This window comes from Flavobacterium sp. (assembly GCF_041392005.1).
GTDB lineage: Bacteria > Bacteroidota > Bacteroidia > Flavobacteriales > Flavobacteriaceae > Flavobacterium.
Window position 1 is genome coordinate 1 of record NZ_JAWKMX010000012.1, and the last position, 57,671, is coordinate 57,671.

41 protein-coding genes, 1 tRNA gene and 1 pseudogene (1 of these 43 running past the window's edge) are annotated in these 57,671 nt (G+C 33.6%); 34 read left to right on the forward strand and 9 right to left on the reverse strand.

Features of this window, described 5'->3' with window-relative positions; translation table 11 throughout:
• The 4 genes from R2808_RS07155 to polA all read right to left on the reverse strand — a co-directional run.
• Positions 1 to 414: class I SAM-dependent methyltransferase (locus tag R2808_RS07155; protein WP_371270283.1), on the reverse strand; the 414-nt coding region annotated here is incomplete at its 3' end.
• Complete coding sequence (locus R2808_RS07160; protein ID WP_371270284.1) at positions 404 to 1,849, reverse strand: radical SAM protein; 1,446 nt, start codon at positions 1,847 to 1,849, stop codon at positions 404 to 406. The genes R2808_RS07160 and R2808_RS07155, both read right to left, overlap by 11 nt.
• Positions 1,842 to 2,744, reverse strand: a complete 903-nt coding sequence (locus R2808_RS07165) for a nucleotidyltransferase domain-containing protein (protein WP_371270285.1) — start codon at positions 2,742 to 2,744, stop codon at positions 1,842 to 1,844. Before R2808_RS07165 ends, R2808_RS07160 begins: the two co-directional genes overlap by 8 nt.
• A 68-nt stretch (positions 2,745 to 2,812) precedes the next feature.
• Positions 2,813 to 5,656 (reverse strand): DNA polymerase I, encoded by a 2,844-nt coding sequence (gene polA, locus R2808_RS07170; RefSeq protein ID WP_371270286.1) that lies wholly within the window; start codon positions 5,654 to 5,656, stop codon positions 2,813 to 2,815.
• Between the two features lie 116 nt (positions 5,657 to 5,772).
• Between polA and R2808_RS07175 the strand changes: the two genes are divergently transcribed.
• Positions 5,773 to 6,702, forward strand: a complete 930-nt coding sequence (locus R2808_RS07175) for an isoaspartyl peptidase/L-asparaginase family protein (RefSeq protein ID WP_371270287.1) — start codon at positions 5,773 to 5,775, stop codon at positions 6,700 to 6,702.
• A gap of 28 nt (positions 6,703 to 6,730) precedes the next feature.
• Positions 6,731 to 7,249 carry a hypothetical protein gene (locus R2808_RS07180; RefSeq protein WP_371270288.1) on the forward strand — a complete coding sequence of 173 codons (519 nt, stop codon included), beginning with the start codon at positions 6,731 to 6,733 and terminating at the stop codon, positions 7,247 to 7,249.
• 44 nt (positions 7,250 to 7,293) lie between these two features.
• Here the strand turns inward: R2808_RS07180 and R2808_RS07185 are convergent, their stop codons facing one another.
• Entirely contained in the window at positions 7,294 to 8,163 is an 870-nt protein-coding gene (locus tag R2808_RS07185; RefSeq protein WP_371270289.1) for a cyanophycinase, read from the reverse strand.
• Positions 8,164 to 8,268: 105 nt separating this feature from the next.
• Here R2808_RS07185 and cphA point away from each other — a divergent pair, with 105 nt between their 5' ends.
• The 3 genes from cphA to R2808_RS07200 all read left to right on the forward strand — a co-directional run bounded on the left by cphA (position 8,269) and on the right by R2808_RS07200 (position 12,641).
• On the forward strand, positions 8,269 to 10,932 hold the full coding sequence (cphA, locus tag R2808_RS07190) for a cyanophycin synthetase (protein ID WP_371270290.1): 2,664 nt from the start codon (positions 8,269 to 8,271) through the stop codon (positions 10,930 to 10,932).
• Positions 10,933 to 11,063: 131 nt separating this feature from the next.
• Positions 11,064 to 12,296 (forward strand): metallophosphoesterase, encoded by a 1,233-nt coding sequence (locus R2808_RS07195; RefSeq protein ID WP_371270291.1) that lies wholly within the window; start codon positions 11,064 to 11,066, stop codon positions 12,294 to 12,296.
• A 48-nt stretch (positions 12,297 to 12,344) separates the two neighbouring features.
• A complete protein-coding gene (locus tag R2808_RS07200; protein ID WP_371270292.1) occupies positions 12,345 to 12,641 on the forward strand; it encodes a thioredoxin family protein in 297 nt (98 codons plus the stop codon).
• Here R2808_RS07200 and R2808_RS07205 read toward each other — a convergent pair.
• Positions 12,638 to 13,270 (reverse strand): polysaccharide deacetylase family protein, encoded by a 633-nt coding sequence (locus R2808_RS07205; protein WP_371270293.1) that lies wholly within the window; start codon positions 13,268 to 13,270, stop codon positions 12,638 to 12,640. The genes R2808_RS07200 and R2808_RS07205 overlap by 4 nt on opposite strands.
• 41 nt (positions 13,271 to 13,311) lie before the next feature.
• Complete coding sequence (locus R2808_RS07210; protein WP_371270294.1) at positions 13,312 to 16,512, reverse strand: DUF2723 domain-containing protein; 3,201 nt, start codon at positions 16,510 to 16,512, stop codon at positions 13,312 to 13,314.
• A 162-nt stretch (positions 16,513 to 16,674) separates the two neighbouring features.
• Between R2808_RS07210 and R2808_RS07215 the strand changes: the two genes are divergently transcribed.
• Positions 16,675 to 16,745: transfer RNA gene (locus R2808_RS07215), tRNA-Gln, on the forward strand.
• A 56-nt stretch (positions 16,746 to 16,801) separates the two neighbouring features.
• On the opposite strand, the gene R2808_RS07220 is transcribed toward R2808_RS07215, so the two are convergent.
• Entirely contained in the window at positions 16,802 to 17,626 is an 825-nt protein-coding gene (locus R2808_RS07220; RefSeq protein ID WP_371270295.1) for a universal stress protein, read from the reverse strand.
• Between the two features lie 165 nt (positions 17,627 to 17,791).
• Here R2808_RS07220 and rimP point away from each other — a divergent pair, with 165 nt between their 5' ends.
• The 3 genes from rimP to infB are packed head-to-tail and all read left to right on the forward strand — an operon-like array spanning position 17,792 to position 22,288.
• A complete protein-coding gene (rimP, locus tag R2808_RS07225; protein WP_371270296.1) occupies positions 17,792 to 18,259 on the forward strand; it encodes a ribosome assembly cofactor RimP in 468 nt (155 codons plus the stop codon).
• Positions 18,260 to 18,272: 13 nt separating this feature from the next.
• Positions 18,273 to 19,511, forward strand: a complete 1,239-nt coding sequence (gene nusA / locus R2808_RS07230) for a transcription termination factor NusA (protein WP_371270297.1) — start codon at positions 18,273 to 18,275, stop codon at positions 19,509 to 19,511.
• A gap of 53 nt (positions 19,512 to 19,564) precedes the next feature.
• Positions 19,565 to 22,288 (forward strand): translation initiation factor IF-2, encoded by a 2,724-nt coding sequence (infB, locus tag R2808_RS07235; RefSeq protein WP_371270298.1) that lies wholly within the window; start codon positions 19,565 to 19,567, stop codon positions 22,286 to 22,288.
• Positions 22,289 to 22,358: 70 nt separating this feature from the next.
• Here infB and R2808_RS07240 read toward each other — a convergent pair whose 3' ends face one another.
• Positions 22,359 to 22,742 (reverse strand): SPOR domain-containing protein, encoded by a 384-nt coding sequence (locus tag R2808_RS07240; RefSeq protein ID WP_371270299.1) that lies wholly within the window; start codon positions 22,740 to 22,742, stop codon positions 22,359 to 22,361.
• 300 nt (positions 22,743 to 23,042) lie between these two features.
• Between R2808_RS07240 and R2808_RS07245 the strand changes: the two genes are divergently transcribed.
• From R2808_RS07245 to R2808_RS07365, 25 genes and pseudogenes are all read left to right on the forward strand, one after another.
• On the forward strand, positions 23,043 to 24,308 hold the full coding sequence (locus R2808_RS07245) for a c-type cytochrome (RefSeq protein ID WP_371270300.1): 1,266 nt from the start codon (positions 23,043 to 23,045) through the stop codon (positions 24,306 to 24,308).
• Positions 24,309 to 24,341: 33 nt separating this feature from the next.
• Positions 24,342 to 27,385 (forward strand): annotated as a pseudogene (locus R2808_RS07250) (TAT-variant-translocated molybdopterin oxidoreductase).
• A gap of 31 nt (positions 27,386 to 27,416) precedes the next feature.
• Positions 27,417 to 28,826, forward strand: coding sequence for an NrfD/PsrC family molybdoenzyme membrane anchor subunit (nrfD, locus tag R2808_RS07255; protein WP_371270301.1), 1,410 nt, complete (start codon positions 27,417 to 27,419; stop codon positions 28,824 to 28,826).
• 4 nt (positions 28,827 to 28,830) lie between these two features.
• Positions 28,831 to 29,358: a DUF3341 domain-containing protein gene (locus R2808_RS07260; RefSeq protein WP_371270302.1), complete on the forward strand. Its 528-nt coding sequence runs from the start codon at positions 28,831 to 28,833 to the stop codon at positions 29,356 to 29,358.
• An 8-nt stretch (positions 29,359 to 29,366) separates the two neighbouring features.
• Positions 29,367 to 29,912 (forward strand): cytochrome c, encoded by a 546-nt coding sequence (locus R2808_RS07265; protein ID WP_371270303.1) that lies wholly within the window; start codon positions 29,367 to 29,369, stop codon positions 29,910 to 29,912.
• Between the two features lie 30 nt (positions 29,913 to 29,942).
• Entirely contained in the window at positions 29,943 to 31,256 is a 1,314-nt protein-coding gene (locus R2808_RS07270) for a quinol:cytochrome C oxidoreductase (RefSeq protein WP_371270304.1), read from the forward strand.
• 18 nt (positions 31,257 to 31,274) lie between these two features.
• The gene (locus tag R2808_RS07275) at positions 31,275 to 32,420 is read left to right on the forward strand and encodes a cytochrome c oxidase subunit II (RefSeq protein ID WP_371270305.1); all 1,146 of its coding nucleotides are present in this window, start codon (positions 31,275 to 31,277) and stop codon (positions 32,418 to 32,420) included.
• A gap of 30 nt (positions 32,421 to 32,450) precedes the next feature.
• Positions 32,451 to 34,211: a cbb3-type cytochrome c oxidase subunit I gene (locus R2808_RS07280; protein WP_371270306.1), complete on the forward strand. Its 1,761-nt coding sequence runs from the start codon at positions 32,451 to 32,453 to the stop codon at positions 34,209 to 34,211.
• A gap of 67 nt (positions 34,212 to 34,278) precedes the next feature.
• Positions 34,279 to 35,301 carry a Holliday junction branch migration DNA helicase RuvB gene (gene ruvB / locus R2808_RS07285; protein WP_371270307.1) on the forward strand — a complete coding sequence of 341 codons (1,023 nt, stop codon included), beginning with the start codon at positions 34,279 to 34,281 and terminating at the stop codon, positions 35,299 to 35,301.
• Between the two features lie 7 nt (positions 35,302 to 35,308).
• The gene (gene queG / locus R2808_RS07290; RefSeq protein ID WP_371270308.1) at positions 35,309 to 36,244 is read left to right on the forward strand and encodes a tRNA epoxyqueuosine(34) reductase QueG; all 936 of its coding nucleotides are present in this window, start codon (positions 35,309 to 35,311) and stop codon (positions 36,242 to 36,244) included.
• A 45-nt stretch (positions 36,245 to 36,289) separates the two neighbouring features.
• Positions 36,290 to 38,716 carry a T9SS type B sorting domain-containing protein gene (locus R2808_RS07295; protein WP_371270309.1) on the forward strand — a complete coding sequence of 809 codons (2,427 nt, stop codon included), beginning with the start codon at positions 36,290 to 36,292 and terminating at the stop codon, positions 38,714 to 38,716.
• Between the two features lie 79 nt (positions 38,717 to 38,795).
• Positions 38,796 to 41,078, forward strand: a complete 2,283-nt coding sequence (locus R2808_RS07300; protein WP_371270311.1) for an NADP-dependent malic enzyme — start codon at positions 38,796 to 38,798, stop codon at positions 41,076 to 41,078.
• A 43-nt stretch (positions 41,079 to 41,121) separates the two neighbouring features.
• Positions 41,122 to 41,706, forward strand: coding sequence for a Holliday junction branch migration protein RuvA (gene ruvA, locus R2808_RS07305; RefSeq protein WP_371270312.1), 585 nt, complete (start codon positions 41,122 to 41,124; stop codon positions 41,704 to 41,706).
• 1 nt (position 41,707) lies between these two features.
• Entirely contained in the window at positions 41,708 to 48,958 is a 7,251-nt protein-coding gene (gene sprA, locus R2808_RS07310; protein WP_371270313.1) for a cell surface protein SprA, read from the forward strand.
• Positions 48,959 to 49,021: 63 nt separating this feature from the next.
• The gene (gene gcvH / locus R2808_RS07315) at positions 49,022 to 49,402 is read left to right on the forward strand and encodes a glycine cleavage system protein GcvH (RefSeq protein WP_371270314.1); all 381 of its coding nucleotides are present in this window, start codon (positions 49,022 to 49,024) and stop codon (positions 49,400 to 49,402) included.
• On the forward strand, positions 49,392 to 49,736 hold the full coding sequence (locus R2808_RS07320) for a VanZ family protein (RefSeq protein WP_371270315.1): 345 nt from the start codon (positions 49,392 to 49,394) through the stop codon (positions 49,734 to 49,736). The genes gcvH and R2808_RS07320 overlap by 11 nt, the downstream gene beginning before the upstream one ends.
• Positions 49,737 to 49,788: 52 nt before the next feature.
• The gene (locus R2808_RS07325; RefSeq protein WP_371270316.1) at positions 49,789 to 50,532 is read left to right on the forward strand and encodes an energy transducer TonB; all 744 of its coding nucleotides are present in this window, start codon (positions 49,789 to 49,791) and stop codon (positions 50,530 to 50,532) included.
• Between the two features lie 121 nt (positions 50,533 to 50,653).
• The gene (deoC, locus tag R2808_RS07330; RefSeq protein ID WP_371270317.1) at positions 50,654 to 51,397 is read left to right on the forward strand and encodes a deoxyribose-phosphate aldolase; all 744 of its coding nucleotides are present in this window, start codon (positions 50,654 to 50,656) and stop codon (positions 51,395 to 51,397) included.
• Position 51,398: 1 nt separating this feature from the next.
• Positions 51,399 to 53,504 (forward strand): gliding motility protein RemB, encoded by a 2,106-nt coding sequence (locus tag R2808_RS07335; RefSeq protein WP_371270318.1) that lies wholly within the window; start codon positions 51,399 to 51,401, stop codon positions 53,502 to 53,504.
• Positions 53,505 to 53,595: 91 nt separating this feature from the next.
• Positions 53,596 to 54,498, forward strand: coding sequence for a heme o synthase (gene cyoE, locus R2808_RS07340; protein WP_371270319.1), 903 nt, complete (start codon positions 53,596 to 53,598; stop codon positions 54,496 to 54,498).
• Complete coding sequence (locus tag R2808_RS07345; RefSeq protein WP_371270320.1) at positions 54,498 to 55,085, forward strand: heme-copper oxidase subunit III; 588 nt, start codon at positions 54,498 to 54,500, stop codon at positions 55,083 to 55,085. The genes cyoE and R2808_RS07345 overlap by 1 nt, the downstream gene beginning before the upstream one ends.
• Before the next feature lie 44 nt (positions 55,086 to 55,129).
• Positions 55,130 to 56,104 carry a cytochrome c oxidase subunit 3 gene (locus R2808_RS07350; RefSeq protein WP_371270321.1) on the forward strand — a complete coding sequence of 325 codons (975 nt, stop codon included), beginning with the start codon at positions 55,130 to 55,132 and terminating at the stop codon, positions 56,102 to 56,104.
• A 22-nt stretch (positions 56,105 to 56,126) separates the two neighbouring features.
• On the forward strand, positions 56,127 to 56,480 hold the full coding sequence (locus R2808_RS07355; protein ID WP_371270322.1) for a cytochrome C oxidase subunit IV family protein: 354 nt from the start codon (positions 56,127 to 56,129) through the stop codon (positions 56,478 to 56,480).
• Positions 56,481 to 56,554: 74 nt separating this feature from the next.
• Entirely contained in the window at positions 56,555 to 57,265 is a 711-nt protein-coding gene (locus tag R2808_RS07360) for a hypothetical protein (protein ID WP_371270323.1), read from the forward strand.
• A protein-coding gene (locus tag R2808_RS07365; RefSeq protein ID WP_371270324.1) for an SCO family protein crosses the window boundary here: on the forward strand, positions 57,255 to 57,671 show its 5' portion. The gene runs 213 nt beyond the window's last position; only the first 417 of its 630 coding nucleotides appear in the window; it begins with the start codon at positions 57,255 to 57,257; its stop codon lies beyond the right edge, outside the window. Before R2808_RS07360 ends, R2808_RS07365 begins: the two co-directional genes overlap by 11 nt.

Genomic DNA, 57,671 nt, shown 5'->3' on the forward strand with positions numbered 1-57,671 from the left:
TGAATTTTGTTCCAAAATACTTCCAATGTTTTCAAAAAAAGATAGCAATTCTTCTTTACTCAAACAATTTAGCCCACCAAAGTTTGAAAACAAAAAATTAAATTCATTTTGCCCAAACGTTTGATGAATTTCCAAGCAGTCGAATTGCAAAAAGGCAAGGTTTTTATATTCCCTTTTATTTTTTGCTTGTACAATCATATTTTCTGAAATATCGGTAGCTATTACGTGATGATTTTGCTTAGCAAACCAAATAGCATCTTCGCCCGTTCCGCAATTGATTTCGAGAATTCGTAAAGGTTTTTCAAGATGTTTTTTGATGTGAAAATACACTAAATTTCGTTGCGCCTTACCAATAGTTGTGTGCGTAAAGTTGGTATCGTAATGTATAGCTTCCGCATCAAAACTAGCTTTCATTTTTTAATCTGTTTAAAATAATTTTATCAATAAAAGTACTTGGAATATAGTATGCTAATTTTGCAATTGCCTTTAGTTTTTTAGTTGAAAAAGAAAAATTCTTTAGATATTTTAAACCTTTTGTTTTTCTAAACTCTTTGTGTACGTAGCGTTGCAGTTTTCGATAATAATTGGAATTGTAACTTCCGTGAAACATAATGTCAAAATCATCAGAATCGGTCCAATTTGCTTTTAATTTTAAATCGTCTTTTACTTTGTCATAAAATTTTGTACCAGGTAACGGATAAGAAACCGAAATTCCAATATTATCAGGATTTAATTCTTTAACCATTGCAATGGTTTTTTGAATGTCTTCTTGTGTTTCGCCTAAATAACCAAACTGAAGAAAGAATGCGATTTTTATACCTTTTTGTTTAAGTAGTTTTGTAGCTTCATAAATTTGACTTACGGTTGTACCTTTATCCATGGCATCTAGAATTTTTTGCGAAGCACTTTCGGCGCCAACCCAAACTTCTTTTAAGCCAGATTCGGCTAAACAATCTATAGTGTCTTCTTTTAATAACAAATCGACTCTACTTTGAATGAAATAGGTAATGTTGAGTTTTTCTTTTTTTAGTAAACTATTAAATTCTTGAACCCAATTTGGTTTTAAACCAAAAATATCATCGCACATCCAAAAACGAGTAACACCAAATTTTTCTTTCAAAAATTTTATTTCGTTTACAATATATTTTGGAGAATGCGCATTGTAGCGGTTGCCATAAATAGGTTTTGCACACCAGTTGCATTTATAAGGACAGCCACGAGTTGTAGCAATATTTAAAGTAAATTCTTGACCGCTTTGCTTCCAGATTTTTTCATACGATTCAATATCAACTAAATCCCAAGCAGGAAGTGGTAATTTATCTAAATTTTGTAAAACTGGTCGTGGTTTGTTTTTATGAATTTTGTCTTCTTTTTTGAAAACAATTCCTTCAAGTTCATTTGTTGATTGATTGTTTTCTAACGAATTAATGAGCTCTAATAAAGTAATTTCGCCTTCGCCTTGAATGACAAAATCAGCACCAATATTCAAATATTTTTCATAATGATCTGTAGCGTCTGAACTATTTATTATAACGGTACAATTATGTTTTTTGCCCATTTTAATCATTTCAAAACAAGCTTCACGCATATTGGTTAAGCACATTTTGGTTAAGTAATTAAATCCGTCATCATAAATAACCAAATAATTCGGTTTTTCTTGTTTTAAAACAGCTTCAATAGAATTTGGACCGTCTAATAAATTAGTGTCAAATAAATTAACATTGTAATTATTTTCACGTAGTAATGAAGCGGCATACAAAGTTCCCAAAGGCGGAAAAGGTGTTTTGTTTTTCCATTGTTTTGGGTCAAGTTTATAATAATACGAATGCGAAAAAAGAATGTTAGACATATTCTTTTACAATTTCAATATTGAATTTCTTTTGAACTTCTTCTAGCTTTTCATTTAGAGCTAAGATAACTTTTTTCTGAAAATTTAACGGGTGATGTTTTGAAATTTCGTTAGTCGATTTCATAGCAACTTTAAAGTCTTCTTTCTTTAAATACTTAAATTTAGAATTCCATTTTTTTATGGTAATCGATTTGAAAAACAAATCAATTGAATTACCCAATTGATTGTTGAAAATAAATTCTAAAGTTTTGGAAAAAAAAGGCTTTTTAGTGTTTTCTATTTTAGAAATATCGGGGTTGAATTTTGAAAAATAAGTATAAATCCATTTGTTTTTGCTGTAAAATTCTTCAAATATTTCTTTTCCTTGTAACGGAATTAAGGTTTTTAATTCGGTTGCTGTAAATCTATTTTGCTCTTCAATTTCTAATTTTGAAGTTGAAATAAAATAATTGATGCAAAAATATTTTCTAGAATTTAACAGAAAAGTCTTTTTATACAGCATCAATAAAGTTCTGCAAATCCAGAGTTTTTCCGGTTTTGTAATTACAAAAAAATCAATATCGCTTTCGTTGTCGAAATAACCTTTAGACAACGAGCCAGAAACGCCAACCGCTTTTACAAATGGAAATTTTGCAATAAATTTTGCTCTTTCTTTAGCTTTTTCTAAAGCTTGTTTAGATTGAAGATTGCCTTTTAATCGTTTGGGAACACTTTCTAAATCGTTATTATAAACGTAAAAATTATCAATTTTGGTTACAATTTTTTCAGAAATTAAATAAGCCAATTCTTTTTCAGTTTCTAATTGCTTTTCGTAGTTGGTATAATTATGAATTTCTTCAAGTTTTAATGGATATCTAAAAATAGAAAAATACAATATGGCTTTTAACGATTCCAAATAGTTATTTTTGATTTGTAAAGTTAGCTCTTTTATTTTAGAATAGACTTTTTAATAATTCACTAAAATTAATGCGCTTCCAGCCAATTTTTTCCTTCGCCCATATCAACTACCAACGGAACTGCAAGTTGAAACGCATTTTCCATTTCATGTTGAATCATCGGTTTTATTTTTTCTAATTCGGTGTTATGCACATCAAACACCAACTCATCATGTACTTGCAACAACATTTTCGATTGCCAATTTTCTGTTTTCAATCGTTTATGAATGTTAATCATCGCAATTTTAATAATATCAGCTGCGCTTCCTTGAATAGGTGCATTTACAGCATTTCGTTCGGCAGCACCGCGTACCACAGCATTGGCAGAATTAATATCTTTTAAGTAACGACGTCTTCCAGAAACGGTTTCTACAAAACCATTTTCTCTTGCAAATTCAATTTGTTCTTGAATGTAGGCTTTCAATCTTGGATAAGTTTTGTAATAGGCATCAATCAATGCCGCACTTTCACTACGGGTTAAATCGGTTTGATTGCTTAAACCAAAAGCCGAAACCCCATAAATGATGCCGAAATTGACTGTTTTGGCGTTGCTTCGTTGTTCTTTGGTAACGTCTTCTAAGGCAACATTAAACACTTTTGCAGCCGTACTTCTGTGGATGTCTTCATGGTTTTGAAACGCTTTTATCATATTTTCTTCACCAGAAAGTGCTGCAATAATACGCAATTCAATTTGTGAATAATCGGCTGCTAAAAGGGTATAGTTTTCGTTGCGAGCAATGAATGCTTTTCTTATTTGACGACCACGTTCGGTACGGATAGGAATATTTTGTAAGTTCGGATTATTGGAACTCAATCGGCCTGTTGCGGCAACGGTTTGCATATAATCGGTATGCACACGATTGGTTTTAGCATCAACTTGATTTGGTAACGCATCAACATAGGTATTTTGTAATTTCACTAGTTGACGCCATTCTAAAATATGCTGAACTATTTCGTTGTCTTTTGCTAAATAACTCAGCACTTCTTCGCCAGTTGCATATTGACCCGTTTTGGTTTTTTTAGGTTTTGGTCCACCAATTTTTAACTTATCAAATAAAATATCACCCAATTGTTTTGGCGATGCTAAATTGAAAGTTTCGCCTGCTTCTTCATATATTTTTTGTTCGAAAGTTGCAATTTCCTTTGCCATATCGGTTGACATGGTTTTTAAAAAATCAACATCCAATCGAATACCTTCGCGTTCCATATCGGCTAAAACATCAACCAACGGAATTTCAATTTCGTCGAATAATTTTTTCGTGCCAACTCGTTCAAGAATGGGTTGAAAATGTTGTTTCAGTTGAAAAGTAATATCAGCATCTTCTACCGCATATTCTTTTACAGCTTCAACTTCAACTTGTCGCATTGATAGTTGGTTTTTACCTTTTTTTCCAATCAAAGCTTCAATTGGTTTGGGCGAATATTTCAAATACGTTTCACTCAACACATCCATATTATGACGCATATCAGGATTGATTAAATAATGCGCAATCATAGTATCAAAAAAATTCCCTTTAATATCGATGCCATAATTAGCCAAAATTTTAATGTCGTATTTCATGTTTTGACCAATTTTCTCTATATTTTCATTAGAGAAAAAAGGCATAAACTTTTCTGCTAAAGTTTTGGCTTCATCTTGATTTTCGGGAAATGGCACATAAAAACCTTTTCCTTTTTCCCAAGAAAAAGCAATGCCAACCAATTCGGCATTCAACGCATCAATACCTGTAGTTTCAGTGTCAAAGCAAACAGATGATTGTTTTTCTAAATTTTGAAGAAATAATTTTAATCCTAAATCGCCTTGCACGATTTGGTAAAAATGTTCGGTTGATTCTAAAGTGGCATAAAAAGAGTTGGTTTGTGTATCTTCTTCGTTACTAAAACCAAATAAATCCATTTGATTTTCTGAACTTTTAACTTTTAACTTTTGACTTTTAACTGATTGATTATTTGGCAAAGCCGAATTATCAATCTCATCGTATTCTTTTCCAGCGCCAAAAAGTTTATCAAATTGTGCTTTTAATTGTCGGAACTCTAATTCTTGAAAAATAGCGTCCGTTTTTTCAACATCGGGTTTTGACAGTTCAAAGTCTTTTTCATCAAATTCAACAGGACAATCTAATAGAATAGTGGCTAATTTTTTTGATAAAATTCCTTTTTCTTTATTCGCTTCAATATTTTCTTTCATTTTGCCTTTTAGTTCGTGTGTACTTTCTAAAAGTTTTTCAATTGAACCGTACTGCGCTAAGAATTTCTTGGCTGTTTTTTCACCAACGCCAGGTAAACCAGGAATATTATCTACAGCATCGCCCATCATTGCCAAAAAATCGATAACTTGTAATGGATTTTCAATTTCAAATTTTTGTTTAACTTCTTCTACACCCCAAATTTCAATATCATTACCCATACGTGCCGGGCGATACATAAAAATATTTTCAGAAACTAATTGTGCAAAATCTTTATCGGGTGTTACCATAAAAACTTGATAGCCTTGTTTTTCAGCTTGTTTAGCCAAAGTTCCAATCAAATCATCGGCTTCATAACCTGCTTTTTCCATAATAGGAATTTGCATTGCACGAAGTAATTCTTGAATATAGGGAACTGCAATCTTAATCGCTTCGGGTGTTTCATCACGATTGGCTTTGTAGTCTTCAAACATTTCTAATCGATAAGTACTCCCTCCTTTATCAAATGCAACGGCTAAATGGTCGGGTTTTTCTCTTTTGATTACATCAAGAAGTGAGTTCATAAACCCCATAATTGCAGAGGTGTCCATTCCTTTAGAGTTGATACGTGGGTTTTTAATAAAGGCATAATATCCTCTAAAAATTAAAGCATAGGCATCGAGTAGAAATAATCGTTTTTGTGACATGAAATAAATTTTTGGGTAAACCACAAAGCTACAAAACAAATTTTGTTTTAATAATTTAAACAATGCTTTTTGTACATAAAAAGGAAACAGTATATTTGAAAATAAATAAAAAACGTATGAGTACATTTTCGATAGCCATACACGGCGGAGCAGGAACTTTAGTAAAAGGAATGATGACTCCAGAGAAGGAAATTGCATATAAAACAGCTTTACAAACAGCCATTAACGCAGGATATAAAGTTTTGGAAGAAGGAGGCACTGCCCTTGATGCTGTAGAGCAAGCAGTTATTTGTTTAGAAAATTCGCCATTATTTAATGCAGGAAAAGGAAGTGTGTTTACAGCTGAAGGAATGCATGAAATGGATGCGAGTATAATGGATGGAAAAACTAAAAGTGCAGGTGCGGTAAGTTTAATATCTGGTATTAAAAACCCGATAAGCTTGGCGCGTGATGTGATGGAAAAAACGGAGCATGTTTTTTTAGCAGGTGAAGGAGCCATGCGTTTTGCAAAGCAATTGAACTACAAATTAGAAGATGCTTCTTATTTTTACGATGAATTTCGTTATCAACAATGGTTAGATATTAAAGATTCAAATCATTTTCAATTGGATCATTCGGTAAAGAAAGATTCTAAATTTGGCACTGTTGGTGCAGTAGCATGTGATCAATTTGGTAATATAGCTGCAGCAACTTCAACAGGAGGAATGACCAACAAAAAATTTGGTAGAGTAGGTGATTCGCCTATGGTTGGCGCCGGAACGTATGCTAATAATGTAACTTGTGCCGTAAGTTGTACGGGTAGTGGCGAGTTTTTTATACGTGGTGTTGTGGCGTATGATGTTTCTTGTTTGATGGAATATAAAAGTTTATCGCTACAAGAAGCCTGTGAAGAAGTTATTTTAAACCGAGTAAAAGAAATAGGAGGCGATGGCGGTTTGGTAGCTGTTGATGCCAACCGAAATATTGCATTAGTTTTTAATACCGAAGGCATGTATCGTGCTTGTAAAAATTCGGAAGGGAAAGAAGAAATTGCTATTTATAGGTAATTGTTTTACTAATTTTAAAAACGGAAAAATGAGATTTCTTTTAATTTTAATATTATTTTTTTGTCAAAGAACTTTTTGTCAATCTGATAGTTTAAGTTGTAAAAGTGCCTTTTATTTTGAGGTTTTAGGGCATACCAGAAGCCTTGTTTCGTTAAATTATGAAAAAACAATATTTTCAATTAATGATAAAATATCTTTAAATACTAGGATAGGCGTCGGATACAATAGTAGTGGACGTAATGATAAGGATGAGAAATTGAACAATACAGTATTTTTTCCTAGTGTTTTCTTGATTCAATTTGGAAAAAAAACTCATTTTATTAATATGGGATTGGGTTATTCACTTGCTTTTTCAAGAAATTTAACAGATAATTCCATTAATCCACCTTATCATTACCCAAGGTTTGAGTCTGCATATTCTTTAAGTATAGGATACAAATTTCAAAAAGATCATCTTTTCGTTCAGTTTTACCCTGTATTAATTAATACCATTAACACAAAAAATAAAGAAATAAGTGCTGGACTTTCATTTGGATTTGCGTGGTAGTAGTAACTAAAAATTTAAATTGTTTAAAATTACTTAAAAAAACATTAAATAAACGGCGACTCAACTGGTAAAACACCAATTTGTTTTGTGTTGATATTGAATGTATCACCATTTGCCAACACATGCACTTTAAAATTTGTCATGGTCATAGGTGTACCTTTTTCAAGAATTTTTTCATTATTGTGTTGCAATTGGCTACCATCAAAAATAATCACCATACCCGAACCAATAACTGTACAATCGCATCCGTTTTTAATAATCATTCCAGTATCTTCTGCCAATCCAACACCTAATAAATTTGGGAATTTTGCCACTGCTTCAGAAATACGCCCAAAACGACCACGTTGAATAAAATGGGTATCTATGATTAATTGCGGAATCAATCCCAAACCTTTTCGCATAATAACAGCGCCTTTTACAAAAGCTTTGGTGCTACTTCCACCTGCTACCATTTCTTCGGCCATTGCCATTGCACCTGCACTGGTGCCAGCTATTACAAAACCTTCGTCGTTGTGATAGCGGTCAATTAATATCTTATGTATAGAAGTGTTTCCTATGTATTTTGAAATTTTCGATTGGTCGCCACCCGAAAACATAATACAATTGGCTGTTTTAATATGTTCAATAGCTTCCAACTGTTCCGAATCTTTAGTCGATTTTATATTTAAAACGGTAACATTGGTACAGCCTAAAGTACCAAAAGCGGTTAAATAATTTTCGCCAACTTCTTCAGGAATACTCGACGCTGTTGGAATTACAATAATTTTTGCACTTGTTCCACCAGCTTCTCTTACTACATGCGACAAAATTCCTTCATCGGTATAATCTAGTCTGTGAATTTCATCATCTTCAAATCCTTTGTCTTCATTTCCACCAATAGGAATTAGTGTGCCTTTTATTGTTCTTGTATTCATTAAAACGATATCTAAAAATTATTAGGACAAAAATAAAATTTATTTGTTGAAAAAAGTTATATATTTATGTTTTAATAAAAATAATAAACAAACCACCAAAATTTTATGAAAATTAGAGAAATTAATGCAATGAGAGGACCAAATTATTGGTCTGTACGTCGCCATAAACTTATAGTTATGGTTCTCGATTTGGAAGAAATGGAAGAACGACCGTCTAATACTATTGAAGGATTTTCAGAACGATTAGAAGCTATGTTTCCTAGTATGTTTAGTCATAGATGTTCGATTGGTGCGCCAGGTGGTTTCTTTCAACGTGTTAAAGATGGAACTTGGATGGGACACGTTATTGAGCATATTGCACTCGAAATACAAACCTTAGCAGGAATGAATGTTGGTTTCGGTCGCACTCGTGGTTATGGCGAAAAGGGCGTTTATAATGTCGTTTTTGCTTACATGGAAGAATCTGTTGGTCGCTATGCTGCTAAAGCCGCTGTGCGAATTTGCGAAGCATTAATTTCAGGCGAGCCCTATGATTTAGCGGAAGATATTCAAGAAATGCGCGAATTGCGTGAAGCCGAACGCTTAGGGCCAAGTACAGGTTCCATTGTTGAAGAAGCAGAATCGAGAGGTATTCCATGGATTCGACTAAACAAATATTCATTGTGCCAATTAGGATATGGTGCCAATCAAAAACGCATTCAAGCAACGGTAACTAGCGAAACCAGTAGTATTGGTGTAGAACTCGCTTGCGATAAAGAAGATACGAAATATTTATTAGAACAAGCCGAAGTGCCAACACCAAAAGGCGAAATTATACGTAGAGAAAGTAGTTTAGAAGAAACCTGTAGATATGTAGGTTATCCATTAGTTGTAAAACCTGTAGATGGTAATCATGGAAGAGGCATAACGGTTGATATTCGCAATTATGATGATGCTTTGGTAGCTTTTAGAAGTGCAAAAGAAAGTTCGCGTAGTGGTGCTATTATTATCGAAAAATATATTACAGGTCAAGATTATCGCTTGTTAGTTATTAACAATAAATTGGTAGCTGCAGCCTTGCGTTCGCCAGCTTGTGTTATAGGCAATGGAAAATCGACTATTCAAGAACTAATAGATGAGGTTAATAGTGATCCGCGTCGTGGTTTTGGGCATGAAAACGTATTAACGCAAATTACGGTAAACGATTTAACCAAAAATATAATTAAAGCTAGTGGTTACACACTTGATTCTGTTTTAGAGAAAGATAAAAAACTCATCTTAAAAGATACGGCTAATTTAAGTACAGGTGGAACAGCCGAAGATGTAACCGATATTGTGCATCCCGCTAATGTGTTTATGGCCGAACGCATTTCTAAAATTATAGATTTAGATATTTGTGGTATCGATGTAATGACTACAGATATCAGTAAACCGCTAGAAGAAACAGGCGGAGCTGTTTTAGAAGTAAATGCTGGACCAGGTTTTAGAATGCACTTAGCACCAACCACTGGTTTGCCTCGAAATGTGGCTGCACCAGTAATTGATAAGTTGTTTCCGCACGGTGCATCAAGTAGAATTCCTATTGTAGCAGTAACAGGAACAAACGGGAAAACCACCACTACACGATTAATTGCTCACATGGCAAAAATGAAAGGGTTTAAAGTAGGCTATACTACTAGTGATGGCGTTTATATTCAAAACAGAATGCTAATGAAAGGCGATTGCACCGGTCCTGCCAGTGCGGAATTTGTTTTAAAAGATCCAACAGTTGATTTTGCCGTATTAGAATGTGCTCGTGGCGGATTGCTTCGTGCAGGATTAGGCTTTCATAAATGCGATGTGGGAATTGTAACCAATGTAGCTTCAGATCATCTAGGATTAAAAGGAATTCATACAATAGAGCAATTAGCAAAAGTAAAAGGAGTAATTCCTGAAACGGTTGATAAAGATGGCTATGCCATTTTAAATGCCGATGACGAATTGGTGTACGAAATGCGTAAAAGTGTAAATTGCAATGTGGCTATTTTTTCTATGGATGAAAACAATCCGCATATAAAAGCCATGCAGCGTGTAGGTGGAATTTCAGCAGTTTACGAAAATGGTTATATTACAATTTGTCGTGGCGAATGGAAACTTCGTGTAATTAAAGCCGTAAATGTTCCACTAACTTTTGGCGGACGTGCAGCGTTTATGATTCAAAATGTACTACCTGCGGTTATTACGGCTTACACACGCGGATTTACAATTGATGAAATTAAAATTGCTTTGGAAACTTTTATTCCTTCGGCGGCACAAACACCTGGTCGATTGAATTTATTCGAATTTAAAGATTTTCAAGTATTATTAGATTATGCTCATAATCCAGCGGGAATGCGGGCGTTACAAAAATTTATCGAAAACATCGATGCAACTGAAAAAGTAGGCATTATAGCAGGTGTTGGCGATAGACGCGAAGAAGATACTAACGAAGTAGGTAGCGTAGCAGCCGAAATGTTCGACGAAATTATTATTCGACAAGATAAACATTTGCGCGGTAGAACCGACTCGGAAATTATTGCTATGCTAGAGAATGGTATCAAAATGAAAGAGCCCAATAAAAAAATTACCATTATTCCTAACGAAAAAGAAGCAGCAACATTTGCTATAAAAAATGCCAAAAAAGGTTCACTTATTGTTATTTGTAGCGATGTAATTCCAGATGCTTTAGAATTGGTACAAAAATTAAAAGAAGAAGAAGCTAATAAATTATACGAGTTTTCTACGGAAGATATTCCTAATAAACACGATTAATTAGATTACTATTAAATTTACTTGCCTCCGAAAGTATTTTAAAAATACTTTTGGAGTTTTTTTTATGTTAAAATATTCTTTAATATTCAGTTAATTAGTTCGTAGAAGTTTAATTTTGCATAAAAAATAAAATGTTTAAAGGAATTATTCCACTTATTATAATTGTTCTAATTGAAGTTTATTCGTTTCAAGCCATACGAACTTTAACAAAATCGAAAGCGATATTAGGTGTTTATATTATCATTTCATTAGCGGTTTTGGCTTATTTAACCTACACAATGATTACTTTCGACAAAGGACATGGACAAAACCAACGTTCGCTTTGGACTATAGGTTTGTTCTTACTTATTTATGTACCAAAATTACTCATTACATTATTATTAGTAACCGAAGATATATTTCGATTACTTCAAGGAATAATTACTTATTTTTTAGGCGATAATGATAAAGGTAGCTTTTTGCCAGCGCGAAGAAAATTTGTAAGCCAAGTTGCTTTAGGCTTAGCGGCCATTCCGTTCGCTTCTTTTTTATACGGAATGACTATTGGTAAATACAATTTTAAAGTTCGAAAAAAAACGATTTATTTTCCAGATTTACCCGATAGTTTTGATGGAACTACTATAACTCAAATATCCGATATTCATAGTGGCAGTTTTGATGACGCCGAAAAAATTGAATACGCCATTAGTTTGATAAATGAACAACAATCGGATTTGGTTTTGTTTACAGGCGATATCGTTAACTCGTTAGCCGAAGAAATGTACCCGTGGATTGATGTTTTTAAGAAAATTCATAATCCCAAATTAGGAAAATATTCCATTTTAGGAAACCACGATTATGGTGAATACTATCATTGGAATTCGCAAGCTGAAAAAGATGAAAATTTTTCAAAAATAAAAGATTTGCACCAGCAAATTAATTTTAAATTACTGCTTAACGAAAATGTAAAAATTACCAAAGGAAACCATTCTATTCGATTAATAGGTGTAGAAAATTGGGGTTTAAAATTTAAACAAGCAGGCGATTTAAAAAAGGCATCGCAAGGTGTAAACAAAGATGAATTTAAAATTTTAATGAGCCACGACCCAAGCCACTGGGACGCCGAAGTACAACACGATGATAATAATTATCATTTAACACTTTCGGGGCATACACACGGTTTTCAGTTTGGCATAGAAGTTCCTGGTTGGATAAAATGGAGTCCAGTTCAATACGTATATAAATATTGGGCAGGATTATACGAAAATGCAGGGCGTTATATTTACGTAAATCGTGGTTTTGGTTTTCACGCGTATCCGGGTAGGGTAGGCATTATGCCCGAAATTACAGTAATTGAACTAAAAAAAGGTGAAAAAGTAGCATAAGTTGGTAAAAATGCTATATTTGTATAAGTAGTTTAAATTTTTTATGCTATGTCAAAATTTGGCGAATTACTAAATACTAAAATTCCTGTTGTAATTGATTTTTTTAGCGAAAGCGATAAACCATCTATTATGATGAATGCTGTTGTTCGTGATGTAGCAATTGCTTTAGGGCAACAAGCTAGGGTAATAAAAATTGATATCGACAAAAATGAAGAATTAGTAAATGCTTTACGCATAAAAGCATTGCCTACCGTAATGATTTATAAAGAAGGCGAAATGGTATGGCGACATAACGGCACTATTGCCGCAGAAGAATTAATTACTTTAGTAAAAGAGTATTTTTAACAAAGTGCATCAAAAGTAAACCCTTTTTCTTTTAAAGTCGTAATTGCTTTTGGTAAAGCATATTTTAAGTTTTTTTCTGCTTTTTTGCTATCATGAAAAACAATAATACTTCCGTTTCCTACATTTTTTAGTACGTTTTGTAAGCACTTTTCAGGCGATGTTTTGCTGTCAAAATCATAACTAATAACATCCCACATTATTATTTTATACCCTTTTCTACGAATTGCTTTTCCTTGTGAGGGTTTAATTTTTCCATATGGCGGACGGAATAATTTTTGAATTTTGAATTTTGAATTTTGAATTGTATCTTCAAATAAATTGCTATTGGCTAAATAATTTTTAGTCGAAGTTTTCCAGCCATTTAAATGATTAAAAGTGTGATTTCCTACAATATGATTTTCGGTTACAATTCGGCTAAAAATTTCAGGGTGTTTTTCAATGTTTTCACCAATACAAAAAAACGTAGCTTTTATATTTTCTTTTTGTAATATATCTAAAACCCATTCGGTAATTATAGGAACGGGGCCATCGTCAAAAGTAAGGTAAACTTTGTTTTGATTATTAGGTAATTTCCAAACATAATTTGGAAACAATGCTCGCATCCACCATTTGGTTTTCGTAAAATTCATAAAGTAAAAATGCCACAAAATGTGGCATTTGTTTATTATTGTTATTGCAAATCGTCTCTACCGAACTCTTCAAACATTTTGTTGTAAGAGTTAAAAATATTCTTCTCTTTCTCGTAAAATTCAATATCCTTGGCATCTTTGGCAATTTCAACTACAGCTTTATAACGAATAATCGTAGAAACAATTTCGTAACGATAATCAAAAGTGTTGTTTTCTGAAAAACCGTGAAAATATTTTAAATCATCTTGATATTTAGCAATTAAAAAAGCTATTGTTTTGCGTGCTTTTTCTTTTTTGCCTAGCTGGTAATAACCTTCTACAAAAGGATTAATTAGCGTGTAATAGCCATAGTATTCTATTGGCATTTTTTGCATTGCCAAATTAATTATTTCTTCAGCTTTATTGTTTTTACCTTCTTTTATAAGTGCTTCCATTAAACGAGCTAAATTCATTCGGAAAGAGATACTGTTTTTACGCGTTTCTGGATCATGATAAATAGTTGGGCTTTCGCCATTGCCCCATTTCCATTTTTTAACAATGTTGTAGGTTTTATCAGTATTTATAAAGCCCATTTTTTGCGGATCGGGTTCTTTAACAGTTGTTTTAATAGGAACAAGCTTAAAGCACATGCCGTCTAATTCTAAATAATCTTTCATCCAAATATAATCGTCTTCGCCAAAACTTCCACCTGTAAAATAAATAGGACGCTTCCAATTGTTTTGGTTTACAATATCGAGCATCATTAATCTGTTTTTATAAATAGCATCGTCAATGGTTAATTGAATTGCAGGTACTATGGAGTCGTAATATTTTGGAGCTACCACTTTATTTTTAATAATGGTTTCTTTATCTATTGGAATAAAAATTTTGTTAGTAGGATAAAAGTTTAACCATTGCTCGTTTCGCAATTGAATTTTAGTTCTCTCGTCTTCTGAAGATAAAAAAGTAATTAATTCATTTAATGAAATAGAATCGTTTCTACGTTCGTATAAAACACAAGCATCGCGATTACTTCCTCTGTATTGTTCGTGTTTAAATGAAATGGGCACCGGGTCCGATTTCCATGCTTTTCGCTTCATTTGGTCAATATACCAATCAGTAGCAATTAATTGGGTATTTACGATGCGTACATCGGTTCTGTAGCGTTCAATTTCTTGTAAATACCATAAAGGAAAAGTATCGTTATCGCCTATTGTAAATAGTATAGCATTTTCTTCGCACGAGTCTAAATACGCTTTTGCGGTTGTAAGAGCTGTATATTTATTAGAACGGTCGTGGTCATTCCAGTTTTCTTTTGCCATTAAAACAGGAGCCGCTAGCATTGATACTCCTAAAACAACGGGAACAGCTACTTTAGGTTGAATGTATTTTTTTATTCCTTCATAAATAGAATATACGCCAAAAGCTATCCACATAGCAAATACATAGAATGAAGCAACTAAGGCATAATCGCGTTCTCTAGGTTCAAAAGGGCGTTCGTTTAGATAAACCTTTAATGCTAGTCCTGTAAATAGAAATAACACCATAAGAATATAAAAACTTTTAAGGTCTCTTTTAGCATGAAAAGCAATTCCAATTAAGGCTAAAATAAAAGGCAAAAAGTAATAAGTATTGCGTGCTTTGTTGTTTAGCATATCTGGAGTTAAATTGTCTTGTGATATGCCTAAAAAGAATTTATCTACGGGTTTTATGCCACTAATCCAATTTCCGTTTAAAGCATTGCCTTGCCATTGTATATCGTTTTGTCGTCCTACAAAATTCCACATTAAATAACGCCAATACATACTGCCAAACTGGTATTCGAGCATAAATTTTATGTTGCTAAAAAAAGATGGTTTTTCTACAATTAAATATTCGCCATAGGTTTTCAAAAACGTATCGTAATCTTCTAAATCGAATTTCCCTTGATTAAAAGCGGTTCTAAATTGCGCAACTAAATCCACTAGTTCGTGTTCTTCTGCAAATTCAGGGCTAATTCTAAAATCTAGCGGTCCTGTGTAAGTCATGTAGTTTACATTGTGATCGTTGCTCCACATTCTGGGTAAAAGACCTTTGTGGTTGTTGTCGGTATTTTGGCGGGCATTTTTATAGTTGTTTGTAATAATATATTTGCCCGAAGCATCATCGCGTTCGTAAATAGGCTTACCGTCTTTATAAGGATTGTTTTTATCTAAACCCGAATAAGAATCTGAAAATAATGGCCCATATAGTAAACTTTGATCGCCATATTGTTCTCTGTTATAATACGCCAGTATAGCAGCAGCATCAGAAGGTTTGTTCTCATTTATAGGAGGATTTGCATTAGCCCTAATAGGAAGCATTAACCAGTTTGAAAAACCCAACAAAACAAATAGCATTGCCAATACTATGGTATTCGCTTTAACAAAACCTTTCTTTTTAGTATATGTTAATCCGAAATAAAAGGCCACACTTACTAAAGCCAAAGCTAAAATTTCTCCAGAATTAAATGGTAAACCTAATGAGTTAACAGCAAAAATTTCGGTTCTACCAAAAAATTCTAACACAAATGGAACTAAAATTCCGAAAATAAATAGTAATATTAAAACACTAATTATAGAAAAAATAAAGCCTTTTTTAAGAGTTACATTTTCTGAAGTTTTAAATAAGTATAATAATATAATAGACGGTATGGTAAGTAACGCCATTAAGTGCACACCAAAAGATAAGCCAGCAACAAAAGCAATAGCTAAAAACCATTTATTTCCTCTAGGCGTGTTTATATCTTGTTCCCAACGTAAACCCAACCAAAAAAGAAGCGATACAAATAACATTGCCATAGCATAAACTTCGGCTTCTACAGCGCTGTACCAAAAAGTGTCTGAAAAAGTAAAAGCAAGCGAAGCAATAAAAGCACTTCCTAATACCATAATATAGTTTTGTTTTGAAGCTTCTTCATTTAAAAAAACACGCTTCATAAGCATGGTTAACGACCAAAACATAAAAAGTACTGTAAAAGCACTAGAAAATGCCGACATCATATTAACCATTAAAGCAATTTGCGTAGGGTTTGTGGTAAAAACAGAGAAAAAAGCGCCAATCATTTGGAAAAGAGGTGCGCCAGGCGGATGACCTAATTCTAAGTTAGAAGAAGTAGCAATATACTCGCTACAATCCCAAAAACTAATAGTAGGCTCTACGGTTAAACTATATGTAACAATAGCTATACCAAACACAACCCAACCTAAAATGGTATTCCATTTTTTAAAACTTACTAAATCCATATACAACTATAAAATACTTTTGATATTATATTATACAAAGAAACTATTTTTTTTAGATAACTAACGTTTAAAAATAATTTTTAATATTTTTTTATAAAAATTTGCAGAATATAAAATATGTTTTAAATTTGCACTCGCAATTGAGAACATTGCAGTAGGTAATGGCCCATGGTGTAATGGTAACACTCCGGTTTTTGGTACCGTCATTCAAGGTTCGAGTCCTTGTGGGCCAACAAAAAAACCCATCTTATTTCAAAAATAAGATGGGTTTTTTGCTTTTAATTATTTGTTATATTTTAAAAGTAATAACTGGTCGTTTAGCGTGGTTAACTAAATCTTCGCTAATACTTCCGTTAAAAAAGTGAGCAATTCCTTTTCTTCCGTGTGTACTCATGCCAATTAAATCGGCGTCTATCGATTTAGAAAAATGCAAAATTCCTTTTTCAACATTAATATCGTTATAAATATGCGTGCTGTAATTTTTAAAATCAAAATTTGCTATAAAGTTGTCCATAATTTGTTGTGCAACTTTAGTTGATTTAAAATTATTTGGTGTATTAATGTTAACCAAATGAACGTGTGCATCAAATTTTGTTGCAAATTTAATTACTTTTTCAAACGGCTCTTTTATTTCGTCGGCAAAATCAGAAGCAAACACAAATTTGTCAACACTAAAATTCTCGTGCTCATTTTTAATTACCAAAACAGGAACTTCAGAATTTCGAACTACTTTTTCGGTATTAGAACCTATAAACATTTCTTGAAAACCACTAGCTCCGTGCGATCCCATAACAATTAAATCTACATCGTGCTCTTTGCCATTTTTAATAATGCCGTCAAAAGCCAATTCAAACTGAATAATTTTAGAAATTTTAACGCCTTGTAAGTATGGTTTGTTTGCCAAATCGTCTAGTTTTGAAATAGCGGCATTTTTAAAAAGCATTAATTCTGGAATTTCGTGTGCTGTGCTAATAGCATCATTACCCGCTGTAGGAAGCTCTAACATGTGTAACAAGAAAATTTCGCCATTATTTTTTTTAGCAATTTGAGAAGCTACTTGCAGTGCGTATTCAGCGTGTTTTGAAAAATCGGTCGGAACTAAAATTTTTTTCATATTATATAATTAATAAATTTTTGGATTGTGTTTTATTTTTTATAAAGGTAGTAATTTCTTGTTAAAGCTACAATTTTTTTATTCGAAAAAAAGTATTATATTTGCAACGTAATTATTTGTTAATGAAATAATGAGGCACGCACTGCGTGCCTCTTTTTATAGAATATGTCTTTTAAAGAAAGAGTTCAAGAGCTGTTAAAACAAGCATTAAACGAAAACCCATCATTATTTTTAATTGATTTTACAATTAATACAGAAAACAAAATAAAAGTAATTTTAGATGGCGATTCGGGTGTTAGTTTGCAAGACTGTGTTAATGTAAGTCGTGTTGTTGAACACAATTTAGATAGAGAAACGCAAGACTTTGCTTTAGAAGTAATGTCTGCGGGTGCATCTAGCCCATTGGTAAACATACGTCAGTATAAAAAAAATATAGGCAGAAAATTAAAGGTTAAAACCATCGAAGGTAGTGTTCTTGAAGGGCAGTTAACTCAGGCAAATGAAGATGGTTTTACTTTAGAATGGAAGGCGAGAGAGCCTAAACAAATAGGAAAAGGTAAAGAAACAGTAGAGAAAAAAGAAGCTTTATTGTACAATCAAGTAAAAGAAGCAACAGTAATAATATCATTTTAATTAATTAAAAAAGATGGAAAATATAGCGTTAATTGAATCGTTTTCAGAGTTTAAAGATGATAAACTTATTGATAGACTAACGTTAATGGCAATTTTGGAAGATGTGTTTAGAAATGCCTTAAAAAAGAAATATGGTTCCGATGACAATTTCGATATCATTATTAATCCAGATAAGGGCGATATGGAAATTTGGCGTAACAGAACCGTAGTAGAAAATGGCGAAGTAGAAGATCCAAATTCTGAAATATCATTAGCAGACGCTAGAAAAATAGAACCCGATTTTGAAGTGGGCGAAGAAGTTTCTGAAGAAGTAAAATTAATCGATTTAGGAAGACGTTCTATTTTAGCACTACGCCAAAATTTAATATCTAAAATACACGAACACGACAATACTAATCTTTACAAGCATTTTAAAGAACTAGTTGGCGATATTTACACGGCAGAAGTACACCATGTACGCCCTAAAATGATAGTGTTAATGGATGACGACGGAAATGAAATAATTTTACCAAAAGACCGTCAAATACCTAACGATTACTTTAAAAAAGGCGATAGTGTAAGAGGGGTTATAGAAAATGTAGAGCTTAAAGGCAACAAACCTCAAATTATTATGTCAAGAACATCGCCAGAATTTCTTGAAAGATTATTTGAACAAGAAATACCAGAAGTTTTCGATGGGTTAATCAATATTAAAAAAGTAGCACGAATTCCTGGCGAAAAAGCAAAAGTTGCTGTAGATTCGTACGACGATAGAATTGACCCAGTTGGGGCATGTGTAGGAATGAAAGGTTCGCGTATTCACGGCATTGTTCGCGAATTAGGCAACGAAAATATTGATGTAATTAACTATACAAATAATGCACAATTATATATAACAAGAGCACTTAGCCCAGCAAAAGTAAGCGCTGTTAAGCTAGATGAAGAAACCAAAAGAGCCGAAGTAACTTTAAAAATAGAAGAAGTTTCTAGAGCTATAGGTAGAGGAGGTCATAATATTAGACTAGCAAGTATGCTTACAGGCTATGAAATAGATGTTATAAGAGAAGGCGTAGAAGAAATAGATGACGTAAATTTAAGAGAATTCTCAGACGAAATTGAAGAATGGATTATTGAAGAATTCGAAGCAATAGGTCTAGATACTGCTCGTAGCATATTAGATTTAGAAGTAGCCGATTTAGTAAAAAGAACCGATCTAGAAGAAGAAACCATTTTAGATGTAATACGAATTTTAAAAGAAGAATTCGAAGACTAATAAATAACCACACACGAACAACACCAACACCAAATAGAATTTAAAAAGATTATATGTCTGACGGAAGAACAATAAGATTAAATAAAGTTTTAAGGGAATTAAATATTTCTTTAGATAGAGCTGTGGATTTTTTAAAAGACAAAGGACACGATATCGAATCAAGTCCAAATGCTAAAATATCTAACGAAGAATACAACGTTTTGTGTAGTCAATTCTCGGTAGATAAAGGTAAAAAAGAAGCATCTCTAGAAGTAGGCGAAGAGAAGAAAAAAGAAAAAGAAGCGTTAAAAAGAGAGCTAGAACGAGAGCAAGAAGAAAAGCAAAAACGCATTCAAGAAGAACAAGCAAAGCAAGAAGTTGTTAAAGCTAAGGCATCATTAGCTGGGCTTAAGGCTGTAGGTAAAATTGACCTAGAAAAACCTGCAAAAGAAGAAACAACTACTGCAAAGCCAGAACCTAAAGCCGAAACAGAGGAAGTTAAAGAAACTCCTAAGCCAGACACACAAATCGAAGAAAAACAAACGCCTCAAGTAAAAGAAGAAAAACCTGAAGCGCAAAATGGCGAACCCGAAAAGGTAGAAACACAATACCAAAAACTTTCAGGAGCTACTTTTACAGGGCAAAAAATCGACTTGTCAAAATTCGAAAAACCTAAAAAGAAAACGGAAGACAAGAAAGATAAAAAAGGCAACCAAGCCAATGGTGTAAACAAAGATAAAAAAGAAGGAAACAACAACGCAAACAAAAGAAAACGTCAGCGTATAAGCAAACCTGTTCCTAATAATAACAATAATTCTTCGCCAAACAACAAAAAAGATTTCAACAAAGACCGCTTTAATAAAGGCAAAAAAGCAGCGCCAAAAGTTGAGCCAACAGAAGAGGAAATCAAAAATCAAATAAAAGAAACCTTAGAACGTTTACAAGGTAAAGGCAGCAAATCTAAAGCCGCTAAATACCGTAGAGATAAAAGAGATTCTCACCGTCAACGTTTAGATGAAGAACAACAACAACAAGATTTAGAAAGTAAAATTCTAAAAGTAACAGAGTTCGTTACCGTAGGCGAAATTGCAACCATGATGAATGTTCCTATTACAAACGTTATTGGAACTTGTATGTCGTTAGGTATAATGGTAACTATGAACCAGCGTTTAGATGCCGAAACACTTACAGTTGTTGCAGACGAGTTTGGCTACGAAGTAGAGTTTATTACAACCGATATCGAAGCCGAAACAGAAGAAGTTAAAGATAATCCAGAAGATTTAAAAGAACGCGCACCTATTGTAACTGTTATGGGTCACGTTGATCATGGTAAAACATCATTACTCGATTATGTTCGCGATACTAATGTAATTGCTGGCGAATCGGGTGGAATTACCCAGCACATTGGTGCTTATTCAGTAGGTTTAGAAAATGGTCAAAAAATAGCGTTCTTAGATACCCCAGGTCACGAAGCTTTTACCGCAATGCGTGCTCGTGGTGCACAAATTACAGATATTGCTATTATTGTTATTGCCGCAGACGACGACATAATGCCGCAAACCAAAGAGGCTATTAGTCACGCACAAGCAGCAGGTGTTCCTATGATATTTGCAATTAACAAAGTAGATAAACCAACCGCTAACCCAGATAAAATTAAAGAAAAACTAGCCGCCATGAATTTGTTGGTAGAAGAATGGGGTGGTAAATACCAATCGCAAGATATTTCAGCAAAAACAGGTTTAGGGGTTAAAGAACTTTTAGAAAAAGTACTTTTAGAAGCCGAAATTTTAGAACTAAAAGCAAATCCAAATCGTCCTGCACAAGGAACGGTTGTAGAAGCACAATTAGATAAAGGTCGTGGTTATGTAGCAACTATTTTAGTACAAACAGGTACACTTAAAATAGGCGATTATGTTTTAGCGGGTAAAAACCACGGAAAAATAAAAGCAATGTTCGATGAACGAGGTCATACCGTTAACGAAGCAGGACCGTCAACACCAGTTTCTGTTCTTGGATTAGATGGTGCACCAACAGCGGGCGATAAATTCAATGTTTACGAAGATGAACGCGAAGCTAAACAAATTGCTGCAAAACGTACGCAATTATTACGTGAGCAATCCGTTCGTACACAAAAACACATTACATTAGCCGAAATTGGTCGTCGTATAGCCTTAGGTCAGTTTAAAGAATTAAACATTATTCTTAAAGGAGATGTAGATGGTTCTGTAGAAGCATTATCCGATTCGTTCTCTAAATTATCTACCGAAGAAATTCAAGTAAATATTATTCACAAAGGTGTGGGAGCAATTACAGAATCAGATGTATTATTAGCATCGGCTTCAGACGCCATCATAATCGGCTTTAATGTTCGTCCACAAGGAAGTGCAAAAGCTTTAGCAGAAAAAGAAGAAATCGATATTAGAAACTATTCTATTATTTACGACGCTATAGACGATGTTAAAGACGCAATGGAAGGTATGCTTTCTCCAGAACTAAAAGAGGAAGTTACAGGTACTGCAGAGGTTAGAGAATTGTTTAAAATATCTAAAGTAGGAACAATTGCGGGTTGTATGGTAACCGATGGTAAAATATTCCGAAACTCTAAAATACGCCTAATACGCGAAGGAGTCGTAATTTACACAGGCGAACTAGCTACTTTAAAGCGTTTTAAAGACGATGTAAAAGAAGTGTCAAAAGGATATGATTGTGGTATGCAAATTAAAAATTATAACGACTTAAAAGAGTTCGATATAATTGAAGCATTCCAAGAAGTTGAGGTAAAAAAGAAATTAAAATAATAGTTCAGAAAAAATAGTTCTCACAGCTAAGCAACAAAAAAAGCACCTTTTAAAGGTGCTTTTTTGTGTTTTAAGGCTTTATTAAAAGTGCTAAAGGATGTTTTTCTTTAATTTTTAACAAGGCATTTTCAGCCTGAATTCTCTTCTCAAAAGGACCTGCATACAGTTTGTAGTTTGGGCTAGAATAACTAATAGTAGAGTCGTATTCAGAAAAATCGCGTTTAAAAGCATTTCTGTTCTTTTCACAATCTTGTGCGCTGCCCGAACAAATTTGAATTTTATAACCTTCATCTATAGCTAAAGAAGTGTTCATTTTTTTCTTCAAACTAAGCAATTCTTCAATTTTTGGGTCAACCTCAAGAGTGGTTTTTTTTTCTTGGCTAAAAATATTTTGCCCTACAAAAGTTAAAGTTAATGCGCAGAAAAGTCCTAAATTTAATTGTAATTTTCTCATTATTAATTGTTATTTAAGCAAAAATAGAATTTAATTTGATATAAATAAAACCATAAATTATTTAGAATAAATATAAATTACATTTTAAGATAAAATTAAGGTTTTGATAATAATTCTAATATTGTACTTTTGTCAGAGTTTAAATAAAAATAGGTTTTAGTTTATTGTGTATATCTAAAATTATACCAAAAAAACATGTTAACCAAAATAAATAGGAAATGAGCCAAAAGTATTTTGTGTTTTTATCAAAAAAAATTGGCGAATTACATCTGACCATTAAAAAATAATAAAAAGTAACAGATGAAAAAGGTGGGTAACCATAAATCGTTTTTAAAGATTTTTTTCAGTTTAGCGCTTTCGCTATCTTTTTCTTTATCAATTTTAGCTCAAGATCCTGCAAAAGGAAAAGAAATTTTCAATGCAAATTGTGCTGCTTGTCATAAATTAGACGCTAAAGCGACTGGGCCAGCATTACGAGGTGTTGCAGATAAATACGATAAAGAATGGCTTCATAAGTGGATTAAGAATAGTCCGGAATTAATTAAGTCGGGCGATGCACTAGCTGTTAAAGTATTTGAGGAAAATAATAAAGTGCCAATGACGGCTTTTCCTCAGTTATCAGTTGAAGATATTGATAATATTTTAGCGTACACTTCAGAGCCAAAACCAGAACCACCCGTGGCTTCTGTTCCTGTTGGTGGGCAAGCTTCAAGTGCTGATGCTGGTGGAATTTCAAACACGGTAATTCTAGGAGCTTTAGCTTTAGTTTTGGCAATGTTAATTGTGATGTTGTTTGTAGTGAGCAATGTTTTAAATAAAATTGCTAGCTCTAACGGTATCGAAATTCCTAAAACAAAGAAAAAACCAATTTGGAAAGCGTTTATTGAAAATCAATTCCTTGTATTGGTTTCGGCTATTATCTTATTGTTAGTTTCTGCGTATTACATGTATGGGTATATGATGCAAATTGGTGTTGATCAAGGTTATGAACCAGTTCAGCCAATTCATTATTCGCATAAAATACACGCTGGCGATAATGGCATCGATTGTAAGTATTGTCACTCTTCTGCTCGTACAAGTAAAACATCTGGAATACCGTCATTAAACGTTTGTATGAACTGTCATAAAAACATTAGCGAAGTTGCTGAAACTACTGCAACTGCCGATCACTCTAAAGAATTTTATGATGGTGAAATTCAAAAATTATACAAAGCTGTGGGTTGGGATCCTGCAAAACAAGCTTATACGGGTAAAACAGAACCTGTAAAATGGGTTAGAATTCATAATCTTCCAGATTTCGTATATTTCAATCACGCGCAACACGTTACGGTTGCAGGTGTAGAATGTCAAAAGTGTCACGGTCCTGTTGAGGAGTATGAAATAATGAAACAATTTGCGCCACTTACAATGGGTTGGTGTATCGATTGCCATCGTGAAACAAATGTAAAAGTTGAAGATAACGAATACTATAAGAAAATTCACGAAGAACTTTCTAAAAAGTATGGTGTAGATAAATTAACTGCTGCACAAATGGGAGGTTTAGAATGTGGTAAATGCCACTATTAATAATTAATTAAGAAGCTAATATCAATATACAATATGGCATCAAACAAAAAATACTGGAAAAGTGTTGAGGAGCTAAATGAGAATAGTTCTATTGTTGAGACGCTAAAAAACAATGAGTTTGTTGAGCAAATTCCTGTTGACGAATTTTTAGGTAATAAAGAATCGTTAGCAAATTCTAACACAACTCGTCGTGACTTTTTAAAATATGTAGGATTCAGTACTGCAGCGGCTTCATTGGCTGCTTGTGAAGGTCCTGTTGTAAAATCAATCCCTTACGTAATGCAACCCGAACAAATTGTTCCGGGTGTGGCCGATTATTATGCTACAACCATAGCTGACGGTTTTGATTTTGCTAATATTTTAATTAAAACACGTGAAGGTCGTCCTATTAAAGTAGAAAACAATACATTAACAGGCGCTATTTCTGGCGCTAATGCTAGAGTTCACGCTTCAGTTTTGTCGTTATACGATAATATGCGTTTAAAGCAACCAAAAATCGCAGGTAACAATGCAACTTGGGCTGAAGTAAATGCTAAAGTTAAAGCTAGCTTACAAGACGCAACATCTAAAGGTGAAAGTGTAGTTGTGTTAACAGGAACAATGGCAAGTCCATCAACAGACGCGTTAATTGCGGAATTAAAAGCTAAATATCCAACAGTTAAGCATGTTGTTTATGATGCAGTTTCAGAAAGTAATGCGTTAGATGCTTTTGAAGCAGTTTATGGCGAGAGAGCTTTAGCAGGTTACGATTTTTCAAAAGCAGATGTTATTGTTTCTGTAGGTGCCGATATTGTAGGCGATTGGCAAGGTGGAGGATACGATGCAGGTTATGCAAAAGGACGCGTTCCTAAAAATGGAAAAATGTCGAAACATTTCCAGTTTGAGGCCAATATGTCTTTAGCAGGTGCAAATGCCGATAAACGAGTGCCAATGACAATTGCACAACAAAAGCAAGCACTTGCAGATTTATATAATGCAATTGTTGGTGGAACAACTCCTAAAAATGCTGAAGTTGCAAAAGCAGCAAAACAAGTAAGCGACGCTAAATCGAAAGGTGTTGTGGTTACTGGTTTAGACGATTTTGATGCACAATTAGTTGTTTTGGCTATTAATAATGTGTTGCAATCAGAGGCTTTTAATCCAGGCAATGCAAAATTAACAAGAAAAGGTAATACAAAAGAAGTGGCACAATTAGTTGCCGATATGCAAGCAGGAAAAGTACATACATTGTTAATGAATGGAGTTAATCCTGTTTATACATTAGCAGAAGGTAAAGCGTTTGCTAATGCTCTTAAAAAAGTTAAATTATCGGTTTCTTTCTCATTAAAAGAAGATGAAACAGCTAGTGTAACTAATATAGCTGCACCAGTTTCTCATTATTTGGAATCTTGGGGTGATGTTACAATATCTAAAGGAAATTATAGTTTGGTTCAGCCAACAATTCGTCCTTTATTCGATAGTAAACAATTTCAAGAAGCTTTATTAGCTTGGACAGATAATACAACGCCATATTACGATTACCTTAAAGTTTTTTCGGCATCTAAATTAAATGGTAAAACTTGGAATCAAACGGTTCACGATGGTTTTGCTACAACAGAAACGTCTTCAATGACTGCAAATGCTATTGACGCTTCGTCTTCTGTTTCAAAATTAGCTGCTGCAAAATCAAACGGAATGGAGTTAGTGTTGTACACTAAAACAGGAATGGGAGATGGACAACAAGCTAATAACCCTGGTTACAAGAATTTCCAGATCCAATTACAAGAGTTTCTTGGGATAATTATGCTACAGTTTCTAGAATTGATGCAGAAAAATTAGGTTTAAAAAACTGGAACGTAGCAAATGGCGGTATGAACGGTCATTATGTAACCTTAAAAGTAGGTAATGCTATTGTAAAAAATATGCCCGTAGTTGTACAGCCAGGTCAAGCGCCAGGAACTGTAGGTTTGGCTTTTGGATATGGTAAAAAAGCAGCATTAAAAGAAGAAATGCAAGTAGGTGTTAATGCTTATGAGTTGTATGCTAATGGTGTTGCAAACCAAGTTGTTACAGTTGCTAAGGAATCGGGAGAGCACGAATTTGCTTGTGTTCAATTGCAAAAAACTTTAATGGGTAGAGGCGATATTGTTAAAGAAACTACCCTTGAAATATTTAATAGTAAAGATGCCGCAGTATGGAATCCAGTTCCAATGGTGTCATTAGATCATAAAGAAGTTCCCGCAACTTCGGTTGATTTATGGGAATCTTTTGATAGAAGCGTAGCGCATCACTTTAATTTATCTATCGATTTAAATGCTTGTACAGGTTGTGGGGCGTGTGTTATTGCATGTCATGCCGAAAATAATGTGCCAGTTGTAGGTAAATCGGAAGTTCGTAGAAGTCGTGATATGCACTGGTTACGTATTGATAGATACTATTCTTCGCAAGATACTTTTGAGCAAGATAATGAGAAGAAAGATGGATTTAGTGGATTGTTTGGAGAAAAAGGCTCTTTAGGAGGTTTTGGAGAAATGGAGCACCCTGCCGATAATCCGCAAGTAGCTTTCCAACCTGTAATGTGTCAGCACTGTAATCACGCACCTTGCGAAACAGTTTGTCCAGTTGCGGCAACATCGCATGGTAGAGAAGGTCAAAATCATATGGCTTACAACCGTTGCGTAGGTACTCGTTATTGTGCAAACAACTGTCCGTACAAAGTGCGTCGTTTTAACTGGTTCTTATACAATGGAAATGATGAGTTCGATTATCATATGAATAACGATTTAGGACGTATGGTATTAAACCCTGATGTAAATGTGCGTTCGCGTGGGGTAATGGAAAAATGCTCTATGTGTATCCAAATGACGCAAGCAACCAAATTAAAAGCAAAACGCGAAGGAAGAACGGTTCGACCAGACGAATTCCAAACAGCCTGTTCTGCAGCTTGTTCAAGCGGAGCTATGGTGTTTGGAGATATCAATGATAAAGAAAGTGAAGTTGCTAAATTAGTAGAAGATGATAGAATGTATCATTTGCTAGAGCATGTAGGTACAAAACCAAATGTTATCTATCATGTTAAAGTTAGAAACGAAAAATAAATATTAATTAACAGAAACAATATAAAGGATTATGTCGTCTCATTACGAAGCACCCATTAGAAAACCTTTAGTAGTAGGAAATAAATCGTATCACGATGTTACTGTTGATGTAGCGCGTCCGGTAGAAGGTAGAGCTAACAAACAGTGGTGGATAGCTTTTTCAATAGCTTTAGTCGCTTTCCTATATGGCTTAGGATGTATGATTTATACCATTTCAACAGGTATTGGAACTTGGGGTTTAAATAAAACAGTAGGTTGGGCTTGGGATATTACCAACTTTGTATGGTGGGTAGGTATCGGTCATGCGGGTACACTTATCTCTGCCGTATTACTATTATTCCGTCAAAAATGGAGAATGGCTATTAACCGTTCTGCAGAAGCTATGACTATTTTTTCGGTAGTGCAAGCGGGTTTATTCCCTATTATTCACATGGGACGTCCATGGTTAGGTTATTGGGTATTACCAATTCCAAATCAATTTGGCTCGTTATGGGTTAACTTTAACTCGCCGCTACTTTGGGACGTATTTGCAATTTCTACCTATTTATCGGTTTCATTAGTTTTCTGGTGGACTGGTTTATTGCCCGATTTTGCAATGCTTCGCGATAGAGCTATAACACCTTTTACAAAAAGAGTATATTCAATATTATCATTTGGTTGGAGTGGTCGTGCTAAAGACTGGCAACGTTTTGAAGAAGTATCATTGGTATTAGCAGGTTTAGCTACACCACTTGTGCTTTCGGTACACACTATTGTATCGTTCGACTTTGCTACTTCGGTTATACCAGGTTGGCATACCACAATTTTCCCGCCATACTTTGTAGCAGGTGCAATTTTCTCTGGATTTGCAATGGTAAATACCTTGTTAATTATTATGAGAAAAGTATGTAATTTAGAAGATTATATTACCGTACAACATATCGAGCTAATGAATATTGTAATTATGATTACAGGTTCAATAGTAGGTTGTGCTTATATAACAGAATTATTTGTTGCTTGGTATTCGGGAGTAGAATATGAACAATATGCGTTCTTAAATAGAGCAACAGGACCATACGCTTGGGCTTACTGGGCTATGATGACTTGTAATGTATTTTCGCCTCAATTTATGTGGTCTAAACGATTAAGAACTAGCATCACGTTCTCATTTGTTATTTCTATTGTGGTAAATATAGGAATGTGGTTCGAACGTTTTGTTATTATCGTTACTTCATTACATAGAGATTATCTACCATCGTCTTGGACAATGTTTCAACCAACGTTTGTAGATATAGGAATATATATTGGTACAATAGGTTTCTTCTTTGTATTGTTTTTATTATACTCTAGAAGTTTCCCTGTAATTGCACAAGCCGAAGTAAAAACAATTTTAAAATCGTCTGGCGATAATTACAAAAAAGAAAGAGATGAAAAAGGACATAATCATATAGATAATCATTAATATTATGAGTCATAAAGTTATACATGCCCTATATAATGATGATGATGTTTTAATGGATGCTGTTAAACAAACAAGAGCAGCACATCATCATATTGAAGAAGTTTATACACCTTTTCCGGTTCATGGATTGGATAAGGCAATGGGTTTAGCACCAACTCGAATTGCAATTGCTGCATTTATCTATGGTTTAATAGGATTATCAGTTTATACTGCCTTGATGAATTATATTATGATAAACGATTGGCCTCAAGACATAGGTGGTAAACCAAGTTTTGCCTTTTATCAAAACCTACCAGCGTTTGTACCTATTATGTTTGAAGGAACCGTGTTTTTTGCTGCGCACTTAATGGTAATTACTTTTTATATGAGAAGTAAATTATGGCCGTTTAAACAAGCAGAAAACCCAGATGTACGTACTACAGACGATCATTTTTTAATGGAAGTTGGCGTTTACGATGGTAATGCAGAAGAAATGGTGTCGTTTTTTCAAGGTACAGGAGCAGTAGAAGTTAAAGTAATAGAAAAGCACTAATAGTAAATATGAAAAACTTATATAAAATAGTAGCAGTTATAGGTTTATCGGTTATGGCAACTTCTTGTTTTGATAAATCGAGCCCTAACTATCAGTTTTTTCCTAATATGTACGAAGCGGTTCCTTACGAAACCTATTCTGAACATAAAGTTTTTAAAGGAGATGTTGAAGCACAGTTACCGCCAGCTGGAACAGTAAAAAGAGGCTTTGTTCCTTTCGATATTCCAAATACAACAGATGGATACAATTTGGCAAAAACAACTTTAAAATCACCATTAGATTCATTATCTCAAAATACCGAAAAAGCAAAAGAACTTTATACAATTTATTGTGCTATTTGCCACGGCGATAAAGGAGATGGTAAAGGAAATTTAGTAAAAAGAGAAAAATTCTTAGGCGTTCCTAACTATAAAGATAGAGATATAACAGCAGGTAGTATTTACTTCGTAGAAACTTATGGTTTAAACGCAATGGGTTCTCATGCAAACCAACTTTCGCAAGAAGAAAGATGGCAAATTGCAGACTACGTTTTAAAACTGCGATCAGAATTATAATTGTAAAACACTTTTTTGAAAATAATAGATATGTACACATTTTCAAGTAAATTAAAAACTTTTTCCATCGTTTTAATGATTATAGGAGCATTAGGAATTGGGGTTGGCTTTTTTACAGCTCCCAAGACTATTGAAGATGTTGAAACGATTCTTAAAGCTAACGACCACGGTCATCATGGTGCAGAAGCTCATACAGCCGATGCAAATCATCACGATGCTCATAGCGATGCAGAACACAAAGCACATTTAGAGCACGTTTTGCACCAATTGCAAAATAAACCTTGGGCAGCTTTTTATGTTGCTTGTATTTTCTTTATGCTAATTAGCGTTGGTGTATTGGCTTTTTATGCTATTCAATTTGCTTCTCAAGCAGGTTGGTCGCCACTATTATTTAGAGTAATGGAAGGTATTACCGCTTATTTATTGCCAGGTTCTATTATTTTCTTTGTTGTTTTAGTATTATCAGGAATGCACTTTAATCACTTATTTGTGTGGATGGATGCCGATGTAGTAAAACACGATCATTTAATACAACGAAAAGAAGGCTGGTTAAATGTTGCAGGATTTTTAATTCGTGCCGTAATCTTTTTGGGCGGATGGAATTTTTATCGTTACATTTCTAGAAAACTTTCATTAGCTCAAGACGACGCTTCCGATAATTCAAACTTTAAAAAAGCGTTTAAATGGTCAGCAGCCTTTTTAGTATTTTTTATTGTATCAGAATCAATGATGTCTTGGGATTGGATTATGTCTGTAGATCCACATTGGTACAGCACTTTATTTGGTTGGTACGTATTTGCAAGTTTCTTTGTAAGTGGTATAACCGTAATTGCGTTAATAACGTTATACTTAAAATCGAAAGGATATTTGCCAGAAGTCAATAAAAGCCATATCCAAGATTTAGGAAAATTTATGTTTGCGTTTAGTATTTTTTGGACGTATTTATGGTTTTCTCAATTTATGTTAATTTGGTACTCAAACATTCCAGAAGAAGTTACTTACTTTGTTACAAGAATAGAAAATTATAATTTACCATTTTTCGGAATGCTTGTTATGAATTTTGTTTTCCCATTGTTAATTTTAATGAATGCCGATTTCAAAAAACTAACTTGGATAATTGTAATGGCAGGTGTTGTAATATTATTAGGACATTATATCGATTTTTACAATATGATTATGCCAGCAACAGTTGGTAACCAATGGTCTATAGGTATTCCAGAAATAAGCGCATTAGTATTCTTTTTAGGATTGTTTATATTTATTGTGTTTTCAGCTTTAACTAAAGCACCATTAATTGCTAAAAGAAATCCTTTAATTAAAGAAAGCGAATATTTTCATTATTAATATTTAAAGAATAAATAAATGACAAGTTTATTGATATTTTTAGTTGTAGTTTTAATAGGAATTGCTATTTGGCAATTAACTAAAATCTTTGACTTAACCCAAATAGGCGTTGCTACTGATGATAATGCTGGAGTTGCAAACGATAACGATAATAAAGTTAACGGCTATTTAATGTTTGCCTTTTTAGGTTTCCTATACATTTTTATGATTTATGGTTTGTTTAAATGGACACCATTAGTATTAGGAACACCAGCTTCAGAACACGGTAAAGATTACGATAATTTAATGACTATTTCTATGGTTATTATCTTTATTGTTCAATTTTTAACACAATTCTTACTACACTATTTTGCTTTTAAATACAAAGGTAAAGAAGGTGGAAAAGCACTTTATTATTCCGACAATACTAAATTAGAAATGATTTGGACAGGTATTCCTGTAATAGTATTAGCAGGTTTAATTCTTTACGGTTTATATACTTGGAACAATATTATGTATTTTGATGAAGATGAAGATGTAATTTTTGTTGAAGTATATGCAAAACAATTCTCTTGGGAAGCACGTTATGCAGGTAAAGACAACACTTTAGGTAAAGCAAATGTTCGCTTTATAGAAGGTATAAATACAATGGGTGTAGATTTATCTGACCCAGCGGCTCAAGACGATAAAGTAGTAAACGAATTGCATTTGCCAAAAGGTAAAAAAGTAGTTTTTAAATTTCGTTCACAAGATATATTGCACTCGGCATATATGCCTCACTTTAGAGCACAAATGAACTGTGTACCTGGTATGGTTACCGAATTTAATTTTGTACCAACCATGACAACCGAAGAAATGCGTAACGACGACGCAATGCGAAAACGAGTAGCAGGAATTAATGAAATTAGAGCTAAAAAAAGCAAAGAACTTGTAGCTAAAGGCGAAGAAGCATTAACACCTTATGAGTTTGATTATTTATTACTTTGTAATAAAATTTGTGGTGCTTCACACTATAATATGCAAATGAAAATTGTAGTAGAAGAGCAAGCTAGCTTCGATAGTTGGTTAGCCGAGCAACAAACCTTATCTGCAAAATGGGCAGAAGCAAACAAACCAGAACCTAAAACAGAGACTAAAGAAATAACAATAGATTCAACTAAGGTTTTAGCACAAGTAGTAGAATAATTTTAAGATACTAAATAAGAAATACAGATTATGTCAGCACATCATCATAAAGAAACTTTTATTACTAAGTATATCTTCAGTACAGATCATAAAATGATCGCCAAGCAGTACTTAATTTCAGGTATGATTATGGGTATTATTGGGGTAACCATGTCTATACTCTTTCGTATGCAAATTGCTTGGCCAGAAGAGTCTTTTGGAATTTTTAAACTACTATTAGGAGAAAATTTTGCACCAGGAGGCGTAATGCGTAACGATATTTACCTTGCTTTGGTAACCATACACGGAACTATAATGGTATTTTTCGTACTTACAGCAGGTTTAAGTGGTACATTTAGTAACTTATTAATTCCGTTGCAAATTGGAGCAAGAGATATGGCATCAGGTTTTCTAAACATGTTGTCTTACTGGATGTTCTTCACTTCTTGTGTTATTATGTTGTCTTCTTTATTCATAGAATCAGGACCAGCATCTGCCGGATGGACAATATATCCACCATTAAGTGCATTACCACAAGCTATACCAGGTTCGGGATTAGGAATGACATTATGGTTGGTTTCAATGGCTATATTTATTGCTTCTTCATTAATGGGATCGTTAAATTATATTGTTACCGTTATCAATTTGCGTACGAAAGGAATGTCAATGACGCGTTTACCATTAACCGTATGGACGTTTTTTGTAACAGCAATTATTGGTGTGGTATCATTCCCTGTTTTATTATCAGCAGCTTTATTACTAATATTCGATAGAAGTTTTGGTACATCATTTTATTTGTCTGATATTTTTATTTCAGGAGAAGTATTACACTACCAAGGGGGTTCCCCTATTTTATTTGAACATTTATTCTGGTTCTTAGGACACCCAGAAGTATATATCGTTATTCTTCCTGCAATGGGTATTGTATCAGAAGTAATGGCAACAAACTCAAGAAAACCTATATTTGGTTATCGTGCTATGATTACGTCTGTTTTGGCTATTGCCTTTTTATCATGTATTGTTTGGGCACACCATATGTTCGTATCAGGCATGAATCCATTTTTAGGTTCAATATTCACTTTTACAACATTATTAATTGCAATTCCTTCTGCCGTAAAAGCATTTAACTGGATTACAACCTTATGGAAGGGTAATCTTCAAATGAATCCAGCCATGTTATTCTCTATAGGAATGGTATCTACCTTTATTTCTGGAGGTTTAACGGGTATAATTTTAGGAGATTCAACATTAGATATTAATGTACACGATACGTATTTTGTAGTGGCTCACTTCCACTTGGTAATGGGTATTTCTGCTTTATACGGATTCTTTGCAGGGGTTTATCATTGGTTCCCTAAAATGTTTGGTAGAATGTTAAATAAAAACTTAGGTTATGTACATTTTTGGGTAACTGTAATTTGTGCGTATGGCGTTTTCTATCCAATGCACTTTATAGGAATGGCTGGTTTACCAAGACGTTATTATACAAACTCGGCATTTCCTTTATTCGATGAACTTGCCGATGTAAATGTATTAATTACTGTTTTTGCAATTGTAGGGGCAATTTTCCAAATTGTTTTCTTTTGGAATTTCTTCTATAGTATGTTTTATGGTAAAAAAGCACCTCAAAACCCTTGGAAATCTACCACACTCGAATGGACAACACCAGTTGAGCATATTCACGGTAACTGGCCAGGCGAACTTCCAGAAGTACACCGTTGGGCTTACGATTACAACAAACCAGGTCATGATGTAGATTTTGTGCCGCAAACGGTACCTATGAAAGAAGGCGAAAAAGAATTACACCATTAAAATATTTATTTTAATACAATACAAAACCTTTCCTTTTCGGAAAGGTTTTTTGCTTTATATTTGTAGTATGAACGAAAATTTAGATCCTAATAAAGAAAATTATTCTTCTCAAGAACTCGATATCGAAAGAGCTCTGCGTCCGTTGTCGTTCGATGATTTTGCAGGACAAGAGCAAGTGTTAGAAAACTTAAAAGTTTTTGTTCAAGCAGCTAATTTGCGAAGCGAAGCGCTAGACCATACACTCTTTCACGGCCCTCCAGGTTTAGGAAAAACAACCTTGGCAAATATATTAGCGAATGAATTGGGTGTGGGTATTAAAATTACTTCGGGACCAGTACTCGATAAACCAGGCGATTTAGCAGGTTTGTTAACCAATTTAGAAGAACGCGATATCTTATTTATTGATGAAATTCATCGTTTAAGCCCTGTAGTTGAAGAATATTTATATTCGGCAATGGAAGATTTTAAAATTGATATCATGATAGAGTCTGGGCCAAATGCTCGTACTGTTCAAATTAATTTAAACCCTTTTACACTAGTAGGTGCAACTACTCGTTCAGGTTTGTTAACAGCACCAATGCGTGCTCGTTTTGGTATTCAAAGTCGCTTACAATATTACCATACCGAATTGTTAACCACCATTGTAGAACGTAGTGCTTCTATTTTGCGAGTGCCTATAAATTTAGAAGCTGCTATAGAAATTGCAGGTCGTAGTAGAGGAACACCACGTATTGCGAATGCACTTTTACGACGCGTACGCGATTTTGCGCAAATTAAAGGAAATGGAAGAATTGACATTGAAATAGCAAAATTTGCATTAAAAGCCTTGCACGTAGATGCGCACGGTCTTGATGAAATGGACAATAAAATTTTAACAACTATAATTGATAAGTTTAAAGGCGGACCTGTTGGTTTAACCACTTTAGCAACAGCAGTTTCAGAAAGTGGCGAAACTATAGAAGAAGTATATGAACCCTTTCTTATTCAAGAAGGTTTTATTATTCGTACACCACGAGGAAGAGAAGTTACCGAAAAAGCGTATAAACATTTAGGGAGAATTCGAGGTCATAATCAAGGAGAATTATTTTAAATTCTAAATGCTGAATTCAAAAGAATCCTATACAAAATTAATAAAATCCGAAGCAAAACGCCTCGGTTTTTTATCGTGCGGAGTTTCCAAAGCCGATTTTCTTGAAACTGAAGCTCCTCGGTTAGAAAAATGGTTAAAACAAGGTTTCAACGGGCAAATGCAGTATATGGAAAACCATTTTGATAAACGCCTTGATCCAAGATTACTCGTTAACGGCGCAAAAAGTGTTGTTTCATTGTTATTGAATTATTATCCTGAAAAATTGCAAAACGAATCATCTTATAAAATTTCAAAATATGCCTATGGCGAAGATTATCACTTTGTAATAAAAGATAAGTTAAAATCGTTATTACAATTTATACAAGATGAAATTGGCGAAGTAAACGGACGCGTTTTTGTAGATTCGGCTCCGGTTTTAGATAAAGCTTGGGCAGCAAAATCGGGTTTAGGTTGGATTGGTAAAAATGCAAATTTAATCACGCAAAAAGTAGGTTCTTTTTATTTTATTGCCGAATTAATTATAGATTTAGAATTAGAGTACGATGCACCTACTACAGACCATTGCGGTTCGTGTACTGCTTGTATTGATGCTTGCCCCACAGAGGCCATTGTGCAGCCTTATGTAGTAGATGGTAATAAATGTATTTCGTACCTTACGATAGAGCTTAAAGAGAATATTCCAAATGAGTTTAAAAACAAAATGGACGATTGGATGTTTGGGTGCGATGTGTGCCAAGACGTATGCCCGTGGAACCGATTTGCGAAGCCTCATAACGAACCTGCATTTGCTCCTAATAATGAAATACTAACATTCTCTAAAAAAGATTGGGAAGAAATTACGGCTGAAACATTTGCTAAAGTTTTTAAAAAATCAGCAGTAAAACGCACAAAATTATCTGGATTACAGCGAAATATTGAATTTATTACATTAAAAAAGAGTTAACATTATAAATATATTTTCAGTTTTAACTGATATTTTAACTTAATTATGAAAAATATTCAACTATTACTTTTTTTATTAAGTACTATTGGTTTTTCTCAAAACCTACCAAACGATTGCGTAAACTATATTCAAGCCTGCGGCGATCAAGCGGTAAGTTATAATGTTAGTGGTAGTGGCGTGCAAGAAATAATTCCAATGTCGTGCTCAAGCCAAGAAAATAATTCTTTGTGGTTGCGAGTTACCATCGATCAAGGAGGAACACTTGGCTTTACGCTTATTCCCCAAAGCACAAGTATTGCAGAAGATTATGATTTTTGGGTATTTGGTCCTGTTAGCGATTGTTCAAGTTTAGGTACACCCATTCGTTGTTCTACAACAAATCCTCAAGCGGCAGGGCAAGTTAATAACCACACAGGACTAAACAGTACTTCTACAGATACACAAGAAGGGCCTGGTGCAGATGGCGATAGTTTTGTACGTGAATTATTAGTAGCATCGGGACAAAGTTATTTTATTGTAATTGATAGACCTATTGGAAATTCAGCTTTCGATTTAACATGGTCGGGTACAGCAACTATTTTAAATCCATTTCAAAATATTACTTTTAACGATTTTCCCGAAGTAACGCTGTGCGATGAAGGTAATGATAATGTAGAATTTTTCGATTTTGATTCATTAACTAACAATTATATAAACGGAAATAGTAATTTTTCGGTGGCTTATTTTAGTTCAGAAGAAGATGCTACGTTTAACAACAATCCCTTACTTGGAAACACGCTTATAACGTCAGGAACCTATTATGCTCGGGTTGGTTTTAACACATCGGGCTGTTTTGAGGTTAAAGAAATTTCGGTTGTATTTCAAAATATTAGCGCACAAGATTACGAAACTTCAGTATGCGAAGAAATTAATCAAAACTACGCAATAGTCGATTTGTCTGCATACGAGTCGTTTGTATATACAGGAAATTTAGCAGTTACGTATTCATATTATACAACTCTAAGCGATGCAGAAAATATGCAAGCTCCAGTTACTAATTGGCAAAATTTACAGTTACCAGTAGGTATTCATACGTTTTATACAAGAGTAGAAAAATCATCAGATTGTTTTGATGTGGCAGAATTAAAAGTAGAAGTTTTACAAAAACCAATCATTAATTTAAATGTACAGTTAAAACAATGCGATGACAATACCGACGGATTTAGCGCTTTTAATTTATTTGAAGCCAATGTAAATATTATAGCAAACCCAGAAGATTTTACTTTTGTATATTTTTACACTGTAACAGATGCAGAAGCTAACACAAACCCAATACCAAATGCTACAAACTTTGTAAACCAAACAGTTGCTACGCAAACCATATTTTTTAGAGTAACTAACAATAATAGTGGCTGTGCTCAAGTAGGCGAGCTTCAATTACTAGTGGGTACAAGCCAAATTCCAAGTTCGTTTCAACCATTACAATTTTATAGTTGCGATGTAAGTTATGGAACAGAAAACGACCAAATTGGAATTTTCGATTTTAGTTCGGCAACATCTGTTTTTACCAATTATTTTACTACGCAAACTGTTTCGGTAACCTATTATGAAACCCTAGCAGATGCGTTGCAAGAAATAAATGTTATTGTAACACCAGACAACTATATTAATACAACAAACAACCAGGAAATAATAGTACGTATAGATAGCGATATTAATAACGATTGCATAGGTTTAGGAAATTATATTCAATTAAATGTAATGCCAATACCCGTAAAAACCACTTCCGATTCGGTGTTTTTTTGCGTAAATAATGCAAGTTCGGTTCAACTAAATGCAGGCTTGTTAAACGGATTTTCTGCAAGTAATTATACCTACCAATGGTATTTTAATAATGTACCCGTTTCAAATGCAAATCAATATACAATTTCGGTTAATGAAATAGGAAACTACGAAGTAGAAATTACCGATAGTAATAACTGTGTATATTACCACCAAGTAACAGTAACAGGCTCTGAAACAGCTCAAATAGAAACGGTTCAAATATTCGATGTAACAGATGTTAATCAAATTACAATTATAGCAAACGGAATAGGCGATTATGAATATAGCATAGATGCTGTAAATTACCAAGACAGTCCTACTTTTGTCAATGTCCCTTATGGAACTGTTACCGTATATGTAAAAGATAAAAACGGATGTGGCGTAACTTTACAAGATATTGTTGTTTTAGGTTTTCCACAGTTTTTTACACCAAATGGCGATGGTATAAACGACTATTGGAATGTAGTAGGAATAAACAAACGATACAGTACACCTTCAATTATTTCAGTTTTTGACCGCTACGGTAAATTAATAAGTCAATTTACTTCTACAAGTGCTGGTTGGAACGGTACGTATAACGGTAAAAAATTACCCGCTACAGATTATTGGTGTGTAGTTGAACTTCCAGATGGAAAAACATATAAAGGTCATTTCGCTTTAATACGATAATAATTATACAAAAGTAGATTTTAAATTTTTTTCTTCACTTGCTTCTGTTAACTTTGTAAGTTCATATAAAACTAATTATATGCACAAAGACACAAAAAGAAGAGAAGCATTACTATACCATGCCAAGCCTACACCAGGTAAAATACAAGTAGTACCTACAAAAAAATATGCTACACAACGCGATTTGTCGTTAGCCTATTCGCCAGGTGTTGCCGAACCGTGTTTAGAAATAGCCAAAGACGTAAATAACGTTTATAAATATACCGCAAAAGGCAATTTGGTTGCCGTAATTTCAAACGGAACAGCTGTGTTAGGGCTAGGCGATATTGGAGCCGAAGCCTCAAAACCCGTTATGGAAGGTAAAGGTTTGTTGTTCAAAATTTTTGCCGATATTGATGTTTTCGATATCGAAGTAGGAACCAAAAACATAGAAGAATTTATTACAACGGTAAAAAATATAGCACCTACTTTTGGCGGGATTAATTTAGAAGACATTAAAGCTCCCGAATCGTTCGAAATTGAAAAACGATTGGTCGAAGAATTAAATATTCCTGTAATGCACGACGACCAACACGGAACCGCAATTATTTCGTCTGCGGCATTGTTAAATGCGTTAGAGCTTGCCGATAAAAAAATAAACCAAATTAAAATGGTGGTTTCTGGAGCTGGTTCAGCGGCATTAGCTTGTACTAACTTATATGTTTCGTTAGGGGTAAAAATTGAAAATATTTTTATGTTCGATAAAGAAGGCTTGCTTACAAATGAGAGAACAGATTTATCGGAACTACAAAAAAAATATGCCAAAACAGCTACTTTAACATCGCTACAAGATCATATTAAAAATGCCGATATTTTTATAGGTTTGTCAGCAGGCAATGTTTTGTCGCCTGAAATGTTACTAACTATGAATGCTAATCCAATTGTTTTTGCTTTAGCAAACCCAGTTCCCGAAATAGATTATCCTACCGCAATAGCTACACGAAACGATATTATTATGGCCACGGGAAGATCCGATTATCCTAATCAGGTAAACAATGTTTTAGGATTTCCCTATATTTTTAGAGGAGCTTTAGATGTGCGTGCTACCAAAATTAACGAAGAAATGAAAATGGCAGCGGTAATGGCACTTGCAGAATTAGCCAAAACACCTGTTCCCGAACAAGTAAATATAGCTTATGGCGAAACCAAATTAACTTTTGGACGCGATTATATTATTCCTAAACCATTCGATCCTAGATTAATTGGCGTAGTGGCTCCAGCAGTAGCAAAGGCTGCTATACAATCGGGCGTGGCTCAAATAGAAATTACCGATTGGGAAAAATACGAAATCGATTTGCTGGAACGTTTAGGGTCTGATAGTAAATTGATTCGACTATTATACAACAGAGCCAAAACAAACCCAAAACGAATAGTTTTTGCCGAAGCCGATCATTTAGATGTGCTAAAAGCAGCTCAAATAGTTTTCGAAGAAGGAATAGGGAAACCTATTTTGTTAGGTAATAAAGAAATAATTCAAGAGCTAAAAACAGAAATCGGTTTCGAGGCAGATGTACCTATTTTAGACCCAAAAACAGCAGAAGAAACAGAAAGAAGAAAACGATTTGGTAATACTTTCTGGAAAGCCAGACAACGAAGAGGAATAACGCAATTAGACGCAGAAAAATGGATGCGAGAACGCAATTATTTTGGTTTAATGATGGTTAACGAAGGCGAAGCAGATGCTATGGTTACAGGTTATTCTAGAAGTTACCCAACGTCTGTGAAACCCGTAATGGAACTTATTGATAAACAACCAGGTGTTTCGCGTATAGCCACCACAAATATGATGCTTACTAGTCGTGGTCCTTTGTTTTTGTCAGATACAGCTATAAACCCAAATCCTACAGCTGATGATTTGGCAAGAATTGCATTAATGACAGCCAAAACGGTGCGAATGTTTGGTATAGAACCCGTAATTGCTGTTATGTCGTTTTCAAATTTTGGTTCTTCTTCAAACGAAAGTGCTAAAAAAATTAGAGAGGCAGTGGCATTTTTACACGAAAATTATCCCGATTTAATTATTGATGGCGAAGTACAAACCGACTTTGCTTTAAATTCGGAATTGTTAAAAAGTAAATTTCCTTTTTCAAAACTAGTAAATCAAAAAGTAAATACGCTAATCTTTCCTAATTTAGACGCTGCAAATATTACTTACAAAATGTTGAAAGAATTAAACAAATCGGAATCAATAGGGCCAATTATGCTTGGTTTAGATAAACCGGTTCATATTTTTCAATTAGGCGCAAGCGTAGAAGAAATGGTTAATATGGCAGCTGTAGCTGTTGTTGATGCGCAAGAAAAAGAAAGAAGAAGTAAAAAATAATATTTTTTTGAAGTAATTTTCTTATTTTTAGCCAATAATCGTTATGATAGCACAAATAAAAGGAAGGTTAGTAGAAAAATCGCCCACCGATGTGGTAATCGATTGCAATGGTGTTGGATATCATATTAATATATCATTACATACCTATGGTCTATTACCCGAAGGTGAGAATTTAAAATTATACACTTTTTTGCAAATTAAAGAAGACGCCCACACGCTTTATGGTTTTATGGAAAAGCAAGAACGGGAACTGTTTAAACTTTTATTATCAGTTTCGGGTGTAGGTGCAAGTACAGCAAGAACTATGTTGTCGTCGTTACAACCAAGCTATATTATACAAGCTATAGCATCAAACGATGTGGCTACTATTCAAGGTGTAAAAGGAATAGGTGCAAAAACGGCACAACGTGTAATTTTAGATTTAAAAGAAAAAGTATTAAAAATATACGATGCAAGTGAAGAAGTTTCTATAACTTCAAACAATACAATTAAAGAAGAAGCGTTATCTGCTTTAGAGGTATTAGGTTTTAACCGAAAAGCCACAGGAAAAGTTATTGATAAAATTACAGCTGAAGTGCCAAATGCTTCAGTTGAGCAACTTATAAAACAGGCTTTAAAAATTTTATAATTTGAAAAAGAACAGTATAGCTATTGCTTTTAAAAAAGCGTTTAATGTATTAAAAATAGCCGTAATAGTACTACCTATAATTTCTTTTGCACAAGAAGAAACTTTTCAGGATAGTATTAAAAACGGAGTAGATATTGGTAAAATAGAACTAACAAATCCTAATAGTATTGTGTCGGCTTATACTTACAATCCGGCAACTAATAGGTATATTTATTCAAACTCTGTTGATGGATTTAATATTAACTATCCGTTAGTTTTAACTCCTGAACAGTATCAAGAATTAGTGCTTCGCGAAGAAATGCGAAATTATTACAAAGAGAAATCGAAAGCATTAGACGGGAAAGAAGGTAGTGAAGAAGCTCAAAAAGATTTATTGCCAAGATATTATGTAAATTCTAAGTTTTTTGAAGCTATTTTTGGTAGTAATACTATCGATATAAAACCAACAGGATCGGTAGAGGTAGATTTAGGTGTTCGTTTTACAAAACAAGATAATCCTACTTTTTCCCCTCGAAACCGACAAACCACAACATTCGATTTCGATCAACGAATAAGCGTTGGTCTTCAAGGTAAAGTAGGTACACGCCTTAGTGTAAATGTAAATTATGATACACAATCTACTTTTGCTTTTCAAAACTTAATAAAATTAGAATACGCTTCAAACGAAGACGATATTTTACAAAAATTAGAAGTAGGTAATGTTAGTTTTCCACTTTCAAATTCATTAATACGCGGCGCACAAAGTTTGTTTGGTGTAAAAGCCCAACTTCAATTTGGTAAAACAACCGTTACGGGTATTTATTCCGAGCAAAAATCGCAAACTAAAACAGTAACTTCTCAAGGTGGCGGTACAATTCAAGAGTTTGAGTTATTTGCTTTAGATTACGACGCAGACCGACATTTTTTCTTATCGCAATATTTTAGAAATAAATACGATGCAGCATTAAAAAATTATCCCTACGTAAACAGCCGTGTTCAAATTACAAGATTAGAAGTTTGGGTAACCAATAAACAAAACCGAGTAAGCACTAATAACAATAATAATTTAAGAAACATTATTGCTTTACAAGATTTAGGGGAAGCGCCATTAAACACAACAAATCCACAAGAAACAGTAGCTATAGATTTGGGGGTTAACCCTACGTTTTTTAACACCGTGCCCTTTGGTACCCCTACCGATAATGCCAATAATAAATTTAATCCTAATGCCATAGGATCTAATTTTTTAAATACCAATATTAGAGAAGTTGCAACCGCAAGCAATGGTTTTAATATTACAGGAATGAGTGAAGGTACAGATTATGCTAAATTAGAAAATGCTCGAAAATTAGAACCAAACGAATATTCGTTTCATCCGCAATTAGGCTATTTATCGTTAAACCAAAAACTACAAAACGACGAGGTTTTAGCGGTGGCTTATCAATACACTATTGGCGAAGAAGTATACCAAGTTGGAGAATTTGGAACCGATGGAGTAGAAGCCACAAACGTAACTGCTAATGGTATTCCAGAAACACAAGCACTATTGTTAAAAATGCTTAAAAGTAACTTAACAATAGTAAACAATACTGTTGGTATGGTTAATTATACAATGCCTGTGTGGAACTTAATGATGAAAAACGTATATCAAATTCCAGGTGGATACCAGTTAGAACAAGAAGATTTTAAATTTAATATTTTATACACAGATCCGTCACCATTAAATTATATTACCGCGTATCAAGATAATTTCGGCAACACGCCACTTCCACTACCTGCCGATGTAAAAGATACACCTTTATTACGTGTTTTTAATGTAGATAGATTAAATTATACAAATGATCCACAAAATGGTGGCGATGGTTTTTTCGATTTTGTGCCAGGTTTAACCATAGACCCACAGTATGGTAGAATTATTTTCACAACAGTAGAACCATTTGGCTCACATTTATTTGATAAACTTCACGACACAACTAATCCAGTTGAAGACTATAACGATGAGGCAACATACAATCAAAACCAAACAAAATATGTGTTTAAAGATTTGTATAAAAGTACACAAGCCGCGGCTTTACAAGAAAGCGAAAAAAATAAATTTCAATTAAGAGGACGGTTTAAATCTGCTGGAGGCGATGGTATTTCAATAGGCGCCTTTAATGTGCCGCAAGGTTCGGTAGTGGTAACTGCTGGTGGTAGAGTTTTAGTTGAAGGAGTCGATTATACCGTAAATTATCAAATGGGAAGAGTAAACATACTCGATCCATCATTACAAGCATCTAATACACCAATTGAAATTTCGGTGGAAAACAACTCTATTTTTGGTCAGCAAACCAAACGATTTTGGGGTGTAAATGTAGAACATCAGTTTAATAAAAACTTTATGGTCGGCGCTACTTTTTTACGATTAAGCGAAAGACCGTTTACCAATAAATCAAACTACGGGCAAGAATCTATTAACAATACTATAGTAGGTTTTAATACCAATTATTCTACCGAAGTGCCATTTTTAACACGATTAGTAAATAAATTGCCTAATATTGATACCGATGTGCCATCTAGCTTATCGTTTAGAGGCGAAATAGCTTATTTAATACCAGGGGCATCAAAAGCTGATCAATTTAATGGCGAAGCTACAACTTATGTAGATGATTTTGAAGGTTCACAATCTACAATCGATTTACGTACGCCAACTTCTTGGACGCTAGCTTCTGTTCCTCTTGAAGAAAATTATGATGGTAATCCTACAGATGACGAATCTTTATCTAACGATTTAAGCACAGGATACAAGCGAGCAAAATTGTCTTGGTACACCATAGATCCTATATTTTATACACAGCCGCCAAGCGGTATAAATAACGACGATGTATCGCTTAACAAAACAAGACGAATTTACTATAGCGAGCTTTTTCCTAATATCGATATTGCTCAAGGCCAAACCACGGTAATTAATACACTCGATTTGTCGTACTACCCTAAACAAAGAGGACCATATAATTTTAATCCATCTATAGCTTCTACAAACGGTTTGTTTAACGATGTAGATGCACCAGAAAATTGGGGCGGAATTATGCGTGCTATTACCACAACAAATTTTGAGCAATCAAATGTAGAGTATATCCAGTTTTGGGTAATGGATCCCTACTATAACAACGGTATTCAAGGCGATTATACCGATGCAACCAATACGGGTAAATTAGTATTTAATTTAGGCGAAATATCAGAAGATATTTTACAAGACGGACGCAAATTATACGAAAATGGATTGCCAGAAAGTGGCGCTACCAATACACCAGTTATTCAAACTAACTGGGGGCAAACACCTGCTTCGCAATCGTTAATTTATACGTTTGATACCGATGAAGCTAACAGAAATGTACAAGATGCAGGTTTCGATGGTTATTTAGATACCGAAGAAGCAGTACGATTTCCTAATTTTGCTGGTTTTTCAGACCCAGCTGCCGATAATTATCAGTTCTACTCACAGGCAACAGGTAATGTATTAGATAGGTATAAAAATTATAACGGTTTTCAAGGAAATTCGCCTGTAAATATTACAAACGATAATAGAGGGAACACCACATTTCCAGATGTAGAAGATATTAATAGAGATAATACGATGAATACCATAAACTCGTATTATATTTATGAAGTTCCTATTCAGCCAACCCCAGTTGTGGGACAAAACTATGTAGTAGATATTAGAGAAACTACCGTTGATGTGCCAAATGGTGGAACCACAAGCACGCAATGGGTACAGTATAAAATACCAATTCAAGATTTAGGAAATGTAACTAAAGTAGGAGCTATAGAAAGTTTGCGTTCTATCCGCTTTATTAGAATGTATATGGCAGGTTTTAAAGACGATATTACACTTCGTTTTGGAGCTTTAGATTTAGTACGAGGCGAATGGAGACGATATACTAAAACATTAGATGATGATATTTTAGACACAGACCCAACCGATGACGGAACAGGTTTCGATGTGGTTTCGCTTAATATTCAAGAAAACAACAATCGTTCGCCAATAAAATATGTAACACCACCAGGTGTTAATCGTGAACAATTGTATAACAACAATACTATAATTAACCAAAACGAACAATCATTATCGTTACGGGTTTACGATGGAAACCCTGCCGATGGAAATTTTAACGAAGGTTTAGAACCTGGCGATTCTAGAGCTGTGTTTAAAAACGTAAATGTAGATATGCGTCAGTTTAAAAAACTACGTATGTTTTTACACGCCGAAGCTTTACAAGTAGGGCCAAACGTTGCCGATAATTTAGCCGATGATGAGTTATATGCGTTTATCCGTTTTGGTAACGATTTTACAGAAAACTTCTATCAAGTAGAAATTCCATTAAAACTTACCCAATTTGGCGCCACAATACCAGAAGATATTTGGCCATCATCAAACGAAATGGAAGTGCCACTTTCATTTTTAACAGCTATAAAATCGAGAATTATTTCAGATGCAACAAGCGTTCCAGAAGATGCTAATGGCATCCACTTTTTAAACGAATCTGAATTAGGCTCTAGTAATAGTAAATTAATTGTTGGGGTAAAAGGAAATCCTAATTTTGGGTTGGTACGTACCATGATGCTCGGTGTAAAAAATAAATCGGGACAAATAAAACGTGGAGAAGTTTGGTTTAACGAACTTCGCTTATCCGATATGGATAGTAAAGGCGGTTACGCAGCAGTTGCTAGTTTAGATGCCAAAGTAGCCGATTTTGCAGCAGTTTCTGCAACTACAAAGGTAAGTACTATAGGTTTTGGTGGTATTGAAGAAGGGCCAAATGAAAGAAGTCGTGAAGATGTTTTTCAGTACGATGTGGTAACCAACGTTAATTTAGGACAATTATTACCTAAAAAATGGGGCATTAATTTACCGTTTAATTACGGTGTTTCAGAGCAAACCATTACACCTAAATACGATCCGTATTATCAAGATATAGAATTACAGCAATTGTTAGACAATACCGAAGATCCTGCCGAAAAATCGAATATCGAAAACAGAGCAATCGATTATACAAAACGAAGAAGTATTAATTTTATAGGTGTTAAAAAAGATAGAGCAGCCGAGCAAAAACAGCACTTTTATGATGTAGAGAACATAACACTTTCCTATTCGTATAACCAAACCGAACAACATAATTACGAAGTAGAAGATTTAATAGACAAGCAAAACCGAACGGCTGTAGATTATGCTTACACGTTTAAACCCGTAACGGTAGAGCCGTTTAAAAATTCTAAAAAAATAGGTAAAAACAAGTATTATCAATTGTTAAAAGATTTCAACTTTAATTTATTACCTAATAATATTTCGTTTAGTTCTAACATTATTCGTCAGTACAATCGTCAAAAATTTAGATTAGTAGATGTAGAAGGAATTGGTCTAGACCCATTATACAGAAGAAATTACTTCTTCAATTATAATTATGGTTTTAATTATGCTATTGCTAAATCGTTGCGTATTAATTACACCGCATCGTCTAGTAATATTGTGAGAAATTATTTAGATATTTATGGAAATCCAAATAACGAATTAGATATTTGGGATAACTATTGGGATGTAGGAGAATCGAACCAACACAACCAACAACTAGTAGTAAATTACGATTTGCCATTAAACAAAATTCCATTTTTAAACTTCTTAAAATCTACCTATACTTATACAGGCGATTATAACTGGCAACGATCTACCGATGCGTTTTCTCGTTTTGAAGATGAAAATGGAACGATTTGGAATTTAGGAAACACTGTTCAAAATGCAAGTTCGCACAAATTGAACATAGCTATGAATATGGACGTTTTTTATAAATATATTGGTTTAACAGGAAAAAAGAAACCAAAAAACAATAAAAAACCAGATGCCGCACCAAAACCAGGTCAAAAAATTACAGCAAATAACACAGTGGTTAAAGACAAAGAAAATGGGTTTATAACTGCATTAAAAGGCGTTTTAATGAGTGTTAAAAACATTCAGGCAAACTATAATAATACACGAGGTACCGTTTTACCAGGTTACTTACCAGGATTAGGTTTCTTTGGAACATCAAAACCTACTTTAGGTTTCGTTTTTGGTAGCCAGTCAGATGTGCGCTATGAAGCTGCAAGAAATGGTTGGTTAACTAATTACCCAGAATACAATCAAAACTTTACGCAGGTAAAAACCGAAGATTTAACCGCAACAGCACAACTAGAACCATTTCCAGATTTAAAAATAGATCTTACGGCAGAACGCAAAGAAATGGAAAACTTTTCAGAACAATACGATGTAACAAACGGAGTTTACAATTCTAGGTCGCCTTATAAAAATGGTAATTTTAACATATCAACAATACTTATTGCTACATCATTTAGCCAAAGCGACCAAGATTATTCTGAAACGTTTCAAACCTTTAGAGATAATCGTTTAATAGTAGCGAATCGGTTAGCAGCAAATTATTATGGCGGAACAAATTTCCCTCGCGATATAGAAGGCTACCCAGTAGGTTTCGGAAAAAATAGCCAGCAAGTGTTATTGCCATCATTTATGTCGGCCTATTCGGGCCAAAACGCGTCAAGTGTTTCAACAGGAATTTTTAGAAATATTCCGTTGCCAAACTGGAATGTAAAATATACAGGATTAATGCGTATTAAATGGTTTAAAGATACCTTTAAACGTTTTTCGTTGCAGCATGGTTATAGAGCAAGTTATAACATTAACGCTTTTACATCTAACCTAAACAATTCGCCAATAGATGCAAATGGAAACTTTTATTCGAAAACGTTGGTTTCTAATATTAATTTAACCGAGCAATTTAATCCGTTAATGCGATTAGATTTCGAAATGAAAAACTCGGTCAGAATTTTAGCCGAAGTTAAAAAAGACCGATCGCTTAATATGAGTTTCGATAATAATTTACTAACCGAAGTAAGCGGTAACGATTACACAATAGGTTTAGGATATCGTATAAAAGATGTAACGTTTAATTCTAAATTAGCCGACAACCCAATGGGTGTTATTAAAAGTGATATTAACTTAAAAGCCGATTTTACATTAAGAAAAAACCAAACCATTGTACGCTATTTAGACTACGATAATAACGAACTAGGTGGCGGGCAAGATATGTGGTCTATTAAATTTACAGCCGATTATTCGTTTAGTAAAAATTTAACAGCCATATTCTTTTACGACCATCAATTTTCGCAAGCAGTAGTTTCTACCTCGTTCCCAATTACAAATATTAGAGCAGGATTTACGTTGCGATATAATTTTGGTAATTAAATTTTTTAAAATAGTTTACATTTCAATTATAAAAATTACATTTGTACACCAAATAATAAAAAAATGAACATCCCAACTAATTTAAAGTACACAAAAGACCACGAATGGGTTTTAATTGAAGGCGACACGGCCACCGTAGGTATTACCGATTTTGCACAAAAAGAATTGGGCGATATCGTTTACGTTGAAGTAGAAACACTAGACCAAACACTAAACCAAGATGAAGTTTTTGGAACAGTAGAAGCTGTTAAAACCGTATCCGATTTATTTTTACCACTAACAGGAGAAATAATAGAATTTAACGAAACCCTAGAAACCGAACCCGAAAAAGTAAACACAGACCCTTACGGCAATGGCTGGATGATTAAAGTAAAGATTGAAAACCAATCAGAAATAGAAACATTACTTTCTGCAGAAGATTATAAAGTATTAATTGGAGCCTAAATATTTTTTAATAGCATTACTTTGGGTAGCTGTTATAACTTTTCTAAGTTTAAACAGCTTAACAAGTACTCCACAAATTAATATTCCACACAAAGACAAAATAGTTCATTTTATATTCTATTTTGTCTTCGTTATTTTATGGTACAAAGCATTTAATAGCCAAAACAAATATATAGTAACTATAGTTGTGTTAGCTATAATTTATGGCATAGTTATTGAAGTATTACAACACACGGTAACCAAAAATAGATCGGCCGATATTTTTGATGTAGTTGCAAATGCAGCAGGCTCTTTAACAGCATTATATGCTGTACGACGAAAAATAATGCTATAAAAATTTTATAGAATTTTAATATTGTTTATATTAGCACCACAAAAGAAGAATTATGGAACTTAAGAAAAATCCTAATGTTGACCCAAAAAGAAATAGTAAATTATTCTTTCAAGTAGGTCTTGTAGCCGTATTGTTTTTAACCTATTTAGGGATAGAATACAAAAGTATGGATCCTGCGCCAAAAGAGGAAGAACAAGGCTTAATTACGCAAAATAATGTAGTAGATGAAGAAGAGGTAATTATTACACTGCCACCGGTTCAAAAATTACCGCCACCACCACCGCCAGCACCAGAAGTTATAGAGGTGGTTAAAGACGAAATAAAAATTGAAAAAGAAGAGAAAATTCAAGAAACAGAAACCAACGAAAACGTAGAGGTTAAAAAAATTACCGCTACACAAGTTGGTGGCGACCCAAATGCTGTTGTAGAAGATCCAATTCCAGATGAGTTGCCCTTTACGTTAATTGAGCAAGTGCCACTTTTTCCAGGTTGTGAAAAAAAGCCAAAAGCAGAACAATCAAAATGTTTTCAAGACGAGTTAAATAAATTTGTATCGCGCAATTTTAAAACTCCAGACGATTTAGAACCAGGTTATAAAGCTAGGGTATATGTAACGTTTATTATTGATCCAAAAGGTAATATTATTGAAGTTACACCTACTGGCGGAACACCATCGTTACAAAAAGCAGCTTTAAAAGCTTTTGATAAAGCACCAAAATTACAACCCGGAAAACAAAGAAATACACCTGTACGTTGTAAATTTACGTACCCAATTTCAATTAAAATTACAGATTAATACTGCTTATCAAAAAGAATATAAAATCTCAACGAATTATTGTTGAGATTTTTTTATTTTTACCCTTACGAAGCTTCCAGTTTTTTGCTAAAAAACTTTATGCTACCAAAAACATTAAAAAATGGACATTACACAATATTTAGATTCTACTTATTTAAAAACTGCCGAGCAAGCAGGTTTAACCGAAATAGAAAATGCTTTAATAGTTAAACAAACTATACAAGAAGCCATCGAAAATAATTTTAAATTGGTAATGATTCGCCCCGAGTATGTTAAAGTAGCTCGAGAAATGATAACAATCTCAAAATCAAAACTAACCATCGGTACAGTTATCGATTTTCCTCTGGGGCAACATAACATCGATTATAAACTAAATGAAGCGCAAATAGCAATACATAACGGTGCTGACGATTTAGATTTTGTACTAAATTACGAGGCTTTTAAAAATGGCGAAATAGATAAGGTAAAAGAAGAAGTGTTTTTGGGAACAAAATTAGGGCTCGAAAACCACAAAATTGTAAAATGGATAATTGAAGTTGCGGCTTTAACAAACCATCAAATTATACAACTTTCGGCATTAATTAAAAACGTAGTAATTGCAAATTTTAAAGAAAAAGATTACGAGTCTGTTTTTGTAAAATCTTCTACAGGCTTTTACAAAACAACAGCAGGTAAGCCAAACGGCGCAACGCCAGAAACAATTAAACTTATGCTAGAAAACGCTTGTCCGCTTCCTGTTAAAGCTGCTGGTGGCGTTAGAACTTACGACGAAGCTGTAGCAATGATTACTTTGGGAGTAAAAAGAATAGGTACATCTTCTGCAAAAGCAATAGCAAGTGGAAAATATTCAGAAAACGATTATTAAAATGAAACAATTCTATTGGGTATTAGTATTTTTTGTCGTTTCGCATTCAGCGTTTTCGCAAAATACTAACGAAAAATTTCCTGTTTTTTCAGAATGCGAAAACGCAGTTAACAAAGAAATTGAAGTATGTTTTTACAATACGTTACAAAATTTTGTGTATCAAAATTTTAAAGTTCCGTCTAGCGATGATAAGATAAAAGGAACCATACACGCTATTATAGAAGTAGATACGCTGGGTAATTTTAAACCTATTTATGTTGATGCGCCTACAAAAACATTAAAATCGGAAACAGAAAAAGTTATGGGTAAACTTCCAAAGATAAAACCCGCTACTTATTTAGGTAGAAATGTATATAAAAAATTCAATTTAAAAATTGAAATTCCGTTGCAGCAACCCATTCCTTACACTACAAAAAATGAATTAATTGTTGCAAACAATCCAAACGATATAATAGACAATACTAAAGAGTTAACCGAGTTTGAAGAAGTAGCTAAAAATTATCAAGAATTTAAAAATCCGCAATTTAAAAGCAATTTAAACATTCCGTTTACACATCAAAATTATGCTGTTTTTGATGCTTTTTTAAACCAAGTTGGAAGCAATAATCATACAGCAACCAAACCGTATTCGTATGCCGATGTAGCTAAATATTACGATTTTGAAGCAGCGAACCAATTGTTGTTGAAAAATAAAGCGGGTTGGTGGGGAAGAAAACTATGGAACGAAAACTTAATTGCTATTCAAGGCGAAAATTATTGGTTTACATTAGATCCTGTGGTAGATTTTAGACTAGGTAAAGATTTTGATAGCGAACTGTCGAATACATTTGTTAACACGCGAGGTTTACTAGTGCAAGGAGGTTTAGGTAGTCAAGTTACTTTTTCGGCTTCAATTTATGAAAGTCAAGGACGCTTTGCAGATTATTACAATACTTATGCCGAAAGTATAAAACCATCGGGTGGTAATCCTGCTATTATTCCTGGAATTGGTATTGCTAAAGAATTTAAAGAAGATGCTTACGATTTTCCATTAGCAGAAGCCAATATAAAATATAGCCCTAGTGCTATTTTCGATTTTAATTTAGGATACGGTCGTAATTTTATTGGCGACGGTTATCGTTCTCTTTTACAAGCAGACGGTGTTAGTCCATATCCTTATTTTAAAATTAACACCACGTTTTGGAAAATAAAATACACCAATACTTATATGTGGTTAAAAGATGTTCGCCCCGATGTAACGGTTAACGGCTCGTATGCTACAAAATATATGGCAAGTCATTATTTAAGTTATAATGTATCAAAACGTGTTAACATTGGTTTTTTTGAAAATGTAGTGTGGGCAAAATCCGAAAATCGAGGTTTTGATGCTTCTTTTGTTAATCCTATTATTTTTTATAGAGCTGTAGAATTCAATTCATCATCAAAAAGCGGCAATGCAGTATTAGGTGCAACGGCTAAATATAAGTTTACCAATCAAATTAACTTTTATGCACAATTTATAATAGATGAATTTGCAATTAGCGATGTAAAAGCTAGAGAAAAAAGCTGGCGTAATAAAAGTGGTTACCAAATAGGTGTAAAATATTACGATGCCTTTAAGGTTAAAAATTTAATGCTTCAGTTAGAATACAATCGTATTCGTCCTTATGTGTATTCCCATAGCGATGTAATTACCAATTATGCGCACCAAAATTTAAGTATGGGACATCAATGGGGTGGAAATTTACAAGAAATAACAGGAATTGCACGCTACACAAAAGGACGCCTTTACGGAGAGGCTAAACTTACGTATGGTCAAAAAGGATTCGATTTTAATACTATTGATAATACTTACAATTATGGTGGAAATATGTTTGTGAGTTACGAAGAAAACCGACCTTACGACATTGGCGCTACAGTGGCACAAGGAAACAAAACTACTATTGTAATAGCTGATATTCAGGCGGGTTATTTAATTAATCCAATGACAAATTTGAAAGTTTTTGGAAATTTTATGTATCGAAGTTTCGATCCAACTGCCGAAACACTTTCAACGTATAAAAACAATACAACGTGGTTTTCTCTAGGTATTAGAACCGATTTGTTTAATTGGTATTTTGATTATTAAGACTTTAATTACATAGCTAATATTTTCTAAATTCTAATTTCTAAATTCTAATTTTAAAAGTATCTTTGCACCTAGAAAAAGCCACAATATTTTGAACGCTAAAAGTCAAACCGAAATTCAACCTTCACTTTACAATAATTTTGTAGCTATTACAAAAGCTAGACTTTCAATAAGTGTAGTGGTTTCTACTGTAGCTGGGTATTTGTTAGGCGTTTCTCAAATGTATCCATTTTCATGGCTTACGTTATTGTATTTGGTAATAGGTGGCTATTGTATGGTGGGCGCTTCCAATATATTTAATCAAATTCTCGAAAAAGATTTAGACGCATTAATGGACAGAACTAAAAATCGTCCATTACCTTTAGGTACAATTAGTGTGCAAAATGCTTTAATTTTAGGCATACTACTCACGATTTTAGGATTAGTTATTCTATTTGTTGTAAACCCAAAAACAGCAATGTTTGCGGCTATTTCTATTTTTATGTATGTGTTTCTATACACGCCTTTAAAAACAAAAACGCCGTTGTCGGTTTTTGTAGGAGCATTTCCAGGAGCCATACCTTTTATGTTAGGCTGGGTTGCTGCAACAGGAAATTTTGGGATAGAAGCAGGAACACTGTTCATTATACAATTTTTCTGGCAGTTTCCACATTTTTGGGCAATAGGTTGGTTTTTATATGACGATTATAAGAAAGCAGGTTTTTTTATGCTGCCAACAGGAAAACGAGATAAAAAAACGGCATTTCAAACGATACTTTATACTTTTTGGACAATTGTTGCGTCTTTACTTCCAGCATTTGGGTTTACTGGGCAGCTCTATTTAAGTAAAATTGCAGCTATTGTAGTGCTTGTTCTTGGAATTTGGATGTTGTTTTACGCTTTAAAACTATATTCTGAAATGACTAAAGAAGCCGCAAGAAAATTAATGATAATTAGTGTGTCTTATATTTCGCTATTGCAAATTATATATATAATTGATAAGTTTTTAAGATAATGGAAAATAAAATTACGGTTAACGAACAAAATCTTCAAAAAGCCAGAACTTATAAACTGCTTTTGCTGTTTACTATGATAAGTATTGTGATGGTTTTTGCAGGTTTAACAAGTGCCTATGTGGTTAGTAAATCGCGCCCAGATTGGTTAGGAAATTTTAAGTTGCCTATTGCTTTTGTAATAAGTACATTAGTTATGCTCTTGAGTAGTTTTACGTTTTATGGCGCTTTAAGAGCTATAAAAAAAGACAACAGAAACCTAACAACTATATTGCTGTGGACAACACTTTTGTTAGGATTTACATTTATTGCACTACAATTTATGGGTTTTTCTGAAGTAATAGAGCAAGGTTATTTTTTTACAGGAAGTGAAAGTAATGTAACTACTTCATTTTTATATATTGTAGTTATCGTACATTTAGTACATCTATTAGGTGGAATTATTTCGCTTTTAGTTGTAATTTATAATCATTATAAACAAAGGTATAACCCTGCTCAAACCCTTGGTATTGAACTAAGTGCGATGTATTGGCACTTTATGGATTTTATTTGGTTATATTTGTTTTTATTTTTCTATTTTTTCAAATAGAAAAAAAATAATAAATTTGGGAACTTTTTAACATTAGTATATTTATGGGAGCAACAATAACTACTACTCATGATGAGCACGTTGAGTTAGACGGCGGAAAAGGACCATTAGGAGCAACCTATGGTAAAATGATGATGTGGTATTTTATTCTGTCAGATGCCTTAACATTTTCGGGCTTTCTTGCAGCATATGGTTTTTCTAGATTTAAATTTATTGAAACTTGGCCTATTGCCGATGAAGTGTTTACACACTTTCCATTTTTACATGGAGTAGATGCACCAATGTATTATGTAGCGTTGATGACATTTATTCTTATCTTTTCATCGGTTACAATGGTGTTGGCTGTAGATGCAGGTCATCAATTAAAGAAAACAAAAGTTGCCGTTTATATGGCCTTAACTATTTTAGGAGGTTTAATATTCGTAGGTTCTCAAGCTTGGGAATGGAAAAACTTTATAAAAGGCGAGTATGGTGCAATAGAAACTAATGGCGGCGCTATTTTACAATTCGTAAATAAAGACGGAAAAAGAGTAGCTTTAGCCGATTTTGCAAAAACTTTACCCGAAGAAAGAGAACGTTTAGAACGCAACAAAGGTGTTTGGTTTATGGGTGAGTCTAACTTGCCATCGTTTTCGGTAAACGAAGTGGTAGAAGGTTTTAAAGCCAATCCAGATATAGTAATTCGTACCGAAAAAATTATAGGAAAACATAAAGAAGTTCTTTCTCGCGAACAATCTTTAGAACGTTTAAAAGGCGCAAAATATGTAGTTGAAGGTGCAAATTTAAAGCATAACGAATACGGAAATCGTTTATTTGCCGATTACTTTTTCTTCATTACAGGTTTTCACGGATTTCACGTTTTCTCGGGAGTTGTTATTAATATAATTATTTTCTTTAATGTTTTATTAGGAACTTACGAAAGAAGAAAAAGCTACGAAATGGTTGAAAAAGTAGGATTGTACTGGCACTTTGTAGATTTAGTATGGGTGTTTGTATTTACATTCTTCTATTTAGTATAATGTTATTTTAAGCATAAAAATTATGGCACACGCACACGAATCGCACACAAAAAGAATCTGGACAGTTTTCGGAATCTTATCTATAATTACTATTGTAGAAGTTGCTTTAGGAATTTTAAAACCAGAAAGCCTTCACACAACCAATTTTTTAGGAACTAGCCTGCTAAACTGGATATTCATTATATTAACATTAGTAAAAGCCTATTATATTGTATGGGCGTTTATGCACATGGAAGGCGAAAATAAATGGTTTCGTCGTTCTATTGTATGGACAGTTTGTTTTTTAATACTTTATTTGGTAACTATTTTACTAATAGAATCAACTCATATTTTTGAAGTAATGAACCATACTGGAACAATAAAATGGAATTTTTAAGCCAATAAAATCAAATGAAATCCCGATTTAATCGGGATTTTTTTTTGTAATTTTGTAACATCAAATTTTAAACAATGAAAAAAAACAAAATTGTTTTATTATTCCTGTTTGTTTTTCCTATTCTTACCTATTTAATTTTTGCAACAGCAAAGCATAATTCGTTATTTCTACCCACTATTTCTAAAAACAATAACGAAATACCCACAAATTGGACTTCTTTAAATGGAGAAGCCGTACAACTTAAAAATAAAATTACGATTTTAGGATTTGTAGGCGATAGCGTTTCTTTAAATAAAGGAAATTTATTCAATTTAAACCAAAAAATATACAACAAATACTTTGGCTTTAAAGATTTTCAACTTGTAATGATAGCTCCGTTAGGTACCGAAAAAGAATGCCAAAATATTTTAAACCAACTTAAAGGTTTGTCTGAAGATTTAGGCGGATGGCATTTTGTTTTTACAACAAAAGAAAATATTAAAAATTATTATAACTCCTATAACTTGCAAGGTAAATTAGACGAAACAGCGGGAACACCTATGGTTATGATTATTGATAAAGAATTAAACCACAGAGGAAGAAAAGGCGAAAATAAAAAAGGAGAACAAGAATATAAAGAAAGTTATAATACAATATCGGCAGCCGATTTGCACAACGAAATGTCAGACGATGTAAAAATTATTCTTCGCGAATATCGCTTGGCATTAAAGAAAAACAACGAACGAAAAGATAGTTTTAGAGATAAAATTAAAGAACAACAACAAAATAATCAAAATGAAAGATAAAGCCTACATTGGTGTAGCATTTGTGGTCTTAATTTTTGGAATTTGGACCGTAAAAGAAGTTAAAAGCCGTTATTTTACAAAAGCAGATTTATATGAAATAGGCCCAGCACCTAAATTTAAATTAACCAATCAAAACGGAAAAACCATTACCAATAACGATTATTTAGGGAAAGTTTATGTGCTAGAATTTTTCTTTTCTACCTGTCCCACTATTTGCCCAAAAATGAATGCTAATATGTTGCAATTGCAAGATGCTTTTTACAATGAAAAACAATTTGGTATTGCATCTATTACCATTAATCCCGAAAATGATACGCCGCAAGTATTAAAAGAGCATGCCGAAATGTTAGGTGTAAAAATTCCAAATTGGAATATGCTTACAGGCGATAAAAACTATATTTACGAT

Bases quoted from the DNA above. Each gene is read 5' to 3' on its own strand.
- R2808_RS07325 (WP_371270316.1), top strand. From the start codon at position 49,789: ATGGAACTTAAGAAAAATCCTAATGTTGACCCAAAAAGAAATAGTAAA.
- R2808_RS07280 (WP_371270306.1), top strand. From the start codon at position 32,451: ATGTCAGCACATCATCATAAAGAAACTTTTATTACTAAGTATATCTTC.
- gcvH (WP_371270314.1), top strand. From the start codon at position 49,022: ATGAACATCCCAACTAATTTAAAGTACACAAAAGACCACGAATGGGTT.
- R2808_RS07200 (WP_371270292.1), top strand. From the start codon at position 12,345: ATGTCAAAATTTGGCGAATTACTAAATACTAAAATTCCTGTTGTAATT.
- cphA (WP_371270290.1), top strand. From the start codon at position 8,269: ATGAAAATTAGAGAAATTAATGCAATGAGAGGACCAAATTATTGGTCT.
- R2808_RS07345 (WP_371270320.1), top strand. From the start codon at position 54,498: ATGGAAAATAAAATTACGGTTAACGAACAAAATCTTCAAAAAGCCAGA.
- R2808_RS07175 (WP_371270287.1), top strand. From the start codon at position 5,773: ATGAGTACATTTTCGATAGCCATACACGGCGGAGCAGGAACTTTAGTA.
- queG (WP_371270308.1), top strand. From the start codon at position 35,309: ATGCTGAATTCAAAAGAATCCTATACAAAATTAATAAAATCCGAAGCA.
- R2808_RS07295 (WP_371270309.1), top strand. From the start codon at position 36,290: ATGAAAAATATTCAACTATTACTTTTTTTATTAAGTACTATTGGTTTT.
- R2808_RS07195 (WP_371270291.1), top strand. From the start codon at position 11,064: ATGTTTAAAGGAATTATTCCACTTATTATAATTGTTCTAATTGAAGTT.
- R2808_RS07185 (WP_371270289.1), bottom strand. From the start codon at position 8,163: ATGAATACAAGAACAATAAAAGGCACACTAATTCCTATTGGTGGAAAT.
- R2808_RS07180 (WP_371270288.1), top strand. From the start codon at position 6,731: ATGAGATTTCTTTTAATTTTAATATTATTTTTTTGTCAAAGAACTTTT.
- R2808_RS07350 (WP_371270321.1), top strand. From the start codon at position 55,130: ATGGGAGCAACAATAACTACTACTCATGATGAGCACGTTGAGTTAGAC.
- R2808_RS07265 (WP_371270303.1), top strand. From the start codon at position 29,367: ATGAAAAACTTATATAAAATAGTAGCAGTTATAGGTTTATCGGTTATG.
- R2808_RS07160 (WP_371270284.1), bottom strand. From the start codon at position 1,849: ATGTCTAACATTCTTTTTTCGCATTCGTATTATTATAAACTTGACCCA.
- R2808_RS07260 (WP_371270302.1), top strand. From the start codon at position 28,831: ATGAGTCATAAAGTTATACATGCCCTATATAATGATGATGATGTTTTA.
- R2808_RS07205 (WP_371270293.1), bottom strand. From the start codon at position 13,270: ATGAATTTTACGAAAACCAAATGGTGGATGCGAGCATTGTTTCCAAAT.
- R2808_RS07360 (WP_371270323.1), top strand. From the start codon at position 56,555: ATGAAAAAAAACAAAATTGTTTTATTATTCCTGTTTGTTTTTCCTATT.
- R2808_RS07220 (WP_371270295.1), bottom strand. From the start codon at position 17,626: ATGAAAAAAATTTTAGTTCCGACCGATTTTTCAAAACACGCTGAATAC.
- R2808_RS07335 (WP_371270318.1), top strand. From the start codon at position 51,399: ATGAAACAATTCTATTGGGTATTAGTATTTTTTGTCGTTTCGCATTCA.
- R2808_RS07245 (WP_371270300.1), top strand. From the start codon at position 23,043: ATGAAAAAGGTGGGTAACCATAAATCGTTTTTAAAGATTTTTTTCAGT.
- deoC (WP_371270317.1), top strand. From the start codon at position 50,654: ATGGACATTACACAATATTTAGATTCTACTTATTTAAAAACTGCCGAG.
- nrfD (WP_371270301.1), top strand. From the start codon at position 27,417: ATGTCGTCTCATTACGAAGCACCCATTAGAAAACCTTTAGTAGTAGGA.
- R2808_RS07300 (WP_371270311.1), top strand. From the start codon at position 38,796: ATGCACAAAGACACAAAAAGAAGAGAAGCATTACTATACCATGCCAAG.
- infB (WP_371270298.1), top strand. From the start codon at position 19,565: ATGTCTGACGGAAGAACAATAAGATTAAATAAAGTTTTAAGGGAATTA.
- ruvB (WP_371270307.1), top strand. From the start codon at position 34,279: ATGAACGAAAATTTAGATCCTAATAAAGAAAATTATTCTTCTCAAGAA.
- nusA (WP_371270297.1), top strand. From the start codon at position 18,273: ATGGAAAATATAGCGTTAATTGAATCGTTTTCAGAGTTTAAAGATGAT.
- R2808_RS07240 (WP_371270299.1), bottom strand. From the start codon at position 22,742: ATGAGAAAATTACAATTAAATTTAGGACTTTTCTGCGCATTAACTTTA.
- polA (WP_371270286.1), bottom strand. From the start codon at position 5,656: ATGTCACAAAAACGATTATTTCTACTCGATGCCTATGCTTTAATTTTT.
- R2808_RS07210 (WP_371270294.1), bottom strand. From the start codon at position 16,512: ATGGATTTAGTAAGTTTTAAAAAATGGAATACCATTTTAGGTTGGGTT.
- ruvA (WP_371270312.1), top strand. From the start codon at position 41,122: ATGATAGCACAAATAAAAGGAAGGTTAGTAGAAAAATCGCCCACCGAT.
- R2808_RS07270 (WP_371270304.1), top strand. From the start codon at position 29,943: ATGTACACATTTTCAAGTAAATTAAAAACTTTTTCCATCGTTTTAATG.
- R2808_RS07275 (WP_371270305.1), top strand. From the start codon at position 31,275: ATGACAAGTTTATTGATATTTTTAGTTGTAGTTTTAATAGGAATTGCT.
- R2808_RS07355 (WP_371270322.1), top strand. From the start codon at position 56,127: ATGGCACACGCACACGAATCGCACACAAAAAGAATCTGGACAGTTTTC.
- rimP (WP_371270296.1), top strand. From the start codon at position 17,792: ATGTCTTTTAAAGAAAGAGTTCAAGAGCTGTTAAAACAAGCATTAAAC.